This is a genomic window from Tyzzerella sp. An114 (assembly GCF_002161055.1).
GTDB lineage: Bacteria > Bacillota > Clostridia > Lachnospirales > Anaerotignaceae > Fimicola > Fimicola cottocaccae.
Genome location: NZ_NFLT01000004.1, coordinates 1 through 57,671, shown reverse-complemented (window position 1 = coordinate 57,671; position 57,671 = coordinate 1). Strand labels below are relative to the sequence as shown.

Annotated in this window: 56 protein-coding genes, 3 tRNA genes and 1 other annotated feature (1 of these 60 running past the window's edge); of the genes, 32 read left to right on the top strand and 27 right to left on the bottom strand. The window is 31.2% G+C overall.

Going from position 1 to position 57,671, the window contains the following annotated elements; genetic code table 11:
* Both B5E58_RS04815 and B5E58_RS04810 read left to right on the top strand, forming a co-directional pair.
* Positions 1–533, top strand: partial view of an MBL fold metallo-hydrolase gene (locus B5E58_RS04815; RefSeq protein ID WP_088108559.1) — the 3' portion only. 169 nt of this gene lie to the left of the window's left edge; only the last 533 of its 702 coding nucleotides appear in the window; the start codon falls outside the window, past its left edge; it ends in the stop codon at positions 531–533.
* A gap of 12 nt (positions 534–545) precedes the next feature.
* A complete protein-coding gene (locus tag B5E58_RS04810; RefSeq protein ID WP_088108558.1) occupies positions 546–1,370 on the top strand; it encodes a Cof-type HAD-IIB family hydrolase in 825 nt (274 codons plus the stop codon).
* A gap of 89 nt (positions 1,371–1,459) precedes the next feature.
* On the opposite strand, the gene B5E58_RS04805 is transcribed toward B5E58_RS04810, so the two are convergent.
* The 8 genes from B5E58_RS04805 to B5E58_RS04770 form a co-directional block, all read right to left on the bottom strand.
* Positions 1,460–1,547, bottom strand: a tRNA-Ser gene (locus B5E58_RS04805).
* Between the two features lie 144 nt (positions 1,548–1,691).
* On the bottom strand, positions 1,692–2,966 hold the full coding sequence (gene serS / locus B5E58_RS04800) for a serine--tRNA ligase (protein ID WP_088108557.1): 1,275 nt from the start codon (positions 2,964–2,966) through the stop codon (positions 1,692–1,694).
* Positions 2,967–3,039: 73 nt separating this feature from the next.
* Positions 3,040–3,246, bottom strand: a binding site (T-box leader).
* Positions 3,247–3,542: 296 nt separating this feature from the next.
* Entirely contained in the window at positions 3,543–4,400 is an 858-nt protein-coding gene (locus B5E58_RS04795; RefSeq protein WP_088108556.1) for a DUF4446 family protein, read from the bottom strand.
* Between the two features lie 20 nt (positions 4,401–4,420).
* Positions 4,421–5,317, bottom strand: a complete 897-nt coding sequence (locus B5E58_RS04790; RefSeq protein WP_242956598.1) for a ParB/RepB/Spo0J family partition protein — start codon at positions 5,315–5,317, stop codon at positions 4,421–4,423.
* Positions 5,318–6,091, bottom strand: coding sequence for a ParA family protein (locus B5E58_RS04785; protein ID WP_088108555.1), 774 nt, complete (start codon positions 6,089–6,091; stop codon positions 5,318–5,320). It lies immediately after the preceding gene.
* A 262-nt stretch (positions 6,092–6,353) separates the two neighbouring features.
* The gene (locus B5E58_RS04780) at positions 6,354–7,250 is read right to left on the bottom strand and encodes a YegS/Rv2252/BmrU family lipid kinase (RefSeq protein ID WP_088108554.1); all 897 of its coding nucleotides are present in this window, start codon (positions 7,248–7,250) and stop codon (positions 6,354–6,356) included.
* A gap of 33 nt (positions 7,251–7,283) precedes the next feature.
* The gene (argS, locus tag B5E58_RS04775; RefSeq protein WP_088108553.1) at positions 7,284–8,984 is read right to left on the bottom strand and encodes an arginine--tRNA ligase; all 1,701 of its coding nucleotides are present in this window, start codon (positions 8,982–8,984) and stop codon (positions 7,284–7,286) included.
* A gap of 150 nt (positions 8,985–9,134) precedes the next feature.
* A complete protein-coding gene (locus tag B5E58_RS04770; RefSeq protein WP_088108552.1) occupies positions 9,135–9,347 on the bottom strand; it encodes a hypothetical protein in 213 nt (70 codons plus the stop codon).
* 108 nt (positions 9,348–9,455) lie between these two features.
* On the opposite strand from B5E58_RS04770, the gene B5E58_RS04765 reads away from it, so the two are divergent.
* A complete protein-coding gene (locus B5E58_RS04765) occupies positions 9,456–10,409 on the top strand; it encodes an alpha/beta fold hydrolase (RefSeq protein WP_088108551.1) in 954 nt (317 codons plus the stop codon).
* 46 nt (positions 10,410–10,455) lie between these two features.
* Here B5E58_RS04765 and B5E58_RS04760 read toward each other — a convergent pair whose 3' ends face one another.
* Complete coding sequence (locus B5E58_RS04760) at positions 10,456–11,391, bottom strand: M15 family metallopeptidase (protein ID WP_088108550.1); 936 nt, start codon at positions 11,389–11,391, stop codon at positions 10,456–10,458.
* Positions 11,392–11,516: 125 nt separating this feature from the next.
* Here B5E58_RS04760 and B5E58_RS04755 point away from each other — a divergent pair, with 125 nt between their 5' ends.
* Positions 11,517–11,975 (top strand): PaaI family thioesterase, encoded by a 459-nt coding sequence (locus B5E58_RS04755; protein ID WP_088108549.1) that lies wholly within the window; start codon positions 11,517–11,519, stop codon positions 11,973–11,975.
* Positions 11,976–12,032: 57 nt separating this feature from the next.
* On the opposite strand, the gene B5E58_RS04750 is transcribed toward B5E58_RS04755, so the two are convergent.
* The 11 genes from B5E58_RS04750 to rpmH form a co-directional block, all read right to left on the bottom strand.
* Complete coding sequence (locus B5E58_RS04750; RefSeq protein ID WP_088108548.1) at positions 12,033–12,878, bottom strand: YitT family protein; 846 nt, start codon at positions 12,876–12,878, stop codon at positions 12,033–12,035.
* 99 nt (positions 12,879–12,977) lie between these two features.
* Complete coding sequence (locus tag B5E58_RS04745; protein WP_242956597.1) at positions 12,978–13,808, bottom strand: ParB/RepB/Spo0J family partition protein; 831 nt, start codon at positions 13,806–13,808, stop codon at positions 12,978–12,980.
* A 114-nt stretch (positions 13,809–13,922) separates the two neighbouring features.
* Positions 13,923–14,645: a 16S rRNA (guanine(527)-N(7))-methyltransferase RsmG gene (gene rsmG, locus B5E58_RS04740; RefSeq protein WP_330395612.1), complete on the bottom strand. Its 723-nt coding sequence runs from the start codon at positions 14,643–14,645 to the stop codon at positions 13,923–13,925.
* A gap of 6 nt (positions 14,646–14,651) precedes the next feature.
* The gene (locus tag B5E58_RS04735; RefSeq protein WP_088108547.1) at positions 14,652–15,092 is read right to left on the bottom strand and encodes a hypothetical protein; all 441 of its coding nucleotides are present in this window, start codon (positions 15,090–15,092) and stop codon (positions 14,652–14,654) included.
* Between the two features lie 40 nt (positions 15,093–15,132).
* Complete coding sequence (gene mnmG, locus B5E58_RS04730; protein ID WP_088108546.1) at positions 15,133–17,019, bottom strand: tRNA uridine-5-carboxymethylaminomethyl(34) synthesis enzyme MnmG; 1,887 nt, start codon at positions 17,017–17,019, stop codon at positions 15,133–15,135.
* A 131-nt stretch (positions 17,020–17,150) separates the two neighbouring features.
* Complete coding sequence (gene mnmE, locus B5E58_RS04725) at positions 17,151–18,545, bottom strand: tRNA uridine-5-carboxymethylaminomethyl(34) synthesis GTPase MnmE (protein WP_088108545.1); 1,395 nt, start codon at positions 18,543–18,545, stop codon at positions 17,151–17,153.
* A 95-nt stretch (positions 18,546–18,640) separates the two neighbouring features.
* Entirely contained in the window at positions 18,641–19,267 is a 627-nt protein-coding gene (gene jag / locus B5E58_RS04720) for an RNA-binding cell elongation regulator Jag/EloR (RefSeq protein ID WP_088108544.1), read from the bottom strand.
* A 2-nt stretch (positions 19,268–19,269) separates the two neighbouring features.
* Complete coding sequence (locus B5E58_RS04715) at positions 19,270–20,289, bottom strand: YidC/Oxa1 family membrane protein insertase (RefSeq protein WP_088108543.1); 1,020 nt, start codon at positions 20,287–20,289, stop codon at positions 19,270–19,272.
* Between the two features lie 50 nt (positions 20,290–20,339).
* On the bottom strand, positions 20,340–20,561 hold the full coding sequence (gene yidD, locus B5E58_RS04710) for a membrane protein insertion efficiency factor YidD (RefSeq protein WP_443080035.1): 222 nt from the start codon (positions 20,559–20,561) through the stop codon (positions 20,340–20,342).
* Positions 20,558–20,935, bottom strand: coding sequence for a ribonuclease P protein component (rnpA, locus tag B5E58_RS04705; RefSeq protein ID WP_088108541.1), 378 nt, complete (start codon positions 20,933–20,935; stop codon positions 20,558–20,560). The genes yidD and rnpA overlap by 4 nt, the downstream gene beginning before the upstream one ends.
* Positions 20,936–21,042: 107 nt before the next feature.
* Entirely contained in the window at positions 21,043–21,177 is a 135-nt protein-coding gene (rpmH, locus tag B5E58_RS04700; protein WP_088108540.1) for a 50S ribosomal protein L34, read from the bottom strand.
* A 575-nt stretch (positions 21,178–21,752) separates the two neighbouring features.
* Between rpmH and dnaA the strand changes: the two genes are divergently transcribed.
* From dnaA to B5E58_RS04660, 8 genes are all read left to right on the top strand, one after another.
* Positions 21,753–23,093 carry a chromosomal replication initiator protein DnaA gene (gene dnaA, locus B5E58_RS04695; protein ID WP_088108539.1) on the top strand — a complete coding sequence of 447 codons (1,341 nt, stop codon included), beginning with the start codon at positions 21,753–21,755 and terminating at the stop codon, positions 23,091–23,093.
* A gap of 254 nt (positions 23,094–23,347) precedes the next feature.
* On the top strand, positions 23,348–24,451 hold the full coding sequence (gene dnaN / locus B5E58_RS04690) for a DNA polymerase III subunit beta (protein WP_088108538.1): 1,104 nt from the start codon (positions 23,348–23,350) through the stop codon (positions 24,449–24,451).
* A gap of 17 nt (positions 24,452–24,468) precedes the next feature.
* On the top strand, positions 24,469–24,690 hold the full coding sequence (locus B5E58_RS04685; protein WP_088108537.1) for an RNA-binding S4 domain-containing protein: 222 nt from the start codon (positions 24,469–24,471) through the stop codon (positions 24,688–24,690).
* 138 nt (positions 24,691–24,828) lie between these two features.
* The gene (gene recF, locus B5E58_RS04680) at positions 24,829–25,920 is read left to right on the top strand and encodes a DNA replication/repair protein RecF (RefSeq protein ID WP_088108536.1); all 1,092 of its coding nucleotides are present in this window, start codon (positions 24,829–24,831) and stop codon (positions 25,918–25,920) included.
* A gap of 360 nt (positions 25,921–26,280) precedes the next feature.
* Positions 26,281–28,185 (top strand): DNA topoisomerase (ATP-hydrolyzing) subunit B, encoded by a 1,905-nt coding sequence (gyrB, locus tag B5E58_RS04675; RefSeq protein ID WP_088108535.1) that lies wholly within the window; start codon positions 26,281–26,283, stop codon positions 28,183–28,185.
* Positions 28,186–28,284: 99 nt separating this feature from the next.
* Positions 28,285–30,765 carry a DNA gyrase subunit A gene (gene gyrA / locus B5E58_RS04670; protein ID WP_088108534.1) on the top strand — a complete coding sequence of 827 codons (2,481 nt, stop codon included), beginning with the start codon at positions 28,285–28,287 and terminating at the stop codon, positions 30,763–30,765.
* Between the two features lie 130 nt (positions 30,766–30,895).
* The gene (locus tag B5E58_RS04665; RefSeq protein ID WP_242956596.1) at positions 30,896–31,459 is read left to right on the top strand and encodes an RNA polymerase sigma factor; all 564 of its coding nucleotides are present in this window, start codon (positions 30,896–30,898) and stop codon (positions 31,457–31,459) included.
* On the top strand, positions 31,456–32,244 hold the full coding sequence (locus B5E58_RS04660) for a DUF4179 domain-containing protein (protein WP_088108533.1): 789 nt from the start codon (positions 31,456–31,458) through the stop codon (positions 32,242–32,244). Before B5E58_RS04665 ends, B5E58_RS04660 begins: the two co-directional genes overlap by 4 nt.
* A gap of 35 nt (positions 32,245–32,279) precedes the next feature.
* Here B5E58_RS04660 and B5E58_RS04655 read toward each other — a convergent pair whose 3' ends face one another.
* The 4 genes from B5E58_RS04655 to B5E58_RS04640 form a co-directional block, all read right to left on the bottom strand.
* Entirely contained in the window at positions 32,280–32,534 is a 255-nt protein-coding gene (locus B5E58_RS04655; RefSeq protein ID WP_330395611.1) for a helix-turn-helix domain-containing protein, read from the bottom strand.
* A 313-nt stretch (positions 32,535–32,847) separates the two neighbouring features.
* On the bottom strand, positions 32,848–34,059 hold the full coding sequence (locus B5E58_RS04650; RefSeq protein WP_158097666.1) for a CapA family protein: 1,212 nt from the start codon (positions 34,057–34,059) through the stop codon (positions 32,848–32,850).
* A gap of 44 nt (positions 34,060–34,103) precedes the next feature.
* Positions 34,104–34,652 carry a Fe-S-containing hydro-lyase gene (locus tag B5E58_RS04645; RefSeq protein WP_088108531.1) on the bottom strand — a complete coding sequence of 183 codons (549 nt, stop codon included), beginning with the start codon at positions 34,650–34,652 and terminating at the stop codon, positions 34,104–34,106.
* Positions 34,653–34,664: 12 nt separating this feature from the next.
* On the bottom strand, positions 34,665–35,507 hold the full coding sequence (locus tag B5E58_RS04640; protein ID WP_088108530.1) for a fumarate hydratase: 843 nt from the start codon (positions 35,505–35,507) through the stop codon (positions 34,665–34,667).
* Positions 35,508–36,015: 508 nt separating this feature from the next.
* Here B5E58_RS04640 and B5E58_RS04635 point away from each other — a divergent pair.
* The 6 genes from B5E58_RS04635 to B5E58_RS04610 all read left to right on the top strand — a co-directional run bounded on the left by B5E58_RS04635 (position 36,016) and on the right by B5E58_RS04610 (position 40,967).
* Positions 36,016–37,224 (top strand): ABC transporter substrate-binding protein, encoded by a 1,209-nt coding sequence (locus tag B5E58_RS04635; protein ID WP_088108529.1) that lies wholly within the window; start codon positions 36,016–36,018, stop codon positions 37,222–37,224.
* A 165-nt stretch (positions 37,225–37,389) separates the two neighbouring features.
* Positions 37,390–38,271 (top strand): branched-chain amino acid ABC transporter permease, encoded by an 882-nt coding sequence (locus B5E58_RS04630; RefSeq protein WP_088108528.1) that lies wholly within the window; start codon positions 37,390–37,392, stop codon positions 38,269–38,271.
* Between the two features lie 13 nt (positions 38,272–38,284).
* Positions 38,285–39,280, top strand: coding sequence for a branched-chain amino acid ABC transporter permease (locus tag B5E58_RS04625; protein WP_088108527.1), 996 nt, complete (start codon positions 38,285–38,287; stop codon positions 39,278–39,280).
* Between the two features lie 3 nt (positions 39,281–39,283).
* Positions 39,284–40,042: an ABC transporter ATP-binding protein gene (locus B5E58_RS04620; protein ID WP_088108526.1), complete on the top strand. Its 759-nt coding sequence runs from the start codon at positions 39,284–39,286 to the stop codon at positions 40,040–40,042.
* A 15-nt stretch (positions 40,043–40,057) separates the two neighbouring features.
* A complete protein-coding gene (locus B5E58_RS04615; protein WP_088108525.1) occupies positions 40,058–40,765 on the top strand; it encodes an ABC transporter ATP-binding protein in 708 nt (235 codons plus the stop codon).
* A gap of 129 nt (positions 40,766–40,894) precedes the next feature.
* Positions 40,895–40,967: transfer RNA gene (locus tag B5E58_RS04610), tRNA-Phe, on the top strand.
* A gap of 56 nt (positions 40,968–41,023) precedes the next feature.
* Here the strand turns inward: B5E58_RS04610 and B5E58_RS04605 are convergent.
* Positions 41,024–42,046 carry an FAD:protein FMN transferase gene (locus B5E58_RS04605; protein WP_088108524.1) on the bottom strand — a complete coding sequence of 341 codons (1,023 nt, stop codon included), beginning with the start codon at positions 42,044–42,046 and terminating at the stop codon, positions 41,024–41,026.
* Between the two features lie 99 nt (positions 42,047–42,145).
* Between B5E58_RS04605 and B5E58_RS04600 the strand changes: the two genes are divergently transcribed.
* The 8 genes from B5E58_RS04600 to B5E58_RS04560 all read left to right on the top strand — a co-directional run bounded on the left by B5E58_RS04600 (position 42,146) and on the right by B5E58_RS04560 (position 50,143).
* Complete coding sequence (locus B5E58_RS04600) at positions 42,146–42,511, top strand: NusG domain II-containing protein (RefSeq protein ID WP_088108523.1); 366 nt, start codon at positions 42,146–42,148, stop codon at positions 42,509–42,511.
* A gap of 35 nt (positions 42,512–42,546) precedes the next feature.
* Positions 42,547–43,032, top strand: a complete 486-nt coding sequence (locus B5E58_RS04595) for a Gx transporter family protein (protein WP_088108522.1) — start codon at positions 42,547–42,549, stop codon at positions 43,030–43,032.
* A 106-nt stretch (positions 43,033–43,138) separates the two neighbouring features.
* Entirely contained in the window at positions 43,139–44,647 is a 1,509-nt protein-coding gene (locus B5E58_RS04590) for an IMP dehydrogenase (protein WP_088108521.1), read from the top strand.
* A 147-nt stretch (positions 44,648–44,794) separates the two neighbouring features.
* Positions 44,795–45,064 carry a DUF2508 family protein gene (locus tag B5E58_RS04585; RefSeq protein WP_088108520.1) on the top strand — a complete coding sequence of 90 codons (270 nt, stop codon included), beginning with the start codon at positions 44,795–44,797 and terminating at the stop codon, positions 45,062–45,064.
* Positions 45,065–45,102: 38 nt separating this feature from the next.
* Positions 45,103–45,351, top strand: coding sequence for a pro-sigmaK processing inhibitor BofA family protein (locus B5E58_RS04580; protein WP_088108519.1), 249 nt, complete (start codon positions 45,103–45,105; stop codon positions 45,349–45,351).
* Positions 45,352–45,548: 197 nt separating this feature from the next.
* A complete protein-coding gene (locus B5E58_RS04575) occupies positions 45,549–46,586 on the top strand; it encodes a rhomboid family intramembrane serine protease (protein ID WP_088108518.1) in 1,038 nt (345 codons plus the stop codon).
* Positions 46,587–47,019: 433 nt separating this feature from the next.
* Positions 47,020–47,586: a uracil-DNA glycosylase gene (locus B5E58_RS04565; RefSeq protein ID WP_088108516.1), complete on the top strand. Its 567-nt coding sequence runs from the start codon at positions 47,020–47,022 to the stop codon at positions 47,584–47,586.
* Positions 47,587–48,802: 1,216 nt separating this feature from the next.
* Entirely contained in the window at positions 48,803–50,143 is a 1,341-nt protein-coding gene (locus tag B5E58_RS04560) for an MATE family efflux transporter (protein WP_088108515.1), read from the top strand.
* A 45-nt stretch (positions 50,144–50,188) separates the two neighbouring features.
* Here the strand turns inward: B5E58_RS04560 and B5E58_RS04555 are convergent.
* Positions 50,189–50,262, bottom strand: a tRNA-Arg gene (locus B5E58_RS04555).
* Between the two features lie 185 nt (positions 50,263–50,447).
* Here B5E58_RS04555 and B5E58_RS04550 point away from each other — a divergent pair.
* The 3 genes from B5E58_RS04550 (at position 50,448) to B5E58_RS04540 (ending at position 52,729) form a co-directional block, all read left to right on the top strand.
* Entirely contained in the window at positions 50,448–51,293 is an 846-nt protein-coding gene (locus B5E58_RS04550; protein ID WP_088108514.1) for an amino acid ABC transporter substrate-binding protein, read from the top strand.
* A 61-nt stretch (positions 51,294–51,354) separates the two neighbouring features.
* Complete coding sequence (locus B5E58_RS04545) at positions 51,355–52,002, top strand: amino acid ABC transporter permease (RefSeq protein WP_088108513.1); 648 nt, start codon at positions 51,355–51,357, stop codon at positions 52,000–52,002.
* A 7-nt stretch (positions 52,003–52,009) separates the two neighbouring features.
* The gene (locus B5E58_RS04540; protein ID WP_088108512.1) at positions 52,010–52,729 is read left to right on the top strand and encodes an amino acid ABC transporter ATP-binding protein; all 720 of its coding nucleotides are present in this window, start codon (positions 52,010–52,012) and stop codon (positions 52,727–52,729) included.
* A 45-nt stretch (positions 52,730–52,774) separates the two neighbouring features.
* Here the strand turns inward: B5E58_RS04540 and B5E58_RS04535 are convergent, their stop codons facing one another.
* Complete coding sequence (locus tag B5E58_RS04535) at positions 52,775–53,212, bottom strand: acyl-CoA thioesterase (protein WP_088108511.1); 438 nt, start codon at positions 53,210–53,212, stop codon at positions 52,775–52,777.
* Positions 53,213–53,564: 352 nt separating this feature from the next.
* Here B5E58_RS04535 and B5E58_RS04530 point away from each other — a divergent pair, with 352 nt between their 5' ends.
* The 3 genes from B5E58_RS04530 (at position 53,565) to B5E58_RS04520 (ending at position 57,463) form a co-directional block, all read left to right on the top strand.
* Positions 53,565–55,007 carry a carbon starvation CstA family protein gene (locus tag B5E58_RS04530; RefSeq protein ID WP_088108510.1) on the top strand — a complete coding sequence of 481 codons (1,443 nt, stop codon included), beginning with the start codon at positions 53,565–53,567 and terminating at the stop codon, positions 55,005–55,007.
* A 198-nt stretch (positions 55,008–55,205) separates the two neighbouring features.
* Positions 55,206–56,597, top strand: coding sequence for a citrate/2-methylcitrate synthase (locus tag B5E58_RS04525; protein WP_088108509.1), 1,392 nt, complete (start codon positions 55,206–55,208; stop codon positions 56,595–56,597).
* A gap of 137 nt (positions 56,598–56,734) precedes the next feature.
* Positions 56,735–57,463, top strand: a complete 729-nt coding sequence (locus B5E58_RS04520) for a FadR/GntR family transcriptional regulator (RefSeq protein WP_088108508.1) — start codon at positions 56,735–56,737, stop codon at positions 57,461–57,463.
* The last annotated feature ends 208 nt before the right edge of the window (positions 57,464–57,671 follow it).

The window sequence follows — 57,671 nt, the reverse complement described above, 5'->3', positions numbered from 1 at the left end:
TTGACAGAAAAATATTTGATTATAGAAACAACAATGTAAAATTTATACTTTCTGATGATGTTGATAAAAAATATATTTCTGATGACGTTATAATGGTAACTCCTCATTGTAAATATAATATAGATGACATATCCATTGAAACATTGTTGTCAAATGATATGGGAGTTGCATTTATTGTAAACTGTGACAATAAAACAATATATCACAGTGGTGATTTAAACTGGTGGCATTGGAATGGTGAGCCAGATGATTGGAATAAATCTATGGGAGAAATATATAAAAATGAAGTTGCATTATTAGAAGGAAAACATATAGATGTTGCCTTTGTACCTGTTGACCCAAGACTTGAAGAAAATTATATACTTGCCATAGACTATATTATGGATAACATTGATATAGACTACGTTTTGCCAATGCATTTTTGGGGTGACTTTGGTGTATATGATAGATTAGTTTCAGATGAAAAATCAAATAGTTACAGAGATAAAATAATAAAAATAAGCCATACAATGGAAAATTTTAAAATAGAATGAGAGGAATACATAATGATAAAACTTATTGCGTCTGATATGGACGGAACACTTCTTGATGATAATAAAAAAATACATGAAAGAAATATAAACGCCATAAAAAAAGCCATAGAAAAAGGAATACTTTTTGTTCCGGCTACTGGCAGAACAAACAGCACTGTTCCAGAAGATATTTTTAAAAATTTTGATGTTAGATATACATTATCATCAAATGGTGCTGCTGTATATGATAGAGTTGAAAATAAATTTATTTATAAAAACTGTATGTCAAATGATATTGTAATAGGTCTTATGGATTATCTTAAGGAGTACGATATAATAACAGAAGTATATGCTGGTGGAGAAGGTTATTTCCAAGAAAATATACTTGATAAACTTGATAGTTTTGAAATTCCACCGGCTTTTAAAGAAATGTATACAAAACTTAAAAGACCTGTTCAAGACATACATGAAATTATAAAAGAAAATCCTAACAATGTTGAAAAAATTAATATTCCTTGGCTTAAAGATAATGTACGCCCTGTTCTTATGGAAAATTTAAAAAGAGATTGGGGAGATAAAATATATATAACATCTTCCCTTGACACAAATATAGAATTATGTGCAAAGACAGCAAATAAAGGGGATGGACTTAAAAACCTTTGTAGAATTATAGGCATAAAACCGGAAGAAGTTATTGTTTTTGGTGATAACTTTAATGATGCTGAAATGCTTGAATTTGCCGGAACAGCTGTTGCTATGGAAAATGGAGCTGAAGGAATTAAAGAATTAGCCAATTTTATAACAATATCAAATAATGATGGTGGAGTTGGCTTTGGTATTGAAAAATTCTGTTTTTGATATTTTAAATTCTACCCTTTTAGGGTAGAATTTTTTATTTTTAAAAAACATAAAAAAAGGATTTCGCTTTTGCGAAATCCTTTTTTGAACGGAGAAGGAGGGATTTGAACCCTCGCGCCGCGCAAACGACCTATACCCTTAGCAGGGGCACCTCTTCAGCCACTTGAGTACTTCTCCATAAAGTACAGTGCTTACTGCAAGAAATATAATACCACAATATATAATACTTGTCAAATACTTTATTAAAAAAATTTAATTTTTTTAATAATTGGAATAATATGTAAAAAGAGCAGTTTTTTAAACTGCTCTTTTTATAAATTTTTATTTTGTAATTCTTTCAATTCCGCCCATATATGGTCTTAAAACTTCTGGAATTATTACGCTTCCGTCTGGCTGCTGGAAGTTTTCAAGTATAGCAGCTGTTGTACGTCCAACTGCAAGACCTGAACCATTTAATGTATGAACATACTGTGCTTTATCTTTTACATTGTCTTTAAATTTGATATTTGCACGTCTTGCCTGGAAGGCTTCGAAATCACTACAACTTGAAATTTCAACATATCTGTTATAGCTTGGCATCCATACTTCAATGTCATATGTCATAGCTGAACTAAATCCTAAGTCTCCACCACAAAGTCTTACTACTCTATATGGAAGACCTAAAAGCTGTAATATTTCCTCTGCATCATTTGTAAGTTTTTCAAGCTCTGCATAAGACTCTTCTGGTCTTGTGAATTTTACAAGCTCAACTTTGTTGAACTGGTGCTGACGAATAAGACCTCTTGTGTCTCTACCTGCTGAACCTGCCTCAGCTCTGAAACAAGCTGTATATGCACAATGTTTAATTGTAAGGTCTGCACCGCTTAATATCATATCTGAATACATATTTGTTACAGGAACTTCTGCTGTTGGAACAAGGAAATAATCTGTTCCAGCAACTTTGAAGGCATCCTCCTCAAATTTTGGAAGCTGGCCTGTACCTGTCATTGATTTTCTGTTTACCATAAATGGAGGGAATACTTCTGTATATCCATGTTTATCAACGTGTGTATCAAGCATAAAGTTCATTATAGCACGTTCAAGTCTTGCTCCAAGTCCTTTATATACAGTAAATCTTGCACCTGTTATTTTTGCAGCTGTTGCAGGGTCAAGTATTCCAAGTTCATCCCCTAAATCCCAATGTGGTTTTGGCTCGAAATCAAATTTTGTAGGTTCTCCCCATTTTCTCATTTCCTGATTTTCTGTATCATCAGCTCCATCTGGAACAAGAGCATTTGGAGTATTTGGTATTGTATACATGAATGATGTTAAAGCATCATCAACTTCTGAAACCTGTGCATCAAGTTCTTTTATTTTTGCTGAAAGCTCTTTCATTTCTGCCATAAGAGCTGTTGTGTCTTTACCTTCTTTTTTAAGTTTAGGAATTTCTTTTGAATCTGCATTCTGTTTGCTTTTAAGTTCCTCAACCTGTCCTATAAGTTCACGTCTTTTTGCGTCAAGGTCTTTGAACTGTTCAAGATGATAATCTTTATGTCTTTTATCAAGTGCAGCTTTTACAGCATCAAAATTATTTCTTAAATCCTTTACATCTAACATTTTTATTGCCTCCTAAAATAAATATCAATTTTATTATAAATAAATTTTTAAAATAAAAAAATCCCGTCCCTAAAAAAGGGACGAGATGATATTTCCCGTGTTGCCACCCAAATTGCTCTTTTAAAAAAGAACCTCTCTTAAAGCTATAAAGGGCTTACCCTTCCGGCTTAAATCACCGGCTGCTGTGAAAGTGGAACATTCCTTTTTCCCTCCGGTTCACACCAACCACCGGCTCTCTTTAGGGTGAATTACGAAACTTAGCTTTCATTAACGCCATTTTAAAAAATATTATAATATGGATATGGATAATATCCGACTTTTAGAGTTATTATATCACATAAAAAAAATATTGCAAGTAAAAAATAATTTATATTTCAGAACAAAAATTTTTAATATATGTATATTTATATTATATATGGCAATAATTATTATTGTACCAGTACTGAGATAAAAAATTCAGTATAAGTACCAGCGATATACCCCCTTTATTTCTGCCCGGTTTTCTCCCCCGATTTCCGGGCAATAAAAAAATACTGCAACAAAAATTTGTGCAGTATTTTTTAAAACCATTATTATTTATTTTGATTTATCAATGTCATCTTTAAAAGCATCAAAGGCACTGAAATCATTAAATTCATCTATATCTAATGATTTTTTCTGTGGTTTGGATTTGTCCGGCATTTCTGAATTATGGGAAATTTCATTTTCTTTTTCCCCTTCTACCGGAGCAATATTTTTTTCTTTTGAACCAAATATTGATTCGGCGATTTCATCTATGTCAAAGCCTCCTCTAGGCTTTGGCATTTCTTCTCTATACTCAACTTTATTTTCAACAGTTTCACTTTTGTTATATCTTATTTTTTCTGATGCTCTGTAAGTTTTAGATGGTTTTATAACTTTCATTATTTTTTTTAAATCATTAGGTTTATAAGCATTTTCTTTTGCTTTTTCAAGAGCTTGAAGTTCTTCATCTGTTAAAACATAAGGGCTTACACCTCTCTCAACAGGTTTTGCATATGTAAAAGAACCATTTCTTCCATGAATTCCGTTTAATACAACTCCATTATCCTGTGAATCGAGAAAAGCAACTGCATAACAAAGATTTCCTCCCATTTCTTCAAAAGGATTATATCTCACAACGCCTACTTTCTGTGTACAATGTTTCATTTCTTCATCAAGTTCCTGAACCATTGAAAGTAATCTTCCATAAGTTTCGCCTATATTTTTTACATCTTCACTGTAAGTAGTAATCATAGTTTCAAGATTTTCAGGGTGATTTTCTCCACCACCAGTGAATTTTTCATATCTCTTTTTAAGTCTTGAAAGTTTTACTGAAAGAGATATACAGAAAATAAAAATTATAACAATCACAGCAGACATACCAAGCATTATATATGCCACATTATTATTGACTGCTTCAAAAAACATCTGCATTTTATAAACACCTCATTTATTTACAACTGAATACCTTTAATAAGTCCAATAAGTCTATCTAAATCCTCATCGGAATAGTATTCTATTTCAATTTTACCTTTATTCTTTTTATTCGTAAGTTTAACTTTTGTTCCCAAAATACTCTTAAGGTCATTTTCTATGTACTTATAGTTATCAGTATTGAATTTTTTATTTTCTTCCTGTTCACTAATCTTTTTAATAATTATACCTTGAGAGATTTTTTTTACTAAAATTTCAGTTTCTCTTACACTTAATTCCTCATCAATAATTTTTTCTGCAATTTCAAACTGCTTATTATTATCAGAAATTCCTAAAAGAGTTCTTGCATGACCATTTGTAAGTTTATTCTCAACAACAAAACTTTGAACTCTTTCATCAAGATTTAAGAGACGAAGGGCATTTGCAACAACAGAACGGCTTTTACCAACTTTTTTTGCTGCTTCCTCCTGACTTAAAGAAAACTCATCTATAAGTCTTTTATAACTTCTAGCTTCCTCCATAGGGTTTAAACCTTCTCTCTGAAGATTTTCAACTAAAGCAGTCTCAAAAGCTTTAAGGTCAGTTATATTCTTAACTATTGCTGGTATTTTTTTAATACCTGCAATTTTTGAAGCTCTCCATCTTCTTTCTCCAGCTATTATCTCATAGCCATTTTCTGTTTTCTTTAATATTATAGGTTGTAAAACTCCATGCTCTTTTATTGACTCAGCCAACTCCTCAAGAGCATTTTCCTCAAAACGTTTTCTTGGCTGATTTTTATTAGGTTCTATTTTTTCAATATCAACCTCAAAAACTCCTGTTTCTGGAGTTTTATCGTTAAGCTCACTCATTTTACTGTTCAAAAGAGCTTCTAATCCTAAGCCCCTTGAACCAAGTCCTTTTTTAGGTGCTCCCAATTAACTCCACTCCTTTTCTATTACTTCCTCAGCAAGAAGTCTATAACTTTCAGCACCCTTTGATTTTCCATCATAAAGTGTTATTGGAAGTCCATGACTTGGAGCTTCTCCAAGGCGAACATTTCTGGGTATTATTGTTCTATAAACATTTTGTCCAAGACTTCTCTTTACTTCCTCGACAACTTGCAAAGATAAATTTGTTCTTGCGTCAAACATTGTAAAGACTATTCCTTCAATATCAAGATGTGGATTTATTCTATCTCTAACAAGACCTATTGTATGTAAAAGCTGTTCAAGTCCTTCAAGAGCAAAATATTCACACTGTATAGGTACAAGAACTGTGTCTGCCGCAGAAAGGGCATTTATTGTTATTATATTTAAAGATGGAGGACAATCAATAATTATAAAATCATATTTTTCTTTAATATCCTCTATACCCTCTTTAAGTATATACTCTCTGCTATCTTTACCTATAAGCTCTATCTCGGCACCTGTAAGACTTATATTTGAAGGCACTATATCAAGACCTTCAACGCAGGTCTTTTGTGAAACTTCCAAAACAGTCTTTTCTCCAAGCATAACATTATATATTGTATATTCAATGTCATTTTTATCAAGTCCAAGACCACTTGTTGTATTTCCTTGAGGGTCGGCGTCTATTACTAGGACTTTTTTACCTGCTTCAGCAAGACAAGCAGAAAGGTTTATTGATGTTGTGGTTTTGCCTACTCCACCTTTTTGGTTGGCAACGGCAATTATTCTCACTCGTCCCATATCAATTCTCCTTTTATATTTTTTTCAAATAAAATAATATCACAAAATCACAGGTAAAAAAAGTATGTTTCACGTGAAACAATTTATTTTTTTATGGAAATTTTACAACAAATTTTTTATATATTTTTATATGAACAGTGGCAAATATGAATATTTTATCATATTTCAATATATTTTAAATGTTTTTGTAGTAGAATGTAAAAACATAAAGGGTACAGAATTTATTTCTGTACCCCCTTAAAATATGTTTCACGTGAAACATTTAAAATTTTCCGAAAACTTTTATTGCTTTTGGTATTGTTTTTATTGTAACAGGAAATCCCGGTCCAGTCTCACCATCAACATCTGTTTCACTGTCTTTTATATCATCTTTGAGACATTCTATTTTCATATAGCTATCTTTAAAATACACAATACCGCTATCATTTATGTGTTCGCCCCTTAATATTTTTACGAAAAGTAAAGCTAATTCATGAACAGGCTTTGCCTTTACACCTATAAAATCAAAAACTCCATCGCTTATTGAGGCATCCGGTGCAAGTCTTCCAAAACTTCCAGCTCCTGCACTGTTTAACACAAGGAAGAAATATAAATTTTCCTCTATTGTCTCCTTTGAGTTTGTTACTCTAAAAGGTATTGGAGAAAAGTTTGCAAGCTGTTCCATTCCTTTAAGATAATAAGCTATTGTTCCAAGAGCATTTTTTAAATTTGTGTCTATTGTCTGTGAAACATTCATAAATATTCCACCACCACAAACATTTATAAAATATGTGTCATTGGCAAGTCCTACATCTGTATCTCTAGGCTCTGTCTCAGCTATTATCTTGCAACACTCCTCAACATTGTTTGATGTAAGATTTAAGTATGTTGCAAAGTCATTGGCTGTTCCTGAAGGTATTATTCCAAGAGCGGATTTTATACCGTTTTTCATCATTGCATTTAATACAATATTTACTGTTCCATCTCCACCTGATGCAACAACAACATCATAATCCTTGTCCATTTCAGATATATGTTTTTCAATATCACCTGTATTTATAGAGCGGAATATATGAACATCATATCCTCCCTCTTGAAACATCTTTATACAAGCATCAAGATTATATTTAAAACTTTTATCTCCTGAAAAAGGATTATATATAAGTTTAAGTTTTTTCATTTAATTCACCTCAGTGTATAAATATATATTATTTTACATCTGTTCTGGTGCGTTTATTCCTAAAAGTTTAAGTCCTGAAGCAATTACAGTTTTTACAGCATAAACAAGAGCAATTCTTGCTTTCTTAACTTCATCTTCACTATTCATAATAGGATTATCATGATAGAATTTATTAAATGCCTGAGCAATATCTACAAGATGTCTTGTAACTATTGAAGGTTCAAATTTAGCTGCTGCGTCTTTTATTTTTGCTGGATACATTTCTATAAGTTTACATACCTCAACAGAAGCATCATCACTTAAAAGTGAGAAATCTATATTTTTGTCAATCTCTCCATTTTCACATACTTTCTTTATAAGACTGCAAGCTCTTGCATGAGTATACTGAACATAAGGTCCTGTCTCACCGTCAAAGTTAAGCATTCTACTCCATGAGAAAACAACGTCTTTTATTCTGTTGTTATAAAGGTCATTAAATATAACTGCTCCTATACCAACCTGTTTTGCAACTTCCTCTTTATTTGGAAGGTCTGGATTTTTCTCCTCTATAATTTTTGTTGTCTCATTTACAGCCTGATTTAAAAGTTCTTCCATAAGAACAACATTTCCATGACGTGTTGAAAGTTTTCCTGTGTCAAGGCTTACAAGACCAAAAGGAACATGAACAAGGTCTTTACTCCAATCATATCCCATTTTTTCTATAACTTTAAACCACTGTGCAAAGTGTAAGTTCTGGTCAAGAGCTGTGAGATATACACATTTATCAAAGTTGTATGTTTTCTTTCTGTAAAGGGCTGCTGTTATATCTCTTGTAGCGTAAAGTGTGCCACCGTCTTTTCTTATTATAAGACATGGAGGCATTTTTTCGTCTTCAAGGTCAACTATCATAGCTCCTTCACTTTCTGTAAGGAGTTTTTTATCTTTAAGCTCCTGAACAACTGCGTCCATTTTATCATTATAGAAACTTTCACCTGTATAAGCATCAAATTTTACTCCGAGCATATCATATACTCTTTCAAATTCTTTTATACTTATATCATAGAACCATTTCCAAAGTGTAAGAGCTTCTTCGTCTCCGTCCTGCATTTTTACAAACCAAAGTCTTGCTTCATCATCAAGAGCTGGCTCTTTTTCTGCCTCATCATGGAATTTTACATAAATTCTCATAAGCTCCTGTATACCGTCTTTCTCAACAGCCTCCTTTGAGCCCCATTTTTTGTAGGCTACAATGAGCTTTCCAAACTGTGTTCCCCAGTCTCCAAGGTGGTTTACCCCTTCACAGTTGTATCCGAGACATTCATATATTTTATATATAGCATTTCCTATAACTGTTGAACGTAAGTGACCTACGTGGAAAGGTTTTGCAATATTTGGTGATGAATAGTCAATTACTATTGTTTTTCCATTTCCCTCTGTGCTCTTTCCATAGTTCTCATTGTTTTCAAAAACCGCACCAAGAACTTCTTTAATATATACGCTTTTTTCTGTAAAGAAATTTATATATGCACCAACAACTTTAATTTCTTTTATAAAATCTTTTTTCTCAATTTTTTCAACAAGCTCATTTGCTATCATTGGAGGAGCTTTTCTAAACACCTTTGCAAGTTTGAAACATGGATAAGCATAATCTCCCATTTCACTGTTTGGCGGTATTTCTATTGCACTGATTACTTCGTTTACATCTATGTCCGCCGCAGAACTAATCAGTTTTGCAATTTCCATTTTAAAGTCCATTTTTTTCAACCCTTTCAAAAATAGTAAATAATATTACTTTTAACACAAAAAACAACTCCCTATAAGGAGTTTGTATCTATATAAATTTATCATATAAATACCTAAAAATCAATAATCTTGAGCCATTATAAGAAATCACAACAGTATATCTCACCAATAAATCATGCTGTTCATAATATGAATTATCTCTCTATAAACATAATAATATATATATGAAAGTACAATATAAAGAGACACCCCTCCACACAAAACAGATATTATTCTTTTCATATAATTTTTACGGTCATCAAAAAAAGCTTCTGCCACTGTTTGGAGAACAGCTATTATACATAATTGTACTATAACATTAATAAATTCTCTCATAAAAAATCACCCTCAATTTATTTTATGTTTCTATTTATAGGTTAATAATTTATGGTATACTAAAAATATAATAAATTTTTGAATAGCTGCTTAAGGGAGTGATAATATATGAAAAAAAATAATCTGCTGGCAAAAACTGCCCTTGCAGGAGGTATGCTTATAATACCAGCTATAATAAACAGAGGTATTTTTAAGATATCTGAAATTCGTGGAAAAGATAATGATGATGAAGGTTTCTTTTTTGAGTCTGATATGGGAAATATACACTACAAAATAAAAGGTGTGGGAGAACCTCTCCTTCTTATTCACAGTGTAAACTATATTGGTGCTTCAATGAAAGAATGGGAAAATAACATTGATGAGCTTTCTTTTAGTTATAAAGTTTATACAATAGACCTTCCCGGTTTCGGAAAATCCGAAAAACCTCGTGCCACATTTACAGCTTACAATTACGCTTTACTTTTAAATTCATTTATTGAAAATGTTATAAAAAAACCTTGTAATGTAATAGCTTCTGGAACTTCATGTGGTTTTGCTCTTATGGCTGATAGAATAGAAAGCGGAAATATTAAAAAACTTATGCTTGTAAGTCCTACTGGAGTTGAGGGAAGTGATATTGCTCTTAAATCTGATACTAAAACATTAAAACTTTATGAGATGCCTTATATAGGTTCTATACTTTACGGTATAAAATCATCAAAAAGAAGTATAAGCCGTATTCTTGAGTCAGAAGTATTTTTTGGAAAAGAAAATATTACTGATGATTTTAAAAATAACTGTTTCTTAAATGCAAGAAGAAAAGGTGTTGACTCACGTTTTGCTTATGCATCATTTATATCAAAATTTATGAATACAGATATAAAAACATCTTTTGAGGGTATAAAAATACCTATATACGTTGTTTGGGGAGAAGAAAACAAAAATAACAGTGTTTCAAATGTTGATATATTGGAAGAACTTCGCCCTGATGTTATGTTTGCAGTTTTTGAACATACAAGCATGTTGCCTTACTATGAAAACAGTGAAGAATTTAATTCTATAACAGAAGAATTTTTTAAATAATTATTATTTATTAAAAAAGCACAGAGTTTTTACTCTGTGCTTTTTTTTAATTATTTTCAATTTCAATAGTTTCAGTATTTACATTATTATAGTCTAATGGTTTATGTTTAACATATTTTTCAACATATTCTTCAAGAGATTTTATATCTTTAGTATGCATTATCTCTGCTGCTTCGTCTCCTACATATGTTATATGCCATGGTTCAGATTTATAACCTGTAATATTTTTATTTTCTTCTGTATATCTAACTATAAAGCCATATTTCCAAGCATTTTTTCTTACCCATTCTCCAGCCTCTGTATCACCAAAATTATCCATATCCCAATCATCAGAAGCAAGGTCTAAAGCTCTACCTGTATGATGCTCACTATAACCGGCTCTAGCACTGTATGTATCAACAACTTTTTTACTGTCTGTTTTTAAATAACTTTTATACAAATCTTTCTGATAATCTATTGACCTATAAGCTGAAACAACATTTATTTCAATTCCTTCAGCCTCTGCATTTTCTTTCATCTCTTTAAAGGCTTCTGCTGTCTCGGCAGTTGCTTGTTTGTCATCTTCTATATAAACAAGATTTTCTGGAACATAATTACTTGGAAGATAATTATACTTATTTACAAGAAGTGGCATTGTCTCTGTATCTTTTATTTTTTCTGATTTTGTATAAAAATCTCTATCAAGATTTGCATTTACAAGCCATATAACATCTTCTGGTGCAATATCAGGATTTTTTGATGAAAACTTTGTATATCTACTTAAATTTTCAGGCTCATAATAATATATGTCATCATACATTGAAAAATCATGGTCAGCGTCTTTTGTTTCAACTGTTTGACCTATACCAAGAATATTTCCAATTATCTCTATAAAACTTACATTGCTTCTATGTGAAAAATCATTGCTGTATCCATAAACATTTGTACATAACATGGCTGTTGCCATTGTCCCCACAATAACCATTTTAATTCTCTTTAACATTCAAAATTCCCCTCTTTTATTTGCAATTAATATACCCTTTAAATATAATATAAATTGACCATATTATACTATAATAAAATTATTACAAAAGTTCAAATATTTTCTTAAGGAGTGTTTAAATTACAATGAATATACAGTATACTCAAGAAAACATGGAAGATAACATAAAAAACTTTGTTAATTCCATAAATAGCCAACAGAAATTTATATCTATGCTTAAACCTGCCTTTGGTAATTGTAATATAGAAACAAAAGAACTTACACTTAAGTTTCATGTTGATGAATGGATGTTAAATCCTCAAAATGCCCTTCATGGAGGAATAACAACAGCAATTTTTGATACTACTTTTGGTTATTTGACTCATTATTTTTCTGAAAATAGATTTGTTACAACAATAACTTTAACAACAAATTATTTAAAACCTATATGGCTTGATGATAATATAGAAGTTACAGGAAGAATTGTTTCTCTTGGAAAAAATATAGTAAACCTTATAGGTGAAATAAAAATACCAAAAAGAAATGTTGTTGCTGGCACTGCTACTGCTTCATTTATGATTTTGCAAAATAAATATTATAAATAATAATAAAAATGATACCCCTTAAGGGGTATCATTTTTAAATTTTTATTTTTTATATTTTTAAACTTCTCTAAATCCTTTTCCAATAATTTCACTTGTATTTGTAATAAGAAGGAAACCTTTAGGGTCTATTGACTTAACATATTTTTTAAGCTGACTTGCTTCATATCTTTTTAATGCTGTAAGTATAACCCATTTTTTCTCATCAGTAAAAGCTCCCTTTGCTTCCCATATTGTCGCACCTCTATGCATATTATAATTTATATAATCACACACTTCTTCTGGTTTAGTAGTTATAACAGTAAAACTCTTTTTAAGATTTATACTCTCTATAACGCTATCAACAATTAGAGATTTCATAGCAAGACCAAGTATTGAAAATAATCCTGTTTCAATATTAAATACAATAGCCGCTGATGCTGCTATAAAAAAGTCTGTACATAAAAGGGCTGTACCTATATCAAGAGTAGTATATTTTTTCATAATCATAGCAGCAATATCAGTTCCACCTGTACTTGAATTACAGTTGAAAAGTATTGCTGAGCCTGCTGCTGGAAATATTACACTATAAACAAGCTCCAAAAGTTTTTGGTCTGTTATAGGATTTGAAAGTGGTACTGCTATCTCAAAACCTCTTATCATAAGAGAAAAAACTATACTACTATAAACTGTTTTTAATCCAAAACCTTTATCAAGAAATATAAAACCTAAAACAAGAAAAATACCATTTATAATAATAACAAATGTACCGGGAGTTATAAAATCAACAAGACTTCCAAATATAATTGAAAGACCACTGACTCCTCCTGTTGAAAAGTTATTTGGGAATTTAAAGAAATAAACTCCTACTGCTACAAGAAATATACCTAGGTTTATTAATATAAAATCTTTTATTTTTTCTTTCATAGACAATACCCCTTTTTTATTATGTCACAATATTAAATTCTATAAATTTATGATAAAACACAGGGCAATCTTTGTAAATGTAAAATATATATAGTTTTTTCATAATTTTATTTTTATATTTATTTCATAAAAATCACCATGTTGAAAATCTTCAAAACCAGCTTCTACACCTGATTTTTTTATTATATCAACAGTTTGTTTTACAGTGTTTTTTAAAATACGTATATCTGTTATTCGTATTTTTTCTTTTTGATTTATTTTATATTTACCTTGATTATTTCTTATTTTTTCAATTTCTCTTTCAACAAGTTCTTCTGTCTTTTTAACATTAAAATCTTTATCTATAATAGTTTTTAAAACTTCTCTTTGTATATCACTGTCAGGTATTCTTATTATAGCTCTGGCATGACTTTCAGTCAGTCCATTATCTATTATTATTTTTCTTATGTCTGGTGGAAGTCTCAAAAGTCTTATTTTATTAGCTATTGCAGATTGACTTTTTTTAAGTTTCTTTGATAGTTCTTCTTGGGTAAGATTATAATCTTTCAATAAATTTTCATAACCTTCCGCTTCCTCAAAAAAATTAAGATTTTGTCTTTGTATATTCTCTATAAGTGCCATAACAGCACTTTCATTGTCTGTTATTTTAACTACTATACAGGGTATTGTCTCAAGTCCTGCTATTTTTGAGGCTCTAAGTCTTCTCTCTCCAGATACAAGTTCATATGAACAATTGTTTATAAATCTGACTGTTACAGGTTGCAAAACTCCATATTCCCTTATAGACTCTGATAACTCTACAAGGGAAGTTATATCAAAATATTTTCTTGGTTGATACGGATTAGGTCTTATTTTATCTATTGGTATATTCAAAACTGTATTACTGCCTTTTTTTACTTTAAAATCACAAAATTTTATTGCTGAAAGCAACACTCCCACTCCCTTTTCACTTTTTTTACAAATTATACCATATAAAGTTATGGGAGAAATTTTTTTTATAATTTAAAAAACCTTGTATTTCAACAGAATACAAGGTCTTTATATTTATTTTATGGGATTTTTTGTAACTTTTCCGGCTTTTCTAGGATACTGTTTTGGTGTCTGTCGAACTTTTTTTATAATAACAAGGCTATGGATTATATCGCTGTCAGGAATAGCAATTTTTTCTGTTTTAACAATTTCTCCACCAAGTTTTTCTATTGCCTTTTTGCCTTCTTTTAATTCCTCCTCAACATCAGGTCCTTTTAATGACACAAAACTTCCTCCAACTTTTACAAAAGGAAGACAGTACTCTGATAAAACCGCAAGATTTGCAACAGCTCTTGATATACACATATCGTATTTTTCACGATATTCTAAATTTTGTCCTCCATCCTCAGCTCTTGAATGAACACAATTTACATTCTCAAGACCTAAGTCTTTTACAACTTCCTCAAGGAAATTTATTCTCTTATTTAAAGAGTCAAGGAGAGTTATATTCATTTTTGGAAAAGCTATTTTCACAGGTATTCCGGGAAATCCAGCACCTGTTCCAACATCAATTACATTTATATTTTCAGGTATATCTATTTTTGATGCTATGGAAACACAATCAACAAAATGTTTCTGTATAACATCTCTGTCCTCTGTTATTGCTGTAAGGTTCATTTTTTCGTTCCACTCTAAAAGTAAATCTTTATAGAGTATAAACTGTTTTATCTGATTTTCATTTATTTCAATACCGAGAGTTTTTAGACTTTCATAAAGAAGTTTTTCAATATCGGTCAATTTATACTACTCCTTTTCTATCTGATAAATTTTCCATTTTCCAAAACTATCAGGTTCATTTACCATTTTAAGATTTATAATCTCTATTCTATTTTTTGATGATTTTTTTACAGCTATTGAAACTTGTTTTAACAAAGAAGTATTCTTTGTAACTGATATAAGACATTTATAGCTTTTTACACCTTCAAATATTGAATATATTTCATTAAAATTTATAGGTGAAATAACATTTTTGCTTATATATCCCATAGCTTCATCAATGTAATTATTATTCAAAGCCTCAAGAAAGGACTTTACTGTTCCATTAGCATTTGGTATTGAGAAAAAAGGTTTATTTTTATCTGGTATACAAATACGATTTCCTATATCTGTTTTACCTCTATGAATAAATATATTCTTTACAGCTTTTTCCCTCTTTCCATCAAACTCTATAAAGGGTGTATTCATACTTTTATACACCTCCTATTTAATTATTATGGACATAAATTTATTTTTGTCTTTTCATTTGTTCCATATATACAAGAAGTACAGAAATATCTGCTGGTGAAACTCCTGCTATTCTTGAAGCATGACCTATTGATACAGGTCTTATTGCATTGAGTTTCTGCTGTGCCTCAAGACGAAGTCCACTTACTGTACTATAATCAATTTCTTCTGGAAGAAGTCTATTTTCAAGTTTTTTGAACTGTTCTACTTGATTTAACTGCTGTCTTATATAGCCTTCATATTTAATCTGTATATTAACCTGTTCATACACTTCATAATCGAGATTTTCAGGTCTATTAGGGTCAATTGATTTAAGTTTAAAGTAATTAAGCTCAGGACGTTTTATAAGCTCAGAGAGGCGTACACCGGATTTTATAGGTGTTGAATTATACTCTGCAAGAAGGTTTAAAACTTCCTCTTTAGGTGTTATTATTACACCTTTTACTCTCTCAATTTCCTCTGCTATAAGTCTTTCTTTTTCAAGAAGTCTTTGATATCTTTCTTCTGTAACAAGACCTACATCATAACCCATTTTAGTTAATCTTTGGTCAGCATTGTCCTGTCTTAAGAGAAGTCTATATTCTGCACGAGATGTCATCATTCTGTAAGGCTCTTTACTTCCCTTTGTAACAATGTCATCTATAAGAACACCTATATAGGCATCTGAACGTTTTAATATAAGTGGTTTTTCCCCTTTTACATACTGGGCTGCATTTATACCACCAATAATTCCCTGTGCTCCTGCTTCCTCATATCCACTTGTACCATTAAACTGTCCAGCACTGAATAATCCTTTTATATTTTTAAATTCAAGGCTTAATTTAAGCTGTGTTGCGTCTATACAGTCATACTCTATAGCATAGGCTGTACGCATAATTTCACAGTTTTCAAGACCTGGAACACTTCTATACATTCTAAGCTGAACATCTTCTGGAAGTGATGTTGACATTCCCTGTACATACATTTCATAAGTGCCTTCACCTTCAGGCTCTATGAATATTTGATGACGGTTTTTATCAGCAAAACGAACAACTTTATCCTCTATTGATGGACAATAACGTGTTCCTGTACCTTCTATTACACCGGCATACATAGGTGAACGGTGGAGATTTTCTCTTATTATAGTGTGGGTTTCCTCATTGGTATATGTAAGCCAACATGGAACTTGCTCTCTATAAATATCTTCCGGTTTATTTTCAAATGAAAATGGTACAATTTTTTCATCACCGTATTGTGGTTCCATTTTAGAGAAATCAACAGTACGTCTATCTATACGAGCAGGTGTACCTGTTTTAAAACGATAAAGTTTTATGCCTAAATCCATAAGATTTTGACTTAATTTTGTAGCATTCATAAGACCGTTTGGTCCACAATTCATTATTGTTTCACCGTAAAGACAGCGGGCTTTCATATATGTTCCCATACAAAGTACAACAGCTTTACAACGGAAAATAGCATCTGAATGAGTTACAACACCTGTAACTTTTCCGTCTTCCACAAGTATTTCTGTTACTTCATTTTGGCGGATTTTAAGATTTTCAGTATTCTCAAGAGTTTGTTTCATAGTCTCTTTGTATCTGTTTTTATCCGCCTGTGCACGGAGAGAATACACCGCAGGGCCTTTTCCTGTATTAAGCATTTTTGTTTGTATATATGTTTTATCTATATTTTTACCCATTTCACCGCCGAGGGCGTCTATTTCTCTTACAAGATGACCTTTTGAACTTCCGCCTATACTAGGATTACATGGCATCATTGCAATACTATCAAGATTTATAGCGAACATTATAGTTTTAAGTCCCATACGAGCTGATGCAAGAGCTGCTTCACAGCCTGCATGACCGCCGCCGACAACTATAATATCTACTGAGTCAGCTTCGTATCTCATTTTTTTCTCCTTTTATTTTCAGTTAGTATAAATTTTTTAATCAAGGGCGTAGCCCTTGCGGGGTTTGGGGCGTAGCCCCAAGGTTTTTAGGGGCGTAGCCCCTTTTTTTTTGTATATTTTTTACTTTTTTATTATTTTCCTAAACAGAAACGTGAAAAAATTCTATCAATTATCTCTTCATCTACACTTTCACCTGTTATTTCTCCAAGATAACGGAGTGCATCTTGTAAATCCATTGATATAAAATCTTCAGGCATACGAGTTTCTATTGTTGTTTTTGCTCTCTCCATACTTTCTCTTGCATAATAAAGAGCATTTTTGTGACGTACATTGCCAATCATTACATCATCAGAAATATTTACATCACCTGTCATAAACATTGATTTTATTCTGTCTGTAAGCTGTTCTATACCTTCATTTTCTTTTACTGACAGGCTTATTATATCATCTTTATCCACATACTCAACAAGTTTTTGTTTATCAAGTTTATTTTCAAGGTCAGATTTGTTTAAAAGTATAATTGATTTTTTATCTTTTATAAAATCAAGTATTTCAATATCTTCATTGTCAAGCTCTCTTGATGAGTCAAGCATCATAAGAACAAGGTCTGCTTTTTTGGCATACTCTTTTGATTTTGAAACACCCATTTTTTCAACTATATCTCCAGTTTCTCTAATTCCTGCTGTATCAACTATTTTTATAGGAATACCATCTATATTCATAAACTCTTCCACAGTATCCCTAGTTGTCCCCGGTATATCTGTGACTATTGCTCTTTCTTCTTCAAGAAATCTGTTTAAAAGTGATGATTTACCTACATTTGGTTTACCTAAAATTACTGTCTCGATACCTTCCTGAACAATTTTACCTCTGTCAGCAGTTTCAAGAAGTCTGTCTATATCTCTCAAAACTTCTTCTGATGATTTATACATATTGTTATATGTTTCTTCTTCAATATCATGTTCAGGATAATCTATTGCAACTTCTATTGATGCTATCATATCAAGAAGTCTATCTCTTATTTGGTTTACAGCCTTTTTAAGTTTTCCTTCAAGTCTACTTACAGCAGCTTGACGGGACATATCTGTTTTTGAATTTATAACATCAATAACAGCTTCTGCCTGTGAAAGGTCTATTCTGCCATTTAAAAAGGCTCTCTTTGTAAATTCTCCCGGCTCTGCAAGTCTTGCTCCACTGTTCAAAACAGACTCAAGAACCTTTTTTACAACAACAGTTCCACCATGACAGTTTATTTCTACAATATCATCTTTTGTATATGTGTTTGGAGCTTTCATAACAGTAGCAAGAACTTCATCAATAATTTTTCCTGTCTTTATATCATATACACTGCCATAAGAAACTGTGTGGCTTTTTTTATCTATAAGTTTTATACCTCTTACACCCTTAAAAATTTTATCTGCAACATCTATTGCACCATTACCACTTATACGTACAATGCCTATTCCGCCACTTCCTGCTGGAGTGGATATTGCAGCAATTACATCATCAAGAGACGTTCCTTTCATAGTAGTCACCTCTTTTTATATTCAAAATATTTATTTTTATAATTAAAATACCCGATACTTTCAAAAATACGAAATTATCGGGTAGTCTTCTTTGATTACTGCTGATTTTTTAATACTATGACAACATTACGATAAGGTTCTTCACCTTCACTGTATGTTGTAACATATCTATCATTCTGAAGTGCTGAATGAATTATTCTTCTTTCATAAGGATTCATTGGCTCAAGAACAACACTCTTTCTTGTCTGTTTAACTTTTTTAGCAAGATTAAGAGCAAGTGTCTCAAGAGTTTCTTTTCTTCTCTGACGGTAATTTTCAGTATCTATTGTTATACTTATATATGGTGCATTACCTTTATTTACAACAAGATTTACAAGGTACTGTATTGAATCAAGAGTCTGTCCTCTTTTTCCTATAAGTACACCCATATCGTCACCACTTAACTCTATTGAAAGCTGTTTATCCTTCAATTTTGTTTCTATCTTTACAATTATACCCATTGCAAGGAACATTTCACGAAGGAAATTTTCAGCAACTTTTTCAGGGTTAAATTTTCTTTTTACTTTTACTATGGCATTTTTGGCACCAAACATACCAAGAAATCCTTTTGAACCTTCCTCAATTATTGTTATTTCAACTTCATCTCTTGTAAGGTTCATTTCCTTCAGGGCTTCATTTACAGCATCATCTACGGTTTTTCCTGATTTTTCGAGTTCATCCATAATTATAATGCTGCCCCTTTCTCATCTTTATTCTTAAAATATTTCTGTAAAACTACCTGCTGTCCAACCTGGAAAAGATTACTTACTGTCCAGTAAAGTCCAAGACCAGCTGGTAAAGTTACTGTCATAACACCCATCATAATAGGCATTACCATATTCATTGTTTTCATTGTTGCTGCTGTTGGGTCGTCCGGATTTTGCTGAGGCTGATTTTTCATCATGATTTTACTTGAAAGCCATGTTGTACCACCTGACAAAATAGGAAGTATAATTTCTGGGAAACGTATTCCCGGATTTTCTATAAGATGGACAAAAAGGAAATTCTCCATCTGATTTTTCTGGGCAAGAAGTGGTATAAGTTCTTTTCCACTGTCACCTAAAACAGCCATAATCTGGTCCCAGTTACTTGATGAAAGTGAGTTTACAACAGTAACTATGTCATTTACATTGTTCATATCAAGCTGCACTTTCATTGAGTCTGCTATCTGTGTTGCAAATCCTCCAATAGCCTCCATTCTAAGGTCAAGAGGTATTGAAATAAGTGCATTTGCAATTGCATTATAGTTGTCTGAAACAACATCTACATATACATATGCCTGCTGGAAAATATAAAACAGTGCATAAAGTATAGGAAGCTGTATAAGTAAAGGAAGACAGCCGCCAAACATACTAATGCCATTCTTTTTCTGGAACTCTTGCATTTCATATGCCATTCTCTGCTGTGATTCCTGGTCTTTCTTTCCTGCATATTTAGCTCTGATTTTGTTCATCTCAGGCTGAAGCTTTTGCATTTTATAAGTTGATTTCTGCTGTTTCACCATAAGTGGGAAAAGCACAAGTTTTACAATGATTGTAAAAAGTATGATAGCTATACCGAGAGAACCTGACTGTATAAACGAATAAATAAAATTAAACAGTATATTATAGATAAAACCCAAAAAATTTGCTATTGGTCCAACTATAACTCCGGGCTGTCTTGTAACAAGAAGTCCCGCTGATGAAACTGCTAACGATTCTAACACTTTTTTGCCTCCTTAAAACGACGACTCATCAATCGAATATATGAATTATTTTATGGTACGGGGTCATACCCACCCTCGTGGAATGGATGGCATTTTAAAAGACGTTTTATAGAAAGAAAACCGCCTTTAAAGACACCGTACTTTGATATTGCTTCAAAAGCATATTGGGAACAAGTAGGAGTGAAACGACAATGAGGTCCCAATGCCGGTGATATACACTTTTGATAAAATCTAATAAGAAATAAAAAAACTTTTTTTATCAAACTTTTCACTTTCCTTCTTTATTTTTTGTTGTATTATCTGATTTAACTGATTTAAAAAGATTGTGTTTTTTCATAAGATGCTTAAGTGATTTATCCAAAGTGAAATAGTCTAATTCTGCTGAAGACACTCTGGCTATAACAACAATATCAAAACCGGATTTTATGTCCTTTTCCATGAGTCTGTAACTTTCACGAATAAGTCTTGTCACTCTTGAACGAGTTACACTTTTACCCACCTTTTTGCTTACGGATATACCAAGACGGTTTGTATCCTTTCCATTTTTATGGACATACATAACAAGATGTCTGTTAGCAATAGACTTTCCTTTGTTATATACATATCTGAAATGATAATTTTTTTTGAGAGATTCAGTAAATTCCACTTTTATTCTCCTTTGGGCAAAAGGTTGTATCCGCTAAATTAACTACATATTATAAAAGGCCACTATCTGCGGCCTTATTATAGTAGTAAGTATATAGAACTTTTAGATTATGCGGATAATACTTTTCTTCCTTTTCTTCTTCTAGCTGCTAATACTTTTCTTCCGTTTGCTGTACTCATTCTTTTTCTGAAGCCATGTACTTTACTTCTCTGTCTTTTCTTTGGCTGAAATGTCATTTTCATGTTTACGCACCTCCTTTATTGCATAGCCTATCCTTGCTCACAGGCAAGCACTGCTACTATTATATTAAAAATTTAACTGCTCGTCAAGAAATTTTAATTGTAAGATTAAGTATTTTGAGACTTTTTTGGACTTTTATTAATTTATAATAAATACTGCGTTAAATATTTTCACATGCATATTTTAAAGCACACCCCTGTTGATAAGTTGAAAAATTTTTATCCTAGGTCTTAATTTTTCTTGATAATAATAAAGTATTTTGTTATTATTATTAGAGTTATACACATATTAAACAATTTGTTGATATTTTATTGTGTTCATATTTAAATTTTATCCACATGTTGTTGACAATATTGTTTATAAATTATAAAGTTTATTGTAAAATACTATATTTTAACATAAATTTTCAAAACACGTCAGTGTAAAACTCTATCCACAGCCGTGTTTATATCTTTTTTTAACGTAATTTTAATTGTATAATTATTTTTTTTATTAACAGTTTATTTTTCTTAGTTGTGTATAAATATATTTTTTATCCACAATTTTTTAACGGTTTTTTAAGGAGGAATTTTTATTTATGAACCAGGTCACAGAATACTGGAATGAGGCTTTAAAAATTATTGAGGAGGAAAGTTCTTCTCTTGTAAGTTTTGAAACCTGGATAATGCCTTTGGTTCCTCTTGAAATAGAGGGAAATAACTTTATTCTCAAGATTGGAGACTCTTTTTATAAGGAAATGATTGAAAAAAGATATATGTCACTTATAAAAAATTCTATTAAAAAGATAACTTCAAAAGAATATAATGTAATTATTTTCACAGAAGACGAACTTAAAGAAAAAAATAATCCAACTAAGTCCAGTCACAAAAAATCAGTAAATACAGTTGAAAGTGTAGGAAATCTTAATCCTAGATATGTTTTTAGCTCTTTTGTTGTAGGTAACAGTAATCGTATGGCTCATGCAGCTTCACTTGCTGTAGCTGAATCACCTGCTGGAGCTTACAATCCTCTTTTCCTTTATGGTGGTGTTGGTCTTGGAAAAACACATCTTATGCATTCCATAGCCCACTACATACTTGAACATAATCCAGATAAAAAAGTGCTTTATGCTTCAAGTGAAACTTTTACAAATGAGCTTATAAATTCTATCAAGAACAATAAAAATGAAGAATTTAGAAATAAATACAGAAATATTGATGTTCTTCTTATAGATGATATACAATTTATATCACAAAAAGAAAGCACTCAGGAGGAGTTTTTCCACACATTTAACACTCTCCATGAGTCAAACAAACAGATTATAATTTCTTCAGACCGTCCTCCAAAAGAAATAAAAACTCTTGAGGATAGACTTAGAAGTCGTTTTGAATGGGGACTTATAGCTGATATTCAACCACCTGATTATGAAACAAGAATTGCTATTTTACAAAAAAAAGCTGATACTGATGGTTTGACTGTTCCTAATGAAGTTATGGCTTTTATTGCAAAATGCATTGTTTCAAATATTCGTGAACTTGAAGGGGCTTTGACAAGAATTGTTGCTTATGCCTCTCTTACAAATCAACAAATTACAATAGAACTTGCAGAAAATGCTCTTAAAGATATTTTTAGTGATAAAACTACTACACAGATAACTCCTGAACTTATTCAGGAAGTTGTTGCAAATTACTATAATATACGTACTGAAGATATTACAGGAAGCAAAAAGCCTAAAAACATAGCATATCCACGACAAATTGCTATGTATCTTTCAAGAAAAATTCTTGATATTTCTTTACCTAAAATTGGTGAGCGTTTTGGTGGTCGAGACCACTCTACAGTAATTCATGCTTGTACAAAAATAGAAAAAGAACTTGAAAAAGATCCTTCTCTTCAGAAAACAATTCTTGAGCTTGAAAAGAGAATAAAAGGTCAATAAATAGGCTGTTGATAAGTTGTTGAAAAATATGTTGAAAAAATGTTAATAACTTTTTAAAATCTGTGAATATGTTGAATTTGTGGATAACTTTTTGTTTTATAATTAAATATGCACAGATTTATCCATAGCCATTTTTTTACTGTTTTAAAGGGGTTTCGATAGTTATCCACATTTTAACATGCCCCTACTACTACCACTACTAAAAAAATTTATATTTATATATATAATAGTACCAAAAGGAGTTGTAAACAATAATGAAATTCACATGTCAAAGAGAAAATCTACTTAATGGTATAAATATCGTTTCAAAAGCTGTATCTGGAAGAACAACTCTTCCTATACTTGAATGTATTTTGTTAACAGTTTCAAAAGAAGGTTTTAAATTAACAGCAAATAACTTAGAACTTGGAATAGAAACTGCGTTTATTGATGCTGATGTTGAAGAAACAGGAATTATTGCCATAGAAGCAAAAATATTTTCAGAAATTATAAGACGTATTAATGGAGAAAGTGTTTCTATTGAAACTGATGAAAAAAATATGACGCTTATATCTTCTGGTTTTTCTCAATTTAAGATTGCTGGTCAAGATGGCGAAGATTTTCCTATGCTTCCTATTGTTGAAAAAAATAATGAATATGTTCTTTTTCAAAATGATTTGAGAAATATGATAAGACAAACTATATTCTCTATAGCTCAAGATGAATCAAAACCTGTACTTACTGGTGAACTTATAGAGTTATCTAATAACAGTATAAACATGGTATCTGTTGATGGTTACAGAATTTCTTATAAAAAATCAAATCTTATAAGTGGAAATGATAATATTGAAGTTATTGTTCCTGGTAAAACCCTTAATGAAATAAGTAAAATACTTTCTAATGAAGGTGAAGACAAAGTTTCTTTATATGTTACAGATAAACATATACTTTTTGACCTTGGAAAAAGTATAGTTGTTTCAAGACTTATTGAAGGAGAATATATAAAATACAGACAGAGTTTTACTGAAGATTTTAAAACAAAGATAATTGTAAGTAGAAGTGAGCTTATTTCAAGTCTTGAGAGAGCTTGTCTTATTTCCAGAGATAGCAAAAAAATTCCTGTTAAATTGGAAATTGGCGGAAACAGAATTATTATAAATTCAAATGCTGAATTGGGAACTGCCCATGAGGAAATTGAAATTGACTGTGATGGTGATGGATTAAAAATTGCTTTTAATCCTAGATATCTTATTGAAGCATTAAAGGTTATTGAAGAAGATAAAGTTGCTATACAATTTACTGCTTCTTTAAGCCCTTGTATTATAAAACCTCTTGATGGTGATGAGTATAAATATCTTATACTTCCTTTAAGAATGTAATAGTTAGGAGAATTTTTATGGAAATTATTGAAATTAAAACAGATTTTATAAAACTTCAGCAGGTTTTAAAGCTTGCTGGCATGATTGATGCTGGTTCTGATGCAAAATATTATATTTCTGAGGGTATGGTTAAAGTTAATGGTGTTGTTGCAACAGAACGAGGTAAAAAAATTAGAAATAATGATATTGTTGAAGTTGATGGTATTGGTAAAATACAAATAAAAGCTCCAGAAATGTGATTATTTCAAGCTTTATAAACACTATTATTAATAAAATGTATATTTATACAAAGATTGAGTTTAGTGTTATTAAACAACAGGCTGTAAATATTTACAGCCTGTGTTTTTCTATGGAGGACATAAAAAGGAGGTGTAAATTTGTATATTGAAAGTATTTCTGCTGAGGGTTTTAGAAACCTTTATGGAATAGATTTAAAATTGAATAAGGGTATAAATATATTTTATGGAAATAATGCCCAAGGAAAAACAAATATACTTGAAACTGTTTATGTCTGTGGAACAGGTCGTTCTCATAGAACTAGAATTGATAGTCGCCTTGTAAATTTTAATGGTTCAGAATGTCATGTTCGTATTTTTTGTGTTAAAGGTAGTAGAAAAGATAGAATAGATTTGCATATCAAAAAAGATGAGAGAAAAGGTATTGCTGTAAATGGTATTCCTATAAAAAAGTCTAGTGAACTTTTTGGTACACTTTTAACTGTTATATTCTCTCCGGAAGATTTAGGTCTTGTTAAAGATGGACCTTCTGAAAGAAGAAGATTTATGGATATGGAGCTTTGTCAAATGAGTAATGTATATTGCTATGACCTTCAACAGTATTACAAAGTTCTTAAACAGAGAAATAGTTTACTAAAAAATATTCAAAAAAACCCTTCTTTGAAAGAAACTATATTTGTTTGGGATAATCAGCTTGAGGAATACGGAAAAAGGCTTATATCAGCCCGTAGAAACTTTATTTCTAAATTAAATGATATATCAGCCATTAAACATAAAAAAATTACAGGAGAGGGCGAAATTCTTAAAATAGAGTATAAGCCAGATTGTAAAGAAGATAACTTTCATTCAAAATTGTTATCAAGTATTGAAAGAGATATTATGTATGGCACAACATCACAAGGGCCTCATAAAGATGATATTATTTTTACTGTAAATGATTGTGATGTAAAACTTTTTGGTTCTCAAGGTCAACAAAGAACTGTATCTTTAAGTACAAGACTTGCTGAAATTGATATTATAGAAAATGAGACAGGTGAAAAACCTGTTGTATTGCTTGATGATGTTTTTTCCGAACTTGACGAAAGTAGACAAAAGTTTTTACTTGAAAGTATAAAAGATACTCAAATAATACTTACATGTACTGGTGTTGAGGATGTTGTAAAAAAATATATTAAAAATGCTTCAATTTTTTATGTTGAAAATGGAAAAGTAATCAAAAAAACTTGTGTTTGAATTATTGAGAACACAAGTTTTTTTGTATTTTAAAATTGCTTATAAACTATTTGTTTAATGAGTTTTATATTTGTAAAAATTAAATAAAAAAAGTAATAAAAGTACACCCTTTTTGACGTTTAGAATATATTTTTTAAGGCAATTATTTTTATTATAAATAAGTATTAAAAAATAGTCTGAAACGGGCTTTTTTAAGCTATTTTTTAGCCTATTTTCTTGTTAAAAACATTAAAAAATGGTATAATAAATTACAATAATTAATGTATGTTTAAAATTATTGTTTTTTGTGTTTCACGATATCGTGAATTATTTTTTTTGTAGGGCTTTTTTGCCCTGTGGAATTGAGGAGAGATAATATTTATGTCAGCAGAGTATAATGAAAGTCAAATACAAGTCCTTGAGGGGCTTGAGGCTGTCAGAAAACGTCCCGGTATGTATATAGGTTCAACAAGTACAAGAGGTCTTCACCATCTTGTGTATGAGATTGTTGATAATGCCGTTGATGAGGCCCTTGCAGGATTTTGTACAGAAATTTATGTTTTTATACACAAAGATAATACAATAACAGTAAAAGATAATGGTAGAGGAATACCTGTTGGTATACAGGCTCAAAAAGGTATACCTGCCGTTGAGGTTGTATTTACAATACTTCATGCCGGAGGAAAATTCGGTGGTGGAGGATATAAGGTTTCAGGAGGTCTTCATGGTGTTGGTGCTTCTGTTGTAAATGCTCTTTCTGAATGGCTTGATGTTAAAGTTGAGACAGACGGAAAAGTTTATGAACAGAAATACAGCAGAGGTAATGTATTGACAAAACTTACTGTTACTGGTGAAAGTGAAAATCATGGTACAACAGTAACATTTAAACCTGATGCTGAAATTTTTGATGACCTTATTTTCCAGTTTGATATTTTAAAACAGAGACTTAGAGAGACTGCTTTTTTAACAAAAGGTCTTAAAATAAATCTTATAGATGAGAGAGAAGGAATTGAACAGAAACGTTCATTCCACTATGAAGGCGGTATAAAAGAGTTTGTGTCATTTATAAATAAAAATCGTTCACCTCTTTATGAAAATATATTCTATGCTGAGGGAGCAAAAGATGGTGTTACTGTTGAAATTGCTTTCCAACATAATGATGGATATATGGAAAATATACATTCCTTCGTAAATAATATAAATACAACTGATGGTGGAACTCATCTTGTAGGCTTTAAATCAGGTCTTACAAAGACTGTAAACGATTATGGAAAGAAATTTAATCTTATAAAGGATAATGATAAAAATCTTTCTGGTGATGATGTGAGAGAGGGTATAACAGCTGTTATAAGTGTAAAAGTACCTGAACCACAGTTTGAAGGTCAGACAAAAACTAAACTTGGTAACAGTGAAGTTAAAGGTATTGTTGAAGGTATACTTTCAGAGGAGCTTGCCTTCTTCCTTGAACAGAACCCTCAAACAGGAAAGATAATAATTGAAAAGGCTCTTGTTGCTTCAAGAGCAAGAGATGCAGCAAAAAAAGCTAGAGAACTTGTAAGAAGAAAAACAGGTCTTGAAAGTACAAGACTTCCAGGTAAACTCACAGACTGTTCTGACAGAGACCCTAAAAACTGTGAAATTTACATTGTAGAGGGTGATTCTGCCGGTGGTTCGGCCAAAAAGGCGAGAGACCCTAAAACACAGGCTGTATTGCCTTTAAGAGGTAAAATTTTGAATGTTGAGAAAGCTCGTCTTGATAGAATTCTTGCCAGTGAAGAAATAAAAGCTATGATAACAGCTTTCGGAACAGGTATTTCTGAAGATTTTGACCTCGAAAAACTCAGATATCATAAAATTGTTATTATGACTGATGCCGATGTTGACGGTGCTCATATAAGAACACTTCTTCTTACTTTCTTTTATAGATATATGCAGCCTCTTATTGAGGAGGGCAAAGTTTATATTGCACAGCCTCCACTTTACAGAGTTGAGAAAAATAAAAAACATTATTATGTCTATGATGATGCAGAGCTTGAAAAACTCTATGATGAAATTGGTAGAACAGGAATAAAAGATGTTCAAAGATATAAAGGTCTTGGAGAAATGGACTTTGACCAGCTTAGAGATACAACTATGGACGTTAAACATAGAATACTTAAAAAAGTAGACCTTAATGATGCTATAACAGCTGATGAAATTTTCAGTATGCTTATGGGTGACAAAGTAGAGCCTAGACGTGACTTTATAACTGAAAATGCTCAGTATGTAAGCAATCTTGATATTTAATATAAATTAATAAAGCGGGAAGTTTTGTCCTGCCGTTTTGAAAATGAGCTCTTAAATAAATATTTTAGAGCTCTTGTTAAAGAAAGGACGTAAAAGTAAATGGAACATAATCAGTATGACAAAATGGTTGCTGTCGATATAGGGGAGGAAATGAAAAAATGCTATATCGACTATGCCATGAGTGTAATAGTTGCCAGAGCACTTCCAGATGCAAGGGACGGACTTAAGCCTGTTCAGAGAAGAATTTTATACTCCATGAGTGAGCTTAATCTTGACCCTTCAAAATCATATAAAAAATCTGCCCGTATTGTTGGTGAAGTTATGGGTAAATATCACCCTCATGGTGATAGTTCAATATATCAGGCTATGGTTCGTCTTGCACAAAACTTTTCTATGAGATATATGCTTGTTGACGGTCATGGAAATTTTGGTTCAATAGATGGTGACGGAGCTGCTGCTGCTCGTTATACAGAAGCAAGAATGTCACGTATCGCCGTTGAAATGTTAGCTGATATAGATAAAAACACTGTTGATTTTGTGCCTAACTATGACGAGAATGAAAAAGAACCTGTTGTTCTTCCTTCAAGAATACCTAATTTACTTGTAAATGGTTCTGCCGGTATTGCCGTAGGTATGGCTACAAATATACCACCGCATAATCTTGGTGAAGTTATAGACGGTGTTGTTCGTATTATTGACAATAAAATAAATGAAAATAGAGATACAGACGTTGAAGAACTTATGGAGCTTATACAAGGTCCTGATTTCCCTACTGGTGCTAATATTTTAGGCAGAAGTGGCATAAGAGCTGCTTATAGAACTGGTCGTGGAAAAATTGTAGTTCGCTCAGAAGCTCAGATTGAAACTCTTGACAATGGCAGAGAAAGAATTGTTGTAACAGAAATTCCATATCAGGTTAATAAATCAAGACTTGTTGAAAAAATTGCTGACCTTGTTCATGAAAAACGTATTGAGGGTATAAGCGGAATACTTGATGAGTCTGCTGGTGATGATATTAAAATAACAATAGACCTTAAAAAAGATGCTAATGCAAATGTTGTTTTAAATCAGCTTTATAAATTCTCACAGCTTCAAGAGAGTTTTGGCGTTATTATGCTTGCTCTTGTTGATGGAAAACCAGAGGTTTTAAACCTTAAACAGATACTTGATGAGTACTTAAAACATCAGGAGGAAGTTGTTACAAGAAGAATAAAATTTGACCTTGAAAAAGCTGAAAAGAGAGCTCATATACTTGAAGGATTAAAAATTGCTATAAGTAATATTGATGAAGTTATAAAAATAATAAGAACAAGCTATGATGATGCTAAAGAAAGACTTATGGAGAGATTTGGTCTTTCTGATGTTCAGGCTCAGGCTATACTTGAAATGCAGCTTAGACGACTTCAGGGACTTGAACATGAAAAGATTGACAATGAGTATAGAGAGCTTATGGAAAAAATAACAGAGTTCAAAGCTATTCTTGCTGATGAAAAACTTCTTTTTGGTGTTATAAAAGATGAAATTATGGCTGTTAAATCTAAATATAGTGATGAACGCAGAACAAGAATTATAAATAATCCAGGTGAAATTGATATTGAAGACCTTATTGAGGAGGAAACAAGCGTTGTCACAATGACAAACCTTAATTATATTAAGAGAACTCCTCTTGCCACATATAAGAGCCAAAATAGAGGCGGTAGAGGTATTATGGGTATGCAGACAAGAGAGGAAGACTTTGTCAAAAATCTCTTTGTAACTTCAACTCATGATTATATATTATTCTTTACAAATCATGGCAAAGTGTTTAAGATAAAAGGCTATGAAATACCGGAAGCAGGAAGAACTGCAAGAGGTATGGCTATTGTAAATCTCCTTGAAATATCTGCTGGAGAGGACATAACAGCTGTAATGCCTGTTAAAGAGTTTGAAGAAAATAAATATCTTGTTATGATAACAAAACAGGGTGTTATAAAGAGAACTGATATGATGAGCTTTACAAATATCAGAAAAGGCGGTCTTGTGGCTGTAAACCTTAGAGATGATGACGAGCTTATATCTGTTCTTTTAACTGACGGAACTAAAGATATTTTTGTTGGCACTAGAAACGGTATAGGTATACGTTTTGATGAAAATGATGCAAGACCTATGGGAAGAAGTGCTACTGGTGTTAAAGCAATAACTCTCAATGAAGGAGATTATGTTGTTTCTGCTCAGATTATAGAAGATGGCATGAAAGTTTTAAATGTAACTGAAAATGGTTATGGAAAACGCACAGATGCTTCAGAGTTTAAACCTCAGATAAGAGGCGGTAAAGGTGTTAAAATACATCAGCTTACAGAAAAAACAGGACTTTTGACAGATACTGTCATACTTGGTGATAATGAAGATATTATGCTTATTACTTCTGAAGGTGTTATAATACGTCTTAGAGGTAGAGATATTTCAACATTTGGAAGAATTTCTCAGGGCGTAAAACTTATGAACCTTAATGAAGGTGTTAATGTTGTAAGTATAGCAAAAGTTTCTGAAGAAGAAATTGAAGATGAGGAATTTTCTGAAAATTCTGAAAATTTAGAATAATATATTAAAAAGACCGGAAATTTTTTCCGGTCTTTTTTTGTGCAAAAAATGAACCATATATTTTGTTTTTTACTCTATATTATAGATGCATCATAAAAGAACGTTCTAAATAGAAAGGAGGTATGGCTGTGTGAATGTTGAAAGTATTGTAAAAAGAATGATTAATGATGATAGAGAGGCCTTTGATATTTTAATGGAGCTTTATTATAAAAAGGCTTTTCGCATAGCATATCTTATTTCTGGAAAATATGCAGACAGTGAAGATATTATACAAGATGCATTTACAGCCTGCTATCTTAATCGTAAAAAAATAAGAGAACCTGAATATTTTGAAAGGTGGCTTTATAGGATAGTCACTAGAACAGCTTGGGACTATTGTAAGAAATCTAAGAGAGAACAACCTGTTGATAATATTTTTGATGAAAGTATTAAAGATGATAGATGTTTTATTGATGATATTATAAAGTCTCAAGAAAATATGGAACTTTATAAAATTATAATGTCACTTCCCATAAAACAGAGAACTGTTATAATACTTCACTATTACAATGATATGGGAACTAAAGAAATTGCAAGTATTACAGGTTCTTTTGAAGGTACTGTAAAATCAAGACTTTTTGCCGGTAGAAATAGTATAAAAAAAGAATTGTCTAAAAGAGAACAGTTTTGTAAAAAGGAGGTGCCTTCAAATTGATTAAAAGGGGCGATATTGAATTAAAAATAAAAGAAACTCTAAATGAAAGAGCTGAAAATATCTCATTGTCCAATGAAGATTTTGAGGTTATGAGAAGAAAAGTGAATTATAGTATAAATTCTTTTGAGGAGGAAAAAAATATGAAGAAATTTAGTTTTAAAAAGATTGCAGTAGTTGTAGGTGCAATATGTATTCTTGGAAGTGTTACAGCAATAGCAAGTGGAATTATTGCAGGAACTGAAGCCCGTACTAATATTAAAGACGAAATAAAAGACTATGAAAAAGTATCAAAGTTAGAAGAAAAAGCAGGCTTTGGATTTGATATTATTGAAAGTTTTGATAATGGTTATAAATTTGATTATGCTGTACCTGTATACTCAAATAATATTGATGAAGACGGAAATAAAACAGGATATAGTTGGGTTGATGTTTCTGTAAACTATAAAAATGAAAAATATAGTGATGTAAGTTTAACTGCAACAAAAAATTTATATGAAGAAGGAACAATTGATGAAAATGAAGATTATAAAGGAACTGTTATAAATTATAGTTATAATAATTATATGTTTGTTCCACCTACTTATGAACTTACAGCAGAAGAACAGGCTCTTGTTGACAGCGGTGACCTTGTTGTTTCTTATGGTACAGATGAAGTTGAGCATAAAGTTGTTGAAAATGTGAATTGGGTTGATGATAATGTTCAGTATATGTTGACAACTTTTGATAATGATATGGGAAAAGATATACTTTTTGATATGGCAAAAGAAATGATAGATGCTGAATGATAAATAAAAAAGACTGCTTGTGCAGTCTTTTTTTATTATTTAAGTAAAATATCAGCAGATACATTTAAAACATCAGCAATAATTTTAAGTTCTATATCTGTTACAAATCTTTTTCCAGCTTCTATACGTTGTATTGCATTTTTATCTAAATCAAGTCCATTAAGTTGTAACATATCTGCAAAAGCTCTTTGAGAAACTTTAGGTTTCATATTTTTTCTTATAATTGCTATTTTAGAGCCGCATATATTTAAACTTCCATCTGAATTTTTGTTTTTATAAATTGTAATCACCTCTTGACATTTAGTTATTGTCAATAGGTTTATTTTATGATAATATAACAATAATATGACATTTAGTAAATGTTTTTTCTTTTTATTATTTAGGAGAATATAATTATGAAATGTGAGAATATTTTTTGTATATATTGGAAAAATAATAAGTGTATTCTTGATAAAATTACTTTAGATATTAAGGGAGTTTGTCAAGAATGTATATACATAAACATTTCAGAAAATAAATTAAAACGTAAAAGAAATGAAATATTATATAAATATAAAATAAAATAAGTTTTTCCAAATTACTAAATTTGGAAAAACTTAAAATTTAAGGTCTTACAAATGTATATTCATCTTTTATCTGTTCAATAGGAACATCTTCGTTTAAAAGCATTTTTGTTGTCTCATAATGTATATCATTTAAACGTAAAATATCTTTCTGTCTTAAAAGTGCCTTTTGTTCATCAACAGGTAAAGTAAGCATTTCATAAACACTTCTTACTACAAAATGGTCTTTTCCGTCAGTTCCTCTAAATTGAGTCCATATTGGAACAAAAGTCACATTTTCCACAGTTGCTCTGTTATTATCAACTTTTTGTATATCTATATTTAAAAGTATTGATGCATTTCTTGGTGGTGTTGTTTGAGAAGATATGAAATTACCCATTGAATAAATAACAAAACATTGTCTTTCTATGCCATCAGGGTCTGTTACTGTTTTATAATCCATAGGCAATAAAACATGAGGGTGACTTGCAACAACTATATCTGCTCCCCATGTAAACATATCATCAATGTATGATACAACATAATCATCAGGTGTCTCTTTGTATTCTGTGCCTATATGAGGCATAACAACAACTATATCTGATAATTCCCTTGCCTTTTCAATATCTGATTTTATTTTATCTCTTGTGCTGTCATCTATTATATTTACCATATAAGGATTTTTAATAGGTATTCCGTTTGTACCATAGGTATAAGAAAGAAAAGCTACATTTATTCCGTTTACGTTCTGAACAAGTATGTTTTGGCTTTCTTCCTCTGTTCGATATGTTCCAACATGATTAAAACCGTATTCATCCAATTTGTCTAATGTTCTTATAAGACCATTACTTCCTGAGTCAAGACAATGATTGTTTGCTGTTGTGAAAATGTCAAAGCCTGCATATTTTAAAGAGTCAAGAAAACTGTCAGGACTTGAAAACATAGGATAATCACTTACAGTTCCTCCAAAGGTTGTTTCAAGATTTCCTATTACACAATCAGCCTTATCAAAATATTTTTTCATATCTGTGAAATTGTGCATAAAGTTATATGTATCTGTGGATAAGTCATAGGCTTCATTGTATTGATAGCTATGAACCATAATATCTCCTGTAAATGTCATTCTTGCTGTGTTTATAACAGGCTCTTTAGGTTCTTCTATTTCTTGGGCATTAACATTTTCAATAGTTTCTGTACTTTTATTAACATTGTTATTTACATTTCCACTGTTTTGTCCACAACCTGATGAAAAACATATTAAAAAAGTTGACAAAATAAAAAATATTATGGTTTTTTTCATAATTTATAAAACCTTTCTTATTTACTGTATTTTAATTTTTCAGTTTCATATAAATTATTACCCTCTGAGTCTATTATCACAACAAGGGGAAAATCTTCAACATAAAGTTTGTAAACAGCTTCTGCTCCTAAATCTTCATAGGCTATAAGTTCACATTCTTTTATATGGCTGGCTATTAATGCTCCTGCTCCACCTGTTGCACCGAAATATACAGCCTTATGTTCTTTCATTGCTTTTATAACATTTTCATTTCTTGCACCTTTTCCAATCATTCCTGTTTCGCCTTTTTCAATCATAAAAGGTGCATAAGTGTCCATTCTTCCTGATGTTGTAGGACCTGCTGAACCTATAACTTGCCCTGGTTTTGCCGGTGAAGGACCTGCATAATATATTATGGCGTCTTTCATATCGAAAGGAAATTTTCCTGTTTTTTCGTATTCTTCAATCATTCTTTTGTGGGCTGCATCCCTTGATGTGTATATTGTACCTGTAAGACTTACAATATCTCCAGCCTTAAGATTTTCAGCTTTTTCCCTTGTGAGAGGAGTTTTTAAATTTATTGTCATTATTTACCCTCCTTATATTGTAGCTTCTGCGTGACGAGTTACATGACAGCTTATATTTATTGCTATTGGCATTCCTGCAATGTGGGTTGGATATGTTTCTATATTCACACCTAAAACTGTTGTGTTTCCTCCCAATCCCTGAGGTCCTATGCCTAAATTGTTCATTTTTTCAAGAAGTTCTTCTTCCATTTCACGTATATGAGGTTTGTCTGAGTGTGAACCTATTTTTCTTAAAAGAGCTTTTTTTGCAAGATATGCACTCATCTCAAAATTTCCTCCACAGCCTACACCTACAACCATAGGAGGACATGGATTTGGACCTGCTTCTTTTACTGTCTCAAGTATTGCTTTTTTTGCACCTTCTATGCCGTCAGATGGCTTTAACATATATACACGGCTCATGTTTTCACTTCCAAAGCCTTTTGGTGCAACTGTTATTTTTATTTTATCTCCCTGTACTATGTCATAGTGTATTACTGCTGGTGTGTTATCTTTTGTGTTAACTCTTATAAATGGGTCTGATACAACAGATTTTCTTAAATAGCCTTCTGTATACCCACGGCGGACACCTTCGTTTATGGCATCTGTTAAACTTCCGTCTGAAATATGAACTTCCTGTCCCATTTCTACAAATATTATTGCCATTCCTGTATCTTGACATATTGGCATGTTTTCTGATTTTGCTATATCAGCATTTTTTGTAAGCTGACAGAGTATTTCTTTTCCAACAGGTGAAGTTTCTTTACATTTTGAACATTCAAGGGCATTGTATACATCATCATTAAGTATACAATTTGCTTCTATACAGAGCCTTTTTACTGTTTCAATGATTTCATTTACCGAAATTTCTCTCATAAAATAGGTCACTTCCTTAAAATTTGTTTTATTTCTAAAATATATCACAGTGAAAAATAAAATTAAATAAAAAAAGAAAGGTAATTTTTTATAATTTTAATATAAAAAAGGTTTTAAAGTAAAAACAGTACAAAAAACAGTATTAAAATACAATACTATTTAAAAATAAATGTAGAAATTATGAAAGTTCAATAAAATGTTTACTATGTATATTATATAAAAAATACTTATATAAAACCTATATATTATGCGTTATGACAAATACCTGTTTTGGTATAAGCAAAATTTATATGAAAATTGATTGGTAGAACAATGTACATCTTATGAATACACAAAAAAATTTGCCTTGACTAGAAGGGATTTTAAGCGTATTATTTACCAAAATAAAAAAACAAAGAAGTGTTTCTTAATATGAAACATAAATACATTTAATAAATCAGTATTAAATGGACATTGTTTCTTTAAACGAAACATTTGGGTACTTCAAAAAGTTGAGGGGGAATTATTTATGAAGAAATTTTTAGCAGCTATAATGGCAGCAGCTATGGTATTCTCACTTGCAGCTTGTGGTTCAAGCGACAATGGTACAAGCGGAGATACAGCCCAGACAAGTGAAAGCGGAGAAGATACATTTTTAATTGGAGGACTTGGACCTCTTACAGGAAGTGCAGCTTCTTATGGTACATCTGTAAAACAGGGTGCTGAAATCGCTATCAAAGAGATTAATGACGCAGGCGGAGTTAAAGTTGGAGATAAAACAGTTAAACTTGCTCTTGATTTCAAAGATGATGAAGGTAAAGAACAGACTGCAATCACAGCTTACAACTCACTTATGGACGATGGAATGGATGCTCTTTTAGGAACAGTTACAAGTGCTCCTTGTATCGTAATTAAAGATTACACAGCTCAGGATGGTATATTACAGATTACACCATCAGGTTCAGCTATAAACTGTATTACAGATGCTGACAATGCTTTCAGATTATGTTTCACAGACCCACTTCAGGGTAAAACAATGGCAGACTTTGCTGTTAATGATTTAGGATATAAAAATATTGCTGTTATATTCAACAACTCAGACGAATACAGCACAGGTATGAAAGATGCATTTGTTGAAGAAGTTGAAGCTTTAGGCGGAACAATCGTTTCAAATCAGGCTTTCAACGAAGGTGATGTTGACTTTACAGCACAGCTTACAGCTATCAAAAATTCAAATGCTGAAATATTATTCGTTCCTACATACTATGAAGCAGCTTCTTATATAGCTCAGCAGGCTAAAGATATTGGACTTAACCTTCCATTCATCGGTGGAGACGGTTGGGATGGTATCCTCAAACAGGTTACAGACCCTTCAACTGTTGAAGGTGCTATATTCTTAAGCCCATTCCTTGCAACAGACCCAGAAGTTGCTGATTTCGTAGCATCTTATGAAGCAGCTTACAATTCAACTCCAGACCAGTTCGCAGCTGATGGATATGATGTTGTTTATGTTATGAAAGCAGCTATGGAACAGGCTGGTTCAACAGAAAGTGCTGACATGATTGCAGCTATGACAGAAATCGAAGTTGATGGACTTACAGGTAAAGTTAAATTCTCAGCAGACGGTGAACCTGAAAAAGGTGCTAAGTTTGTAACAATCAAAGATGGACAGTATGTTGCTTACCATGTTGGAGATGAAGCAGCTGATACAGCTGAAACAACAGAAGCAGCAGAATAATAAATTTTACCAATACATAAAATTAAAAAAAGATTAGTATTTGCCCTCTCCGATATCGGAGAGGGCAAATATTGTATTATGAAAAACTTTAAGCAATTAAAGTGTTTTTTGTCGAAAAATATTAAGTTGAAAATAATTAAGATGTAAAAGAGGTGGAGAAAAAACATGTTGACTAATATTTTGGAACAGCTTATAAACGGTTTGAGAACAGGAAGTATATATGCACTTATAGCCCTTGGTTATACAATGGTATATGGTATTGCTAAAATGATTAACTTTGCTCATGGTGATATTATTATGGTTGGTGCATACGCACTTTATGTTGCTGTAGCTCTTTTGCATCTTCCTGCAATTCCGGCTGTAATATTTACATGTGTTGTTTGTGCGGTGCTTGGTGTAATTATAGAGCGAATTGCTTATAAACCTTTGAGAAATGCTCCAAGACTTGCCGTTCTTATTACTGCAATTGGTGTCAGCTACTTTTTACAGAGTGCATCACTTATTATATTTAAAGCTACACCTATTCCTTTCCAGTCAATAATTAATGTTGACTCAATAAATATAGGTGGAGTTACAATTTCTGGTATAACAATAGTTACTCTCGTTGTAACAACAATATCAATGATTATACTTACATTCTTTATAAATAAAACAAAAGCTGGAAGTGCTATGCGTGCTGTATCAGAAGATATGGGAGCTGCACAGCTTGTAGGTATAAATGTAAACAAAACAATAACAATGACATTTGCAATAGGTTCTTTCCTTGCGGCTGTTGCTGGTATACTGTATATTTGTCAGTATCAGTCGCTTAAACCTACAATGGGTGCTTTACCTGGTATTAAAGCCTTTGTTGCTGCGGTTTTAGGTGGTATCGGAAGTATTCCGGGAGCTATGCTTGGAGGAATTGTTCTTGGTATAATAGAAAGTTTTTCAAAAGCTTTTATTTCAACAGAGCTTTCAGACGCTATCGTATTCAGTGTTCTTGTAATAGTTCTTCTTGTTAGACCTTCTGGTTTCCTTGGCAAGAAGAAGAGTGAAAAAGTTTAAGGGGGTGGAGATAGTGGAAAATTTAAAGAAAAAATTTGCAGGTAAAAAGGCTTTAACAAATTTATTATTTATTGTTATAAGCTATGCTATTATAACATTTCTCTTAAAAGGCGGTATACTTAACCGTCAGTACACATCTCTCCTTGTACCTATTGCTGTAAATATAATTCTTGCAGTGTCCCTTAACCTTATTACAGGTTTCTTAGGAGAGCTTTCTCTTGGTCATGCAGGTTTCATGTCAATAGGTGCTTATGTTGGTGCTCTTATAACAATAAATATGGATGCTCCTGAAGTTGTAGAGCTTGCAATTGCTCTTATTGCTGGTGGTGCTGTTGCTGCATTTTTCGGATTTATAATAGGTATGCCTGTTCTTAGACTTAATGGTGACTACCTTGCTATTGTTACTCTTGGATTTGGTGAAATTATAAAATCAATTCTTATATCATTGGAAATTACAAATGGTGCAAAAGGTCTTCAGAAAATACCTCTTTACACAAACTATAAGAGTTATACTCTTGTATTTATACTTATGGCAATTTCAGTTATTGCTATTACAAATATAGTTAATTCTAGACATGGTCGTGCTATATGCTCAATAAGAGACAACAGTATAGCAACAGAGTCAATCGGTATAAATGTAAGTCGTTTTAAAGTTATGGCATTTGTTATATCTGCATTCTTTGCAGGAATTGCCGGTGTTTTATACGCTCATAACGTAGGTATTCTTAAACCTACAACATTTGATTACAATAAATCTATTGAAATACTTGTTATAGTAGTTCTTGGTGGTATGGGAAGTATAAGAGGTTCTATTATTGCTGCTGTAATACTTACAGCTCTTCCAGAGCTTTTAAGAGGTGCAGATGATTTCCGTATGCTTCTTTATGCAGTAGTTCTTATTATAATAATGCTTTTCAATCACTCAAAAATAAAAGAAGGTCTTTACAATAACAATACTATTGGAAAACTTTTTGGTAAAAAGACTGATAAAAAGAAGGTTGGTGAATAAGTCATGGCTTTACTTGAAGTTAATAATCTCGGAATATCTTTTGGCGGTCTTAGAGCCGTTGACAATTTCAATATAACCATAGAAAAAGGTGACCTTTATGGTCTTATAGGTCCTAATGGTGCTGGAAAAACAACAGTTTTCAACCTTCTTACAGGTGTTTATGTGCCAACAGATGGAAGTATTGTTCTTGATGGTGTTAAATTAAATGGAAAACCTGCCCATGATATATGTAAATGTGGTATGGCAAGAACATTCCAGAATATACGTCTTTTCGATAAAATGAGTGTTCTTGATAATGTAAAAACTGCTCTCCATAATCAGGTTAAATATTCTCTTTTAAGTAGTATAATCCGTACTCCTGCATACTTTAATGCAGAAAGAAATATGGATAAAAAGGCTATTGAAATATTAAAAGTTTTCGGTCTTGACCGTATATGCGAATACAAAGCTTCAAACTTACCTTATGGTATGCAGAGAAAACTTGAAATTGCAAGAGCTCTTGCTACAAATCCTAAGCTTCTTCTCTTAGATGAGCCTGCTGCTGGTATGAACCCAACAGAAACTCAAGAGCTTATGGACATGATAAGATTTATAAGAGATAATTTTGATATAGCCGTTCTTCTTATAGAGCATGATATGAACCTTGTATTAGGAATTTGTGAACAGTTAAAGGTTCTTGACTATGGAAGAATTATTGCAGAGGGTGACCCTGTTAAAGTTGTAAATGACCCTAGAGTTATTACAGCATATCTTGGAGAATAAGGAGGAAACGTTTTTATGTTAAAGGTAAATAATCTTAATGTATATTATGGAAACATACATGCTATAAAAGACGTTTCCATAGAAGTTAATGAAGGTGAGATTGTTTCTCTTATAGGTGCTAATGGTGCTGGAAAAACAACAACTCTTCAGACAATATCAGGACTTTTAAAAGCTCGTTCTGGTGAAATCGAATTTTTGGGACACAATCTTTTAAAGACTGAACCACACAAAATATTACAACTTGGTGTTGCTCAGGTTCCTGAGGGAAGACGAGTTTTTGCTGAGCTTAGTGTTAAAGAAAATTTACAGCTTGGAGCCTATACAATAAAGGACACTGCTGAAAATATAAAGGCTGATATAATGTCTGTTTATAAACGTTTTCCACGTTTGGAAGAACGTCAAAAACAGCTTGCTGGAACTCTTTCTGGTGGTGAGCAGCAGATGCTTGCTATGGGTAGAGCTTTGATGAGCAGACCTAAAATATTACTTCTTGATGAGCCTTCAATGGGTCTTTCTCCTCTTCTTGTTAAAGAGATTTTTGAGATTATAAAAGAAGTTAATAAATCTGGTGTTACAGTTCTTCTTGTTGAGCAGAATGCTAAAATGGCTCTTTCTATTTCTGATAGAGCTTATGTTCTTGAGACAGGTAAAATTGCCATGGAAGGTAATGCAAAAGAGCTTATGCAGAATGAGTCTATTAAAAAAGCTTATCTTGGTGCTTAATTATATTTTTAATATATAAAACTCTCTGATTTTTCAGAGAGTTTTATTATAAAATTAATTTTAAAAAACTATTGACAAAACTATTATAAAGTAGTATTATATACAAGTCGCAAGTTTAAATTGCGTTTTGCCCAGATAGCTCAGTTGGTAGAGCAGAGGACTGAAAATCCTCGTGTCACTGGTTCGATTCCGGTTCTGGGCACTTTTTTATTGTCAAAAAACAGAAGGCGTAATTTTTATAAATTACGCCTTTTATTTTTATAATTTTTCAAATGTTGAATTTTTGGTTGTAACTATATCATAATCTTCTGTTATAAATACCCCTTCTATACCATCAAGACTTTCTATAAGCTCCATTCCTTTATCAAGACCTAATACAAAACAAGCTGTACTAAGAGCATCTGCATCAGCGGATTTTGTCCCTTCTATTGTTACTGACAAAAGACCACTGTTTGAAGGTTTTCCCGTTTTTGGGTCTAATATATGATGATACTTTTCACCGTTATATTCAAAATAACGCTGATATGTACCTGATGTTACTATTGTTCCGTCTTTAGATGATACAGCTCCACATACTTCATTTGTTTCTGCAAAAGGTTTCTGTACACCTATTTTGAAAGGTGTGTTATCAGGCTTAGAGCCTATTGTTACAACATTTCCACCAAAATTTATTAGTGCTGATGTTACATTTCTTGATTTTAAATATTCAGCTGTTTTATCGGCAATATATCCCTTTGCTATACCTCCCAAATCTATTTCTGTATCAGGATTTGTCTTTGTGACAGTATTTCCATCTATATTTATAAAATCCATTCCCACAGATGTTAATAGAGTGTTTATTTCGTCATCTGAAGGTGGAGTTGGGTTTTCATTTTGAAAATTCCAAACTTCAGAAAGAGGAGCTATTGTTATATCAAAGGCACCTTTTGAAAGTTCAGAGTATTTTTTTGAAAGATTTATAAGTTCTGCTGTCTCATCAGAAACTTCAACAGCTTCTCCCTTTGATTTGTTTATACGATTTACATCACTTTCCTCTATTGTCTTTGAAAGTTTATTTTCAAGGTCATTACATATTTTTGTCACATCTTTTAGTATTTCTTCTGGATTGTCTTCTGTTTTGGCTGAATATATAGTTATATTGGTTACCGTATCAAACATAAATGATGTTGATGATACTGGGGGATTATATACTGTACCATTTGTGTTGTCACTTTTCTGACAGCCGGATATTATGAAAAAACATAATAATGCTGTAAAAATCAATGTCAGTGTTTTTTTCATTTCTTACCTCCATTAAAGTTTTTAATTTTATACTTTTCAAAACCAAACATGATTATGTATTATATAACATATTAAATTATTATAAAAGGACTGATTTGCATGAAGAAAAGAGATTTAATTTTAATATTTGCACTTGTTTTTATTGCTGTAATATCTTATTTTGTCTTTACTTTCGGGAAAAATGACAAAGGTGATGTTGCAGTTTTAATTATTGATGGTGTTGAAAGTGAGAAATTTTCTCTGTCGGAAGATATTGAATATACAATAAAAAACGGAGATAATTACAATGTTCTTAAAATACATGATGGATATGCTGATGTTATAGAGGCGGATTGCCCTGATAAACATTGTGTAAATCAGAAAAAAATAAATAAAAATGGTGAAAAAATAATATGTTTGCCACATAAAGTTATAATTGAAATACGAAGTAATGATGATAATAATATTGACACTGTGGCAAACTAAAAAATTTTATTTGAGTTTATAAAAGGCGGTGTATTATGAAAAGTAGTGAAAAAACAGCATACTATGGAATATTTGCCGGTCTTGCAATAATTATGGGTTGGGTTGAAATGATGATACCTATTCCTATACCTGTGCCCGGTGTCAAACTTGGCCTTGCAAATGTTATTGTTGTTATGGCTATGTATTATTTTGGAAATAAAACAGCTTTGGGTATATCAATAATAAGAATTATTATTTCTGGTTTGCTGTTTTCTGGTTTTTCAGGTTTCTTATATAGTATGGCTGGTGCAATTTTAAGCTTTACTGTTATGGTTATAGCTAAAAATATTTTTAAGTTTAATATATACAGTGTCAGCATATTGGGTGGAATATGCCATAATATTGGTCAGATTGTCGTTGCAAGTCTTGTTGTGAAGACAAATCTATCAATTTATATGCCTATACTTATAATTTCTGGTATCATAACAGGGGCTTTAATAGGCATAATAGCAAAAAATTGCCTTAATCACATTAAGAGATAATTTATTTATAGAAAATTATCAAATTTAGTGATAAACTATTAAAAATATAAACGTGATTTAATTTTTAAAATTTTTATAGTTATATATCTAAAGGAGGAGTTTTAAAATGGCATTTTATTACGACGAACCTTCCCGTACATTTAATGAATATCTTCTTGTACCGGGATATTCTTCATCAGAGTGTATTCCAACAAACGTAAGTCTTAAGACACCTGTTGTTAAATTTAAAAAAGGTGAAGAACCTGCTATAACAATGAATATACCTATGGTTTCTGCTGTTATGCAGTCTGTATCAGATGATAAGATGGCTGTTGCCCTTGCAAAAGAAGGCGGTATTTCATTTATATATGGTTCTCAGTCAATAGAAAGTCAGGCTGCTATGGTTTCTCGTGCAAAATCATACAAAGCTGGATTTGTTGTAAGTGATTCAAATATAAAACCTGAATGTACTTTACAGGATATTTTAGACCTTAAAGAAAAAACAGGTCATTCAACTGTTGCTGTTACTGAAGATGGTACAGCTACTGGAAAACTTATAGGTATTGTTACAAGCCGTGACTATCGTATAAGCCGTATGGAAAGAAGTGTAAAAGTAAAAGAGTTCATGACTCCTTTTGATAAACTTGTTGTTGCTCCAAAGGGAACATCTCTCAAAGAAGCTAATAACATTATTTGGGACCATAAACTTAATGCCCTTCCTATCGTTGATGAAAATCAGCATCTTGTATATATGGTATTCCGTAAAGATTATGACTCACACAAAGAAAATGTAAATGAGCTTCTTGATGCATCAAAAAGATATGTTGTTGGTGCTGGTATAAACACAAGAGACTTTGCAGAGAGAGTTCCTGCTCTTGTTGAGGCTGGAGCTGACGTTTTATGTATTGACTCATCAGAAGGTTTCTCAGAGTGGCAGAAAATAACTATTGATTTCATAAGAGAAAAATATGGTGACACTGTTAAAGTTGGTGCTGGAAACGTTGTTGACCGTGAAGGTTTTATGTTCCTTGCTGAGGCTGGAGCTGACTTTGTTAAAATTGGTATCGGTGGCGGTTCTATCTGTATAACAAGAGAACAGAAAGGTATTGGACGTGGACAGGCTACTGCTGTTATAGAAGTTGCTGCTGCAAGAGATGAATACTATGAAAAGACAGGTATTTATATTCCTATCTGTTCTGATGGTGGTATTGTTTATGACTATCATATAACACTTGCTCTTGCTATGGGTGCTGATTTCGTTATGCTTGGTAGATACTTCTCACGTTTTGACGAAAGCCCTACAAATAAAGTAAATATCAACGGAAGTTATATGAAAGAGTACTGGGGTGAAGGCTCAAGCAGAGCTAGAAACTGGCAGAGATACGACCTTGGTGGAGATAAGAAAATGGCCTTTGAAGAAGGTGTTGACTCTTATGTTCCTTATGCTGGAAAACTTAAAGACAACGTTAATCTTACACTTAGCAAAGTTAAACACACAATGTGTAACTGTGGTGCTTTAACTATCCCTGAACTTCAGAAGAAAGCTAAAATTACTCTCGTTTCTGCAACAAGTATTGTTGAGGGTGGAGCTCATGACGTTGTTCTTAAAGACAATAATATGACTGTAATTAAATAATATATTTAAAATATAAAGTCGGAGTAATATTTACTCCGGCTTTTTTTATTGTATTTATGATTAATTAACGGACAAGGGGCATAATTTTTACCATTTTTGACTATACTTTTATAAAAGAGTAATGAAAGGTCTCAAAGGAGGATATTTATGACAGCCGAAAAAATACTTGAAGATAAAAAAGAAGGCATTTCATTTACAGAAAGTGAAATACTTGGAGAGATAGAAAAAATAAAATTACAGCTTGTCAAAACGAAAATGAATTTTGATATGTCTACTGATGAAATTTTGATTGACAGTTATATTTATGAAATTATATCCCTAAATAAAAAGTACCAGTATTTTTTACGGCTTGCCAAAAAATACGGTGTTTCTGCGGAAGTGTTTAAAAAAGAGCCAAAGAAAAGATGGAAAAGATAAAAAATAAAAAATAAAAAATAGGGGGAGTGTGTAGTATTTTGAATTCTGACAATCTTATACAGCTTATGATTATTGTATGCTTTATAATACTTGTTGGGGTTATATTTTCGGGAGTTTTTAAATTTATATTTAGATTTTTATTAAATGGAGCTATTGGTTATTTTATATTCACTTTGATGAATACAGCAGGATTTTCGATAGGTGGAAATATTGTTACTTTGGTTTTATCAGGATTTTTGGGTATACCGGGGATTTTTGCCATAATTGCTGTGAATGCTATTATTTAAAATAAGGCTGTTGACTAAATGCCTTATAGATGATACTATAAAAAAGGGTATTGTGGAAAATTTATTTCACATATCCCCAATCCTTTTAAATTTTAAAGTATATATCACTCCCGGAATAAGAAATCCCCGTTTCTTATTCTAAAAACTCATTGGACTTTGTTCAATGAGTTTTTTCTATATACAGAAAGGAATTTTTTATGAGACAGTATATTGATAAATTTTGTGGAAATATTATTAAAGAGGGGTTTTCGGAAACTAATATAAAATTTTCACAGCACAGTTTTGATGAACGATATTTTATAAAAGCTGACAGTCCTGTTTTTTATACTGTAAGTATTACAAGTGATGAGTTTATTGATTTTGATTTATATATAAATGAAAAATGTGATTTTTCAGAGAAAATTTATGGCTTTTTAAACACAACTTTTGCCCCATTTTTTTGTAAAAGTGCTGTTTGCTTAAATATTATATTTACTGAAAATATTGATGATAAAAAAATTGAGTTCTTAAAATCTCTTGAATTTTATCCTGAGGCAGGGCACTATAATATATGGTGGATATATGATTTATCTGAAAAAAGATTATATACAGGCAATAATCAGCCTGATAAAATAATAAATATTGAAAAGTGTTTACCTTTTCAAAATAATAATAAAATTAATAGAGAAATTAAAAAATCTGTTGGAAATAAAAATATTATTTTTACAAAATCTCTTATGTTGATAAATATAATTATATTTGCTGTTATGATGATTACAGGAAATAGAGATGAGTTTATTAATATGTTTGGAAACAGTAGTTATTATATAAGATTGTATAATCAATTTTATAGGCTATTTACTTGTATGTTCATACACTCTGATTTAATTCATATAGCTCAAAATATGATTTCACTTTATATATTTGGTGGTATGACTGAAAGATTTTATGGCACATTTGAAACAGGAGTAATATATTTCTTTTCAGGAATATGTGGAAGTATTTTAAGTTTTTTAGTTGGTGGAGGAATATCTGTTGGTGCTTCTGGTGCTATATTTGGTCTTATCGCTTGTATATTATATACTTCTAAAAGAAATAAAAAGAGTATTGAAGGTATAAATTACTCAACAATGCTTATACTTGTTGCTATAAATATTATGCTTGGATTTGTTGAAACTGGTGTTGATAATATGGGACATATAGGGGGATTTATAGGTGGAATTATTTCTTCTATTGTTATGTATGGCATATTATAATTAAACATTATCAACAGAAATGCTGTGGATAAATAGTTTTTATAGTTGTAAAAACATAGTATTTTAAAATTGATTTAAAATGTATAAAATAGTAAAAATATATAATTATATGTGTTATAATTTGTATAAAAAAGTAAACATAAGTATTTATTTTTAAATAAATATAAAACATATATATTAAAAATATAGAATATATAAGGTTTTTTGATAACAATAAAGTTATCAACAGGTATTCTGTGGATAATGTTAATAACTTATGGATAATACTATATAGTTATTATAAATATAATATTTTAGATACTAAAAATATTGTAAAATCAATGTTTTTTGAAACTGGATATATAATGTTAAGTTTTTTGGCGAAAAATATTTTATCAACAGGTATTTTGTGGAAAAATATGTTATGTTATAAACAGAAAGGGGAAATTTGCTTATGAATATTGAAGATATAAAGAATGAACTTCTTGAAAAAGTTAAAGAGTCTGATTATTCTGATAGAGTAATTGTATTTGGAGAAGGTACTGAAAAGGCAAAAATATTTATGATTGGAGAAGCTCCTGGAGGAGACGAGGAAAAACAAGAGAGACCTTTTGTAGGTAAAGCCGGAAAAAATTTAAGTGAATTTCTTGAAATTGTTGGTCTTAAACGTGAGGAGATATATATTTCAAATGTTGTTAAAATACGTCCTTTTAATTTAAGTGCTAAAACTGGAAAACCTGTAAATAGAACACCTAACAAAAGTGAAATTGAGTTCTTTTCTCCTTTTTTAATGAAAGAAATTGAAAGTATAAAACCTGATATTATAGTTACTTTGGGAAACACACCTTTAAGAGCAGTTCTTGATGATAATAAAGCTGTTATAGGAGATTATCACGGAAAAATAACAGAGCATGATGGTAAAAAGATATTTGCTTTATATCATCCAGCTGCAATAATATATAATAGAAGTCTTAAAGATACATATTACGATGACTTAAATAAATTGAAAGAGATATTATAAAAAGACCTTTATAGGTCTTTTTGTTTTTTTATAAATACAATTATGCATCATATATTAAAATAAAGTGATTTTTCACTTAAAATGATATTTTATTGGTTGTTTATGTACATAATATCACTTAAATTGTATTTTTGTAGATACAATATATCTTTAAAATAAATTTTAAATAATTTTTTAAAAAGTTGTTGACATTTTATTATAACTATTATATAATAGAGACAAGATAAAGAAAGCAAATTAAAGAACAAATTCACAATAATAAAAGTTTTTTATTTGAGTTTTTAATCTTATTAAACAATTCCCAGGGATAATTTTATAATGATTGTTAATTTTCCGAGATTAAATTCTATTTAAAATTTAATATTGAATTTGTATGATTTGCAACATTATCTTTAATTATATATTGTAAAGGAAAAGTGTAGGAATTAGTGTAAAGAAATTAGTTTCTAATTAATCTTAATCCGGAACAATCTATAAAGGAGGAAACCGCTAAAAAAACAATGTGATTAATTCAAATTAACTATTTAAAAATCGTATTCCTTATAGTTTAACTGAAAAAGCCAAGAGGTTTTAATTTACCTAAAGTATTATGCACCTTAAATAAGCATAGAATCGAAACAGGTTTTTAAATCAGAAGTATTTGTGAAATACGTACATTGTTAAAAGCGATTTAAACAATTTATTTTTTATATCTTATTTTTAACATAATGTATTATAATAAATATATAGATAATATGATTAAGTGGTGAATGGTGATACCGTAAATATTAGTATTCATTAAAAATCAATTATACTTGAAATAAAAAATATATTATAATTAAAGAAAGAATAAAAAATAAAACCTGAAAAAGAAAAGGAGATATTCCAGTGGAGATGTTAGAACCAGGACAGTTTAGAGAATAACCTTTGAATTTTGTGTAAAGAAACATTATTCAAAGGTTATTTTCTTTTGTCTGGATTTTTATATATTTTATGTATAACTGATTTATAGTGTTTTTTATTGACATAAAAATTTTTATTTGTTATCATTTTATCGTTCATCGGAGGGTAAATAACATTTAATGTTATAAGCTGGATAAGATGGCAGGTGAAATTCCTGTTTTCTTATCCAGCTTTTTTTATTAAAGAAGGAGGATAGATAAAAATTTAAAAAATTAAGATTTAGTTTTAATTACATAAAACCAAGTTTATTTTTTTAAGGAGGATACTATATACTATGAAATCAGTTAGTGGAGGAAGTTTAGTTGAGGGTAATATATTAAAATCACTTATTTCATTTGCTTTTCCTGTACTTTTAGCACTTTTTTTACAAGCAATGTATGGGGCTGCTGACCTTATAATTGTAGGTAAATTTGCCGGAACCTATGAACAGTCGGGAGTTGCTTCCGGTAGCCAGTTATTTAATATGATTACAATGGTAATTACAGGTCTTACAATGGGTGTTACTGTTTTTGTTGGAGATTGTATAGGTGCTAATAGACCTAAACAGGCTGGAAAAGGTATAGGTGCAGGTATTGCCATTTTTGCAGTTATTGCAATTATTATTACTCTGTTAATAGTGCCTTTTAGTAGTGCTTTAGCTAAAGCTATGCACGCTCCAAAAGAGGCCTTTGAACAGACAAGCAATTATATTAAAATCTGTGGTATAGGAACAGTTTTTATTACTGCTTACAATGTTATAGGTGCAATTTTTCGTGGTATTGGTGATTCCAAAACACCTTTAATTACAGTTGTTATAGCTTGTATAATTAATATTGTTGGTGATTTAATTTTAGTTGCTGTGTTTAATATGGGAGCTAGTGGTGCTGCTATTGCTACTGTATCTGCTCAGGCTATAAGTGTTTTTGTTTCTTTTTATTTTATAAGTAAAAAACAGTTGCCTTTTTCATTTTCAAAAAAATATATAACTTTTGATAGTAGTTGTGTCAAAAAAATATTATTTATTGGAACTCCTATTGCATTACAAGAGTTATTAGTTCAGTTTTCTTTTTTGTTTATACAGGTAGTAGTAAATAGTATGGGAGTTATGGAGTCGGCAGCAGTAGGTGTTGCAGAAAAAGTTTGTGTATTTCTTATGTTGGTTGCATCAGCATATATGCAGTCTATTTCTGCCTTTGTTGCACAAAATAATGGTGCTGGTAATTTTGAACGTTCAAAAAAATCTTTGTTTTATGGTATAAAAACAGCTTTGGTTGCTGGTTTTATTATGGGCTCTTTAGCATTTTTTGGTGGTTCTTTATTGTCTTCTGTTTTTTCTAATGAAATTGAGGTAATCGCTTTTGCCCATGAATATTTGAAAGCCTATGCCATTGATTGTTTGTTGACTGCTATTTTATTCTGTTTTATAGGATATTTTAATGGTTGTGGAAAAACAATATTTGTTATGTTACAAGGTGTTTTTGGTGCTTTCTGTGTTAGAATTCCTGTGGTTTTTTTGATGAGTAATATTGAAGGAGCTACATTATTTCATATAGGATTAAGTACACCTATTTCATCTGTTGTTCAAATAATTTTGTGCTTACTTGCATATAGATTTTATAAAAATAAATATTATTAAAATTAAAAAAAACCGAAACTATAAAAATGGTTTCGGCTTTTTTTATGTTCCCGACAGGAATCGAACCTGCGACCTACCGCTTAGGAGGCGGTCGCTCTATCCTACTGAGCTACGGAAACATAATCTTTTTCTATTTTAGGTATTATTTTTAGTTTAGTCAATAGTTTTTACTGCTAATTTCATTTATGCCCTTGACAGAAATGTATTTTTACTTTAATCTACTAATGTGATAATGTAATATAACATTAATGATTATTAATATAAACATAATACATAATATTTATTTTTTTAGGGGGAATTTTTTATGAAAAAGAAAATACTTGCTTTAGGTTTAACTGCTGTTATGGCAGTAGCTGTTTTTGCAGGATGTGGAAACAGTTCATCAACAGAAGATACTAATTCAAACAATGAAAATGTTTCAACAGAAGGAGAAAACAGTGGCGAAGCTACTCTTGATTATGATAAAATAATAGTTGGTCTTGATGATACTTTTGCTCCTATGGGATTTAGAGATGAAAATGGTGAGCTTACAGGTGTTGACGTTGAACTTGCAAATGCTGTTTCTGAAGAACTTGGCATTCCTTTTGAATTCCAGCCAATTGATTGGTCAATGAAAGAGACTGAGCTTAATAATGGCACAGTAGATTTATTATGGAATGGATATACTATAACAGATGAAAGAAAAGAAGTTGTAAGCTTTACAGACCCTTATCTTGAAAATAGACAGATTGTTGTTACAATGGCTGACAGTGATATAAATAGTATTGCAGACCTTGCAGGAAAAACTGTTGCTGCTCAGGATATGTCAAGTGCTGTTGATGCAATAGAAGGAAAACCAGAAGTTAAAGATACTTTTGCTGAGCTTGTAACTTTTGAGACAAATGACCAGTGTTTAAGAGACCTTGAAGCTGGAAGAAGTGACGCTGTTGTTGCTGACGAAGTTCTTGTAAAATACTATATTTCTCAGAAAGGTGCTGAAAAGTACAAAATACTTGATGAGGACTTTGGTGAGGAAGAATACGGAATTGGTGCAAGAAAAGATGATACAGCCCTTGTTGAAGCTATAAACGGAGCTATGGACGCTCTTAAAGAAGACGGAACAACAAAAGCAATAGGAGAAAAATGGTTTGGTGATGACATCATTAAATAATTTGTTGTTTATAAAAATTTGTAAATTTTTAAATTCGTAACTAGAAGGGAAACCACAGGTAATGGACAGTATTTTAAATTATTTTGTGCAAATAGGTGCAGGACTTGAAGTAACACTTAAAGTTTTTGCAGTATGTATTATATTTTCAATACCCCTTGGTATTGTAGTCGCACTTTGCAGACTTTCTAAAAATGTTGTTGTGCGAAAAATTGCAGAATTTTACATATGGGCATTGAGAGGAACTCCTCTTTTGCTCCAGATAATGTTTGTATTCTTTGGACTTCCTGTTATAGGTATAAGTCTTGGAAGTAACAGACTTATGTCTGCCTATGTGCCTTTTGTGCTTAATTATGCGGCATATTTTGGAGAAATATTCCGTTCAGGAATACAGTCCATAGAAAAAGGACAGAGAGAAGCAGCTTCTATACTTGGATTTACTCCTTTTCAGATTAATATGAAAATTGTACTTCCTCAGGTTTTTAAAAGAACACTTCCTGCTGTTGGAAATGAGATAATAACTCTTGTAAAAGATACATCACTTGTATATATAATAGGTCTTAATGATATTCTTAAACTTTCAAAAGGTATTGCCAATAGAGATGTAACTCTTATTCCTTTTGTTGTTGCTGCTATAATGTATCTTGTTATGACATTTGTTATTACAAAAATTCTTGAAAAAGTAGAAAAGAAAGTTATTTATGAGGAGTAGGTGTAAAATGCTTTTAAAAGCTGATGGATTATGCAAATCTTTCGGGGGAAAAGATGTCCTTAAAGGTGTTAGTCTTGAGGCAAACCCTGGAGAAATAATTTCTATAATAGGTAAATCCGGTGCAGGAAAAACTACGGTTTTAAGATGTATTATGGGTCTTGAAACTTGTGATAAAGGTACAATATTGATTGATGGGAAATATCTCTGTATGGAGGAGAATGGTACAATGGTTCGTGCCACAAAAAAAGAACTCTATGAGATAAGAAAAAGTTTGGGAATGGTTTTTCAAAATTATCACCTTTTCCCTCATCTTACTGTACTTGAAAATGTGACTCTTGCTTTGACTGAGGTTTATAAAATGTCAAAAGAGGAAGCTGATAAAAAGGCTATTAAAATACTTGAAAGACTTGATATGGGAGATAAACTTAACAATAAACCTTTTGAGCTTTCAGGTGGTCAGAAACAGCGTGTGGCTATTGCTAGAAGCTGTGTGACAAATCCTAAATTATTATGTTTTGATGAGCCTACGGCTGCTCTTGACTCTGCTCTTGTTATGGATATTGTTAAAATTATACGTGACCTTGCTAAAGATGGTATGGGGATACTTATAATAAGCCATGATGAGAAGTTTGTTAGAGATGTTTCTGATAGAATTGTTGTTATTGAAAACGGTGTTATTACTGCCGATATGAATTCTGAAGAATATTCAAAAATAATGAGAGCTTAATATAAAAAAGACTGTCTGTAATTTAAACAGACAGTCTTTTTTTATTTAATTTTTTGAGTTGAATTTTTCCCATATTTCAGGTCTAAATTTTTTTAAATTTACAGGTTTGAAGTTTTCTTTATCAATGAAAGCCATTAATGTTTTACCTGTTGCTAAAAGTGTTTCGTCTGATTTTCTTGATACTTCATAGGTTATTTCAAATTTTACAGGAGTAAGTTTTTCCATGTTTGTTTTTACTGTTATTATATCTCCATATTTTGCAGGGCTTATATATCTGCATTGAGTTTCTATTACAGGAGTCATAACTCCAAGGCTTTCCATTTCAAAATAACTAATTCCAAAAGCATTTATAAGGTCTTCTCTTGCCCTTTCAAAATATACATAATAATTTGCATGGTGCACAACTCCCATTGCATCAGTTTCGGCATATCGTACACGTATATCGGTTGACGTAGAACATATATTTTTAATATTATTACACATATAATTATGTCTCCTTTTTAAAGCATTTTTTAAAATGATATACCGTTTTTTAAAGGTTTTCAATGATTTTTGGGTAAAAATTTAATATATTGAAGTTGTTGTTTTTTTATAAAAACAAGTGTACAATATGCACAAAAAATATGGCGAATTTTATATTTTGCTTGAAAAAATGTGATTAAATGCATATACTTAAATTAACAGTCTATTATCACAAAACAAATGTTTTTTATAATAAAAAATATGTGCTTGTGTTTAATTTTTATTTTATATAAAAATTTTTGTTTGATGATATTTGGATTGTTTAAATGATTAGTTTATAAATGTAATTAATCAGAAAAAGGGGTGTATTAATATGACTACATTTATAATCGGTCTTGTTATCCTTTTTGTGGGCGGTGCTTTATATGGTGCTTTTTGTGATAAGGTGTTTGGACCGGATGACAGACCTACTCCCGCCATTACAATGAATGACGGCATCGACTTTGTTCCTATGAACAAATGGAAAAACAGCTTAATCGAACTTCTTAATATTGCCGGTACTGGCCCTATATTTGGACCTATTCAGGGTATTCTTTTTGGACCTGTGGCATTTATTATTATACCAATAGGTTGTGTACTTAGTGGTGCTCTTCATGACTATATGAGTGGTATGATTTCTATAAGAGAAAAAGGTGCTCAGATGCCTGCTCTTATAGGTAAATATCTTGGAAATGGTACTTTCCAGGTTTATAATATTTTTATTTGTCTCTTAATGCTCCTTGTTGGTGCTGTTTTCATTTACACACCTGGAGATATTTTTGTAACATCAATTCTTAATCAGGATGGTTCAGCTTCTAACCCTACTGTATGGATTGTTTACGCAGTTATATTTATTTATTATTTAGTAGCTACATTATTCCCAATAGATAAAATTATTGGTAGAATATATCCTATTTTCGGTATCATTCTTCTTTTATCAGCTGTCGGCATATTCGGCGGTATATTTGTCAAAGGATATCCTCTTACAGGTATAGGCGATGAACCAGTTTGGTGGATGAGTCTTAATAAAGACCCTATTTTACCTATATTCTTTGTAACTGTTGCTTGTGGTATTACTTCAGGTTTCCACTCAACACAGGCTACTCTTATTGCTCGTTCAGTTACTGACGAGAGAGAAGGCAAAATGACTTTCTATTACATGATGATTCTTGAAGGTTTCATTGCTATGATTTGGGCTGCTGCTGCTATGGGTACATATACAATGCTTCCAGAAGGCTCTGCAATCCCTGGAGCAACTGCTGTTGTTGGTACTGTTGCAAAAGATATGCTTGGTTCTATCGGTGGTATTATAGCTCTTCTTGGTGTTGTTGTTCTTCCTATTACATCTGGTGACACAGCTTTAAGATCATTAAGACTTATGGTTGCTGAATATCTTCACTATGACCAGAAAGAAAAATCACACCGTATTATATTATCAGCTGTAATATTCGTTTTTGTTGCTGCTATACTTATATTTGCAAAACTTAATGCAAATGGATTTAATATTCTTTGGAGATACTTTGCATGGAGTAACCAGACAATAGCTATATTCGCTTTTGCTATGATTACTGTTTATCTTTACAAAAACGGAAGAAACTTCATCTGCTCAATAATTCCAGGTGCTTTCTACTGTTTCATAATTTCATCTTTCATTTTAAATGCAAAGATTGGTTTTAATATTCCAATGAATATTGCTTATATAGCAGGTATTGTTATAACTGTTATTTATGTAATTCTTATACTTAGAACAGGTAAAAAACAGAAATCTATAAAATAAAAATATAAAAAATACATAAGTTTAAAACACAAGCTTTTAAATACCTCTTTTTTTAAAAAAGAGGTATTTTTAATTTTTAAACTGTTTCTGATTTTTACCGTATATTATATTGCATAGACAAATGTCTGTTTTGTATGGTATTATATCTCAAACAGAAGTTTATTTATTGTTAAGTATTATAAGGAGAGTGATATAAATATGAATAACTACAATGATTACAGTATACCTGTTAAATTCGATTATTCCGAAATAACAGATGATATTAAAAAATTGGCATCTCTCTGTAAGACAAATGACTATATAAATGAGGAACTTTATATTAAATACAAAGTAAATAGAGGTCTTAGAGACCTTAATGGAAAAGGTGTCCTTACAGGTCTTACTGAAATTTCAGAAATAAAATCAAAAGAAGTTATAAATGGAGAAGAAGTTCCTTGTGAAGGAAAACTTTATTTCCGTGGTTTTGATGTTGAAGAACTTGTTTCTGGATTTATAAAAGAAAAACGTTTCGGTTTTGAAGAAACAGTATATCTTCTCCTTTTTGGTGAACTTCCTTCTTGTGAACAGCTTGAAGAATTTAATAAAACTCTTGTCAAATATAGAAGTCTTCCAACAAGTTTTACTCGTGATGTTATAATGAAAGCTCCTAGTGATGACATGATGAATGCTCTTGCTAGAAGCGTTTTGACTCTTTACTCTTATGATAAAAAATCAAATGATATTTCAATCGAAAATGTATTAAGACAGTGCCTTCAGCTTATAGCTATGTTCCCTATCTTAAGTGTTTATGGATATAATACATACAATCATTACTATAACGGAAAAAGTCTCATAATACACCCACCAAAACCAGAACTTTCAACAGCTGAAAATATACTTGCTATGCTTAGACCAGACGGTAAATATACAGATATTGAAGCTAGAATACTTGATGTTGCCCTTGTTCTTCATGCAGAACATGGCGGTGGTAATAACTCTACATTTACAACACATGTTGTTTCTTCATCGGGAACCGACACATATTCTGTTGTTGCAGCTGCTCTCGGTTCTCTCAAAGGTCCAAAACATGGTGGTGCAAATATAAAGGTTGTACAGATGTTTGAAGATATGAAAAAGAATATTAAGGATTGGAAAGACGAAGAGGAAATATGTGAGTATCTTACAGCACTTTTGGAAAAACGTGCTTTTGATAAAGCAGGTCTTATATATGGTATGGGTCATGCTGTTTATTCTATATCAGACCCTAGAGCAAAAATATTTGCTTCATTCGTAGAGAAACTTTCTCAGGAAAAGGGAAGAACAGAGGAATATGGTCTTTATTCTATGGTTGAAAGACTTGCTCCAAAGGTTATTGCTGAAAAGAGAAAGATTTATAAAGGTGTAAGTGCTAATATCGACTTTTATAGTGGTTTTGTTTATTCTATGTTGGACCTTCCTTTAGAGCTTTATACTCCTATATTTGCAATATCAAGAATTGCAGGCTGGAGTGCTCATAGAATAGAAGAACTTATAAATGCAGGAAAGATTATAAGACCAGCATATATGAATGTAGCACCTAGAAGAGAGTATAAAAATATAGAATCTAGATAATTTAAAAAAACACTTTATTTTGCTATAAAATAAAGTGTTTTTTTATTTATTTATTCGTATTGACTTTAAAAAAACCATTTGATAGTATCATATTACGAAACATAACAAAAAGAGTCTATATTTTTGGGAGGATTATAATGAAAAATTCAATAAATGAGTATGTTGATTTTTTGAAAAATGATTTAGGTAAAGATATAGCAACAACTTTGTTTGAACGTTTTAAGGAGCTTATATTATCAGGAAAACTTCCTCCAGATAGTGTTTTACCTAATGAAAACGTTTTAAGTGAAATGCTTGGAATTGGAAGAAGTACATTAAGAGAGGCTTATACTGCTTTAGCTGTTTTGGGATTTATAAGAAGGTCTAAAGCGGGTACATTTGTAGTTCCTATTGAAAATATAGTGAGTATAGCCCCTTTTAGTTTTACTGTGGCTAATTCTGACCTTAATGACCTTCTTGAGTTTCGTGTTATGCTTGAAAGTGAGTCTGCAAGTTATGCGGCAAAAAGAGCTAATGATGATGATATAAAAAATATAGAAGAATGTTATATTAATATGATTGCTAATAAAGGTGATATAAATAAATTTGTAGATTATGATACATCTTTCCATATTATGCTTTGTTATGCTTCCCATAATAATTTAATTATAAATACAATGTTAGCTGCAAGAGAATCTTTTGAAAAAAGTATAAGAAGTACATTAAGGAAATCTTTAATAAAAAATCCAAGAGCTATTGATGTGACAATAGAATTTCATGGTAAAATACTTGATGCTGTAAAGTCAAAAGATTATAGAACTGCTTCAGCAGCAATGAAAGAACATATATCATATGTAAATTTAACTGTAAAATATGCTTCAGAGTAAATTTATTGAATAATTATTTTATATGGGGAAATAATAGTGATAAACCATTAAAAATATATTGTATTTTTAGAAGAACAATGGTATAATAACTTTATATACGCCGAAGAAAATAATAGAAAATGGCATATTTTAAAATATTTTGAAAAAAAGTTAAAAAAAGTGTTGACATTTATCAGAAAGCGTGTATAATAATTATTCGTGGTCAGCA

Bases quoted from the DNA above. Each gene is read 5' to 3' on its own strand.
- dnaN (WP_088108538.1), top strand. From the start codon at position 23,348: ATGAAATTCACATGTCAAAGAGAAAATCTACTTAATGGTATAAATATC.
- B5E58_RS04605 (WP_088108524.1), bottom strand. From the start codon at position 42,046: ATGAAAAAAACACTGACATTGATTTTTACAGCATTATTATGTTTTTTC.
- mnmG (WP_088108546.1), bottom strand. From the start codon at position 17,019: ATGAGATACGAAGCTGACTCAGTAGATATTATAGTTGTCGGCGGCGGT.
- B5E58_RS04595 (WP_088108522.1), top strand. From the start codon at position 42,547: ATGAAAAGTAGTGAAAAAACAGCATACTATGGAATATTTGCCGGTCTT.
- B5E58_RS04530 (WP_088108510.1), top strand. From the start codon at position 53,565: ATGACTACATTTATAATCGGTCTTGTTATCCTTTTTGTGGGCGGTGCT.
- B5E58_RS04770 (WP_088108552.1), bottom strand. From the start codon at position 9,347: ATGAGAGAATTTATTAATGTTATAGTACAATTATGTATAATAGCTGTT.
- B5E58_RS04575 (WP_088108518.1), top strand. From the start codon at position 45,549: ATGAGACAGTATATTGATAAATTTTGTGGAAATATTATTAAAGAGGGG.
- rpmH (WP_088108540.1), bottom strand. From the start codon at position 21,177: ATGAAAATGACATTTCAGCCAAAGAAAAGACAGAGAAGTAAAGTACAT.
- jag (WP_088108544.1), bottom strand. From the start codon at position 19,267: ATGGATGAACTCGAAAAATCAGGAAAAACCGTAGATGATGCTGTAAAT.
- B5E58_RS04520 (WP_088108508.1), top strand. From the start codon at position 56,735: ATGAAAAATTCAATAAATGAGTATGTTGATTTTTTGAAAAATGATTTA.
- B5E58_RS04545 (WP_088108513.1), top strand. From the start codon at position 51,355: ATGGACAGTATTTTAAATTATTTTGTGCAAATAGGTGCAGGACTTGAA.
- gyrA (WP_088108534.1), top strand. From the start codon at position 28,285: ATGGAACATAATCAGTATGACAAAATGGTTGCTGTCGATATAGGGGAG.
- B5E58_RS04600 (WP_088108523.1), top strand. From the start codon at position 42,146: ATGAAGAAAAGAGATTTAATTTTAATATTTGCACTTGTTTTTATTGCT.
- B5E58_RS04535 (WP_088108511.1), bottom strand. From the start codon at position 53,212: ATGTGTAATAATATTAAAAATATATGTTCTACGTCAACCGATATACGT.
- B5E58_RS04540 (WP_088108512.1), top strand. From the start codon at position 52,010: ATGCTTTTAAAAGCTGATGGATTATGCAAATCTTTCGGGGGAAAAGAT.
- B5E58_RS04615 (WP_088108525.1), top strand. From the start codon at position 40,058: ATGTTAAAGGTAAATAATCTTAATGTATATTATGGAAACATACATGCT.
- B5E58_RS04550 (WP_088108514.1), top strand. From the start codon at position 50,448: ATGAAAAAGAAAATACTTGCTTTAGGTTTAACTGCTGTTATGGCAGTA.
- B5E58_RS04780 (WP_088108554.1), bottom strand. From the start codon at position 7,250: ATGAAAAAACTTAAACTTATATATAATCCTTTTTCAGGAGATAAAAGT.
- B5E58_RS04785 (WP_088108555.1), bottom strand. From the start codon at position 6,091: ATGGGACGAGTGAGAATAATTGCCGTTGCCAACCAAAAAGGTGGAGTA.
- dnaA (WP_088108539.1), top strand. From the start codon at position 21,753: ATGAACCAGGTCACAGAATACTGGAATGAGGCTTTAAAAATTATTGAG.
- B5E58_RS04620 (WP_088108526.1), top strand. From the start codon at position 39,284: ATGGCTTTACTTGAAGTTAATAATCTCGGAATATCTTTTGGCGGTCTT.
- B5E58_RS04640 (WP_088108530.1), bottom strand. From the start codon at position 35,507: ATGAGAGAAATTTCGGTAAATGAAATCATTGAAACAGTAAAAAGGCTC.
- B5E58_RS04645 (WP_088108531.1), bottom strand. From the start codon at position 34,652: ATGACAATAAATTTAAAAACTCCTCTCACAAGGGAAAAAGCTGAAAAT.
- mnmE (WP_088108545.1), bottom strand. From the start codon at position 18,545: ATGAAAGGAACGTCTCTTGATGATGTAATTGCTGCAATATCCACTCCA.
- B5E58_RS04565 (WP_088108516.1), top strand. From the start codon at position 47,020: ATGAATATTGAAGATATAAAGAATGAACTTCTTGAAAAAGTTAAAGAG.
- argS (WP_088108553.1), bottom strand. From the start codon at position 8,984: ATGGACTTTAAAATGGAAATTGCAAAACTGATTAGTTCTGCGGCGGAC.
- B5E58_RS04630 (WP_088108528.1), top strand. From the start codon at position 37,390: ATGTTGACTAATATTTTGGAACAGCTTATAAACGGTTTGAGAACAGGA.
- B5E58_RS04795 (WP_088108556.1), bottom strand. From the start codon at position 4,400: ATGCAGATGTTTTTTGAAGCAGTCAATAATAATGTGGCATATATAATG.
- serS (WP_088108557.1), bottom strand. From the start codon at position 2,966: ATGTTAGATGTAAAGGATTTAAGAAATAATTTTGATGCTGTAAAAGCT.
- B5E58_RS04525 (WP_088108509.1), top strand. From the start codon at position 55,206: ATGAATAACTACAATGATTACAGTATACCTGTTAAATTCGATTATTCC.
- B5E58_RS04635 (WP_088108529.1), top strand. From the start codon at position 36,016: ATGAAGAAATTTTTAGCAGCTATAATGGCAGCAGCTATGGTATTCTCA.
- gyrB (WP_088108535.1), top strand. From the start codon at position 26,281: ATGTCAGCAGAGTATAATGAAAGTCAAATACAAGTCCTTGAGGGGCTT.
- B5E58_RS04590 (WP_088108521.1), top strand. From the start codon at position 43,139: ATGGCATTTTATTACGACGAACCTTCCCGTACATTTAATGAATATCTT.
- B5E58_RS04765 (WP_088108551.1), top strand. From the start codon at position 9,456: ATGAAAAAAAATAATCTGCTGGCAAAAACTGCCCTTGCAGGAGGTATG.
- B5E58_RS04560 (WP_088108515.1), top strand. From the start codon at position 48,803: ATGAAATCAGTTAGTGGAGGAAGTTTAGTTGAGGGTAATATATTAAAA.
- B5E58_RS04735 (WP_088108547.1), bottom strand. From the start codon at position 15,092: ATGAATACACCCTTTATAGAGTTTGATGGAAAGAGGGAAAAAGCTGTA.
- B5E58_RS04810 (WP_088108558.1), top strand. From the start codon at position 546: ATGATAAAACTTATTGCGTCTGATATGGACGGAACACTTCTTGATGAT.
- B5E58_RS04585 (WP_088108520.1), top strand. From the start codon at position 44,795: ATGACAGCCGAAAAAATACTTGAAGATAAAAAAGAAGGCATTTCATTT.
- B5E58_RS04755 (WP_088108549.1), top strand. From the start codon at position 11,517: ATGAATATACAGTATACTCAAGAAAACATGGAAGATAACATAAAAAAC.
- B5E58_RS04685 (WP_088108537.1), top strand. From the start codon at position 24,469: ATGGAAATTATTGAAATTAAAACAGATTTTATAAAACTTCAGCAGGTT.
- B5E58_RS04760 (WP_088108550.1), bottom strand. From the start codon at position 11,391: ATGTTAAAGAGAATTAAAATGGTTATTGTGGGGACAATGGCAACAGCC.
- B5E58_RS04750 (WP_088108548.1), bottom strand. From the start codon at position 12,878: ATGAAAGAAAAAATAAAAGATTTTATATTAATAAACCTAGGTATATTT.